Source organism: Streptomyces hygroscopicus (genome assembly GCF_026168105.1).
GTDB lineage: Bacteria > Actinomycetota > Actinomycetes > Streptomycetales > Streptomycetaceae > Streptomyces > Streptomyces hygroscopicus_D.
On the sequence record NZ_LBMW01000038.1, the window covers coordinates 1 to 55,491 of the forward strand.

Below are 55,491 nucleotides of genomic sequence, written 5' to 3' on the forward strand. Positions count from 1 at the left end.
ACGGGGGAGCACCACCACGGGGGGAGCGGTACCGGGGGAGGGGGCAACCGGGGGAAACAGGGGGACACGGGGGAGCGCAAGAGAGCGGGACTGGGGGGCCGGGGGGTCCGTCCGGTCCCGTTTCTCGTTGTCCCGCACTCTGGCCGTCCTCTTTGTCTTCTCCGTGCGGTGTTACGCGGCCGTGCTCACCGACGTCCGCCGCCCCGCCGCCGCTGCCGTCAGTCGGCTCAGTGCCTCGTCCCGGTCACAGGCGTATGCGCCGAGAGCCGTCTGACGGGCCACGATCGAGCGCTCCGCGCACATCAGCCGCCAGCCGCGGCGCAGCAGGAACGCGACCGACTTGCGGCCCTCCTTGAGATCGCGCACGAAGCGACGGCGGAACGTGGTGAGCGGCCCGCGGGTCAGGCACAGCGCGTCGGCCAGGACGCCCAGTTCGCGGCAGCGCTCCACGATCTCCGCGGCGAAGATGCCTTCCGCAATGAACACCGGCGTACGGTCGATGTGCAGCGTCTCCTCGCCCGTACGGGCGCTCCGCGCGATGTCGTACACGGGCACCGTCGTACGTCCCGTGGCGCACAGTTCGGTGATCGCCGCGACCGCGACGTCCGCGTCCCATGACCGCGGATGGTCCCAGTCGACGTCCGAACTCCCCTCCACCAGCGGCAGCGTGGGGTCGTCGCCCTCTTTGTAGAAGTCGTCCAGCCGCAGTACGGGCAGGCCCGACAGCGCGGCGACAAGGGACTTGCCCGATCCGGAGGGACCGCAGAGCAGTACGACACGGGCGGGGGCCGGGGGATGGAGACTCACGAGACACCAGTCTGACGCATCGCGGCCACCTCGCCGATACCGCGGGTCGACGTTGGAGCACACATCACACCTCAACTACTCTGCGTATCGACACGATTACCGTTCGCAGTGAGAAGGTGGCAGCAGCCATGGCACGACACGCCTACCCCAAGACCCCCACCGCCCGGCGCACTCTCGTCGCGCTCGCGACCGCGGGTGCCGCGTTGGGGGCGGGAGCGGCCACGGCGTCGGCGGACAGCGCCCCGGTCCTCGACGCGATGCGCACCCGGCCGGTGTCGCTCGGCGAAGTCGACCCGCACGCTGGGCTGCCGGCGCTGACGGGCGCGGTGGGACAGGTCACCGGTCCGGTCGGGGAGCTCAAGCCCAATCCGCTGGCGGGCACGGGTGTCGACCCGCTCGACAACGGCGTCGCCACTCAGATCGCCGACTTCAAGCCGCTGTCGTCGCAGTCCCTGACCCGGCCGGTGGCCGAGGCGCACTCGCTCGGCGGCGTCCCGGTGGTCGGGCGGGTGCTCCGGGCGACGCGCTGACCGTCCCCCGGAAGGGCGCCCCGGCGCCCCCATGACGGAGAGCCGCGCTTCCCCTGGACGGCGGGGAAGCGCGGCTCTCCTGTTCCGGTGCGGCCTCAGTACGACGAGCCGGAGGCGCCCAGCGAACCCGTCGGGTGCCAGACCGTCTTCGTCTCGAGGAAGGCCGTCAGACGCTCGATGCCGGGCGTCGCGGAGTAATCCACAGTCTGTGGACGCAGTACGCGCTTCAGGTTGTCCGCCGCGGCGATCTCCAGCTCCTTCGCCAGTACGTCGTCGGCGCCGGTCAGGTCGATCGCGTTGACGTCCTGGTGGGCGGCGAGCGGGGCCGCGATCTCCGCAGTGCGGCCGGAGAGGACGTTGACGACACCGCCCGGCAGGTCGGAGGTGGCCAGCACCTCGCCCAGGGACAGGGCGGGGAGCGGGGACTTCTCGCTCGCGATCACGACGGCCGTGTTGCCGGTCGCGATCACCGGGGCGATCACCGAGACGAGGCCCAGGAAGGACGACTCCTGCGGGGCCAGGACCGCGACCACGCCTGTCGGCTCGGGCGTCGACAGGTTGAAGTACGGGCCCGCGACCGGGTTGCCGCCGCCGACCACCTGGGCGATCTTGTCGGTCCAGCCCGCGTACCAGACCCAGCGGTCGATCGCCGCGTCGACCTGGGCGGAGGCCTTGGACTTGGACAGCCCCTCGGCCTCGGCGACCTCGCGCACGAACTGGTCGCGGCGGCCCTCCAGCATTTCCGCGATGCGGTAGAGGATCTGGCCCCGGTTGTACGCGGTCGCACCCGACCAGGCGCCGAACGCCTTGCGCGCAGCCACGACCGCGTCGCGGGCGTCCTTGCGCGAGGCCTGCGGGGCGTTCGCCAGCCACTTGCCCTTGGAGTCGGTCACCTGGTACACCCGGCCGCTCTCGGAACGCGGGAACTTCCCGCCGACGTACAGCTTGTAGGTCTTGAAGACGGAAAGTCGTTCGTCAGACATCGAGGTACGCCTCCAGGCCGTGGCGGCCGCCCTCGCGGCCGAAGCCCGACTCCTTGTAGCCGCCGAACGGCGAGGTCGGATCGAACTTGTTGAACGTGTTGGACCAGACGACACCGGCGCGGAGCTTGTTCGCCACCGCCAGGATGCGGGAGCCCTTCTCCGTCCAGATGCCGGCGGAGAGGCCGTACTGGGTGTTGTTGGCCTTGGCGACGGCCTCGTCCGGAGTGCGGAAGGTCAGGACCGACAGCACCGGGCCGAAGATCTCGTCACGGGCGATGGTGTGCGCCTGGGTGACGTTCGTGAAGAGCGTCGGGGCGAACCAGTAGCCGGAGGACGGGAGTTCGCAGGCCGGCGACCAGCGCTCGGCGCCCTCGGCCTCGCCCTGGTCGGCCAGCGCGGTGATCCGGGCCAGCTGCTCGGCGGAGTTGATCGCGCCGATGTCGGTGTTCTTGTCGAGCGGATCGCCCAGCCGGAGGGTCGAGAGCCTCCTCTTCAGGGACTCCAGCAGCTCGTCGTGGATCGACTCCTGCACGAGAAGGCGGGAGCCCGCGCAGCAGACCTGGCCCTGGTTGAAGAAGATGCCGCCGACGATGCCCTCGACGGCCTGGTCGATCGGGGCGTCGTCGAAGACGATGTTGGCGCCCTTGCCGCCCAGTTCGAGGGTGAGCTTCTTGCGGGTGCCCGCGACCGTGCGGGCGATCGCCTTGCCCACGGCCGTGGAGCCGGTGAAGGCGACCTTGTCGACGTCCGGGTGCGCGACCAGGGCGGCGCCCGTGTCGCCGTATCCCGGAAGGATGTTGACGACGCCCTTGGGCAGGCCCGCCTGGCGGCAGATGTCCGCGAAGAAGAGCGCCGAGAGCGGGGTGGTCTCCGCGGGCTTGAGGACGACCGTGTTGCCGGTCGCGAGCGCCGGGGCGATCTTCCACGCCAGCATCAGCAGGGGGAAGTTCCAGGGGATGACCTGGCCGGCGACGCCCAGCGGCTTCGGTGACGGCCCGAAACCTGCGTGGTCGAGCTTGTCGGCCCAGCCCGCGTAGTAGAAGAAGTGCGCGGCGACCAGAGGCAGGTCGGCGTCGCGGGTCTCCTTGATGGGCTTGCCGTTGTCGAGCGTCTCCAGGAGCGCCAGCTCACGGCTGCGCTCCTGGACGATGCGGGCAATGCGGAAGAGGTACTTGGCGCGCTCGGAGCCCGGCAGCGCCGACCACTTCTCGAACGCCTTGCGGGCGGCCTTCACCGCGCGGTCGACGTCGGCCTCGCCCGCCTGGGCGACCTCGGAGAGGACCTCCTCGGTGGCCGGGCTGATCGTCTTGAAGACCTTGCCGTCGGCCGCGTCGGTGAACTCGCCGTCGATGAACAGGCCGTACGAGGGGGCGATGTCGACGACGGAGCGGGACTCGGGCGCCGGCGCGTACTCGAATGCGGAAGGCGTATTTTCCATGTTCATGGGGTCTCAGTCCACCGTCACGTAGTCAGGGCCGGAGTAGCGGCCGGTGGCCAGCTTCTGACGCTGCATCAGCAGATCGTTCAGGAGCGAGGAGGCGCCGAAGCGGAACCAGTGGTTGTCCAGCCAGTCCTGGCCGGCGGTCTCGTTCACCAGGACCAGGAACTTGATCGCGTCCTTGGAGGTGCGGATGCCGCCGGCCGGCTTCACGCCGACCTGGATGCCGGTCTGCGCACGGAAGTCGCGTACGGCCTCCAGCATGACGAGGGTGTTGGCCGGGGTCGCGTTGACGGCGACCTTTCCGGTCGAGGTCTTGATGAAGTCCGCGCCCGCCAGCATGCCCAGCCAGCTGGCCCGGCGGATGTTGTCGTACGTCGAGAGCTCGCCGGTCTCGAAGATGACCTTCAGACGGGCGCTCGTCCCGCAGGCCTCCTTCACGGCGGTGATCTCGTCGTACACCTTCATGTACCTGCCCGCGAGGAACGCGCCGCGGTCGATCACCATGTCGATCTCGTCGGCGCCCGCGGCCACGGCGTCGCGCACGTCGGCCAGCTTGACGTCGAGCGCGGCGCGGCCCGCCGGGAAGGCGGTGGCGACCGACGCGACCTTCACGCCGGAGCCCGCGACGGCCTCCTTCGCGAAGGCCACCATGTCCGGGTAGACGCAGACGGCCGCGGTCGCCGGGGTCGTACGGTCCGTCGGGTCGGGGCGGACCGCCTTGGCGCCGAGCGCCCGGACCTTGCCCGGGGTGTCCGCGCCTTCCAGCGTCGTCAGGTCGACCATCGAGATGGCGAGGTCGATGGCGTACGCCTTCGCGGTGGTCTTGATGGAACGGGTGCCGAGCGAGGCGGCGCGCGCCTCCAGGCCGACCGGGTCGACGCCGGGCAGCCCGTGGAGGAAGCGGCGCAGCGTGCTGTCGGACGCGGTGACGTCTGAGAGCGGGTGTGCGAGAGCGTTCGTGGGCATGGTCACCAGGCGAGCATATCTACGCGCGTAGCGGCTGTACACCCCCGGGACCCTCCGGACGCGAACCGGACACGGGTGCGCACCACGCGGGCCACGGTTGTGTACCGGTCGGGGGGCTCCGCGTGCCGGTCGTGCAGAATCGGTCCATGACGACCCCGGATCACCAGCCGCCCGCGCCGGAACACTCGGCACCAGAGTCCCGGGACCGGATCTACCGGTCGCCCTCGGGCCTGGCGGCCGGCGTGCTGCTGCTCGCCATCGCACTCTGGCTCGGCATCGACGCGCTGGTCTCGGGCCACGGCCACGCGCCCTGGCTGGCGCTCGCCGGGCTGATCCTGGTCATCCCGCTCGTCATCGCCTTCACCCTGCGCCCTGCCGTGTACGCGAACGAGGAGCGGCTCCGCATCCGCAACCCGTTCCGCGTGATCGTGCTGCCCTGGGGCTCGGTCGCCTCACTGCGCTCCGGGTACTCGAACGAGGCCGTCGCCACGTCCGGCGCGAAGTACCAGCTGTGGGCCGTGCCCGTCTCGCTGCGCGCCCGCAAGCGCGCGGCCCGGCAGCAGAGCCGCACCGCCGCCCAGGGAGCCCCGACGGGCGGCCGGGGGCGCCTGGGCTCCCTCTCGCCGGTCCCCGCCGGGCCCGCCCGCGCCCAGGCCGACCAGATCATGGAGGACCTGCGCGAGCTGGCCGAGACCCACGAGAAGTCCGGGCGGGCCCAGGGCGAGCCGACGGTCCGCTGGGCCTACGAGGTGATGGCGCCGGCCGCGACCGGAGCGGTGCTGCTGGCGATTCTGCTGGCGACGGGCTGAGCGGCCGGGGTCGTACGGCCCGACGGGGCCGGAGGTATCGGCCCCGGCTTCTCGTGGTGGTCTTGGGTCACCCTCGCGGGACGCTCGCACGGAGGCTCAGTGGAATCCGGGCATGCCGGGGGAGTCGATACCGATGGCCACGGTGCCCGGCGGGTAACGGTCCTCGTCGTCGGTGAGCAGGATCGGCATACCGGCCGTATCGGTACGGCACAGGGCGGCGCACAGAGCGTGGCAGGTGTCCGGGCCGCCGTAGCCGTCACGGATCATCGAGCCGATCGTGGGAGCGTCGATCTGTCCGACAGGGTCGACGATCGTGCAGGGGTAACCGAGGACACGATGAGCAGCCCCCGCGGATCTGCGTCCGGCACCGGGCCGCAGGGCCATCGCCGAAGGCGACGCAAGCTCCCTTGAGGCGGGCCGCGGAAGCACGGCACCTGTACCTACTGTCACTTCACGGCGTACGTGAGGAAATCGGACCACACGGTGGGGGGCAGGGTGAGGTGGGGGCCCTCGGTGTTCTTGGAGTCGCGGATGTGGACGGTGCGGCGGGTTATTGCGATCTCTACGCAGGAGTTGCCGTCGTTTCCGCTGCTGTGGCTGCTCTTGAACCACGCCAGCTCAGAGGCGTCCCCGGCAGCGGTCTTGCGGATCATGTTTCTCCCAGTAGTTGTTCGATGAAGGCGAGTGACTCCCTTGGCGAGAGCGCTTGAGCCCGGATGGTGCCATACCGCAGCTCGAGAATGCGGAGCTGCTTGAGGTCGGAAGTCGGGCGGCCGCTGAACGCACCGTCAGAGCGGCCCACTGCCCTGCCGTCTGCGAACTTCAACAACTCGATCCTTCCGGCCAGGCCGGAGTGGGTCTCGCTGTTCAACGGCATCACCTGTAGGACAACGTTGTGCAGCCGACCCACCTCCAACAGGCGTTCGAGTTGCTGGCGCCATGCCATTGTGCCCCCGATGGGTCGCCGTAGCGCTGCCTCTTCCTGGACGAAGCTGAGTGCCGGAGCGGGCGAACGCTCGAAGACGGACTGCCGGGCCATGCGGGCGGCCACCATGCGCTCAACCTCGTCTGATGAGTACGGGGGTTGCATCGCCTCGAACAAGGCCCTCGCATGTACCGGCGTCTGCAAAAGGCCGTTGACGCTGTGGCTCTCGTACACCCCGATCTCAACCGCCTGAGCCTCCAGCTTCGCCAGCTCCCGCACCTTCCTCGGATACCGGACCTTGGCCACGTCCTCCTTCATCGCCGAGAGCAGCCCGCCCGCCCCCAACGCCTCGTCCGCCTTGTCCAGGTACTCGGGCCGCGGGATCCGCTTGCCGCTCTCGATCTTGTAGACCATGTCCTCGCCGTAACCGACGGCCGTCCCGAACTCGGCGGCCCGCATCCCCACCGCCTCCCGGCGCAGCTTCAGCTGACGCCCGACAGTCGCGACGACCGCCAGCCCCCACTCGTCGTCGGGATCGACCTCCCAACCCGGCTCGTCCGCCTCGGTCTTGAGTCGTACCGCTTCGCCGTCCACCGTCATTCCGCGCCCCCTGCGTCGTACCGTCGTGCCGCGACGCACGTACCCGTACGCTCCGCCCCGACAAGCCCGGACACCACCGGACAAGCGCCGGACAGTCACCGTACGTATCAGCGTCGTCACTGTTCACGGTAGGCGCCGACCGCCACGCTGGTGACGTGAACCAGAAATCCGTCGAAGACGGCACTTCCATCCGCAACTTCACACTTCAGCTGTCCCCCACGCCGCGCGGAGCCCGCCTCGCCCGTCTGCTCGCCACAGAGCAACTCCGCTCCTGGGGGCTGCCCTGGAACCGTGCGAGCCAGGTCGTTGCGGAGCTGGCCGCCAACGCCATCACCCACGGCCGCGTCCCCGGCCGCGATTTCCGGCTCACGCTCTACGTCGTCGCCGACACCCTCCGGATCGAGGTCGCCGACGCCCGGGGCGACCGCCTCCCCGAGCCCCGACATCCGGCCGCCGAAGGCGAGTCCGGCCGCGGCCTGCTCCTCGTCGCCGCCTTCGCCGACCGCTGGGGCGTCGCCCCGGGGCCGCACCCGCGCAAGACGGTCTGGGCCGAGCTGACCGTGGCGCGGCCTGCCACGAGCCGGTGAACGGTGACTCGGGTGGGCACGACAAAACCCCCAAACAACCAGGGGAAATTACCCATCCCAACCCCACCGACCGCTCCGGTCGACAGCCCTCACCCCGGATGGGTGAGGTTGGCGAACTCGGCTGGCTTCAGGGCGGGTTGGCGGGTCCCTCTGCGAACAGCCCGGCCCTCACCTCATCCAGCGTGACCAGACTTCATCGCGGCCTCAGCCGGATACGCCGACCCGACGGGCGGCGACGTCATCGTCCCGGGCGGAATGTTCACCTATCAGGTCGTGGTGCGCAGCGAGCGCGTCCACGTCAACCAGATCACGTATCTGGTTTCCGAGGAGATCTTCGGAACCGAGTAGCCGACCGCGGCGTGACCGCCGTACGGCGCGGCTGTGCCCGCGGCTGCAGAGGCCGCGGGCACAGCGGTGCGTCAGATACCGGCCGCCGCCGAGAGATCGCGCTTGATCGACGCCAGCAGCTCCGTCGCCTTGGCCCGTGCCGCCGGAAGGTCGGCGTGCGCGGCGACCGGGACCACGACCTCCAGGTAGCACTTCAGCTTCGGTTCCGTGCCGCTGGGGCGCACGATCACGCGGGCGCCGTCGAGCGTGTAGCGCAGGCCGTCGGTGGGCGGGAGCCTGTCCGTGCCCTTGGTGAGGTCCTCGGCCCCGGTGACCGGCAGGTCCGCGAGGCGGGTCGGCGGCTGCTCGCGCAGGCGCCGCATCGCGTCCGCGATGACCGACAGGTCCTCGACGCGCACCGAGAGCTGGTCCGTGGCATGCAGTCCGTGCTCGACGGCGAGGTCGTCGAGGAGGTCGAGGAGCGTACGGCCCTCCTCCTTGAGCTCGGAGGCCAGCTCGGTCACCAGGAGCGCGGCCGTGATGCCGTCCTTGTCGCGCACGCCCTCGGGGTCCACGCAGTAGCCGAGCGCCTCCTCGTAGCCGTAGCGCAGTCCTTCGACGCGGGCGATCCACTTGAAGCCGGTGAGGGTCTCCTCGTACGGCAGGCCCGCCTTCTCGGCGATGCGGCCGAGGAGGGAGGAGGAGACGATCGACTCGGCGAACGTGCCGGTGACCCCGCGGCGGACCAGGTGCGCGGCGAGCAGGGCGCCCACCTCGTCGCCCCGCAGCATGCGCCAGTCGCCGCCGTCCTTGACGGCCGCGGCGCAGCGGTCGGCGTCGGGGTCGTTGGCGATGACGAGGTCGGGATCCGTCTCTCGGGCCTGCGCGAAGGCGAGGTCCATGGCGCCCGGCTCTTCCGGGTTGGGGAAGGCGACGGTCGGGAAGTCCGGGTCGGGGTCGGCCTGCTCGGCGACGAGGACCGGCGCCGGGAAGCCGGCCCGCTCGAAGGCGGCGAGCAGCACGTCCTTGCCCACGCCGTGCATCGCCGTGTAGACGGTACGGGCGGTGCGCGGGGAGTCCGGTGCGAGGACGGCGTCCGTGCGGGCGAGGTAGGCGCCCAGGACGCTCTCGTCGAGGGTGTCCCAGCCGGAGGCCGGGCGGGGGACGGCCGCGAGGGTGGTGATCGCGTCGATCTCGGCCGCGATCTCGGCGTCGGCGGGCGGCACGATCTGGGAGCCGTCGCCGAGGTAGACCTTGTAGCCGTTGTCGCGGGGCGGGTTGTGGCTGGCGGTGACCTCGACGCCGGCGACCGCGCCGAGGTGCCTGATGGCGAAGGCGAGGACCGGGGTGGGCAAGGGGCGGGGGAGGACGGCCGCGCGGAGGCCCGCGCCCGTCATCACCGCCGCGGTGTCCCGGGCGAAGTCGGCGGACTTGTGACGGGCGTCGTAACCGATGACCACGAGGCCGTCGCCCTGACCCTTGGACCTGAGGTACGCGGCGAGGCCCGCGGCGGCGCGGATGACCACGGAGCGGTTCATGCGCATGGGTCCGGCGCCGAGTTCGCCGCGGAGGCCGGCGGTGCCGAACTGGAGGGTGCCGCTGAAGCGCGCGGCGAGCTCCGCGTGGTCCCCGGCGTCGATCAGCTTTGCGAGTTCCTCACGGGTTTCCGCGTCGGGGTCCTCGGCCAGCCACGCCTTGGCCCGTGCGATGAGTTCGTCGTGCACGTCGGGTCAACCTCTCGTCGTCTGCTTGTCGGGGCGGTCGCGGCCGGTGGTGGGTCCGGGCGCGGGGAGGGCCGGGTGTGTGGGCCGGTGCTCCGCCTGTGGCGGACGGGCGGGAGGGCCGGGCCCGGGCGGACGCGTCCCGGCCTGTCGGGACCGGGGTGGACGTCGTGTCCCGGTCCGTCAGGACCGGGGTGGACGTGTCCCGCTCCGCCCGGCACGAGCCGTCGGCACCGGTCGGCCGGGGTGGCGCCGCCTCCGGCGGGCACGGCCGAGCCCGCCCGCGTGTGGGGACGGGGCCGTTCGGGGGATCGGGGTCCGGGGGCGGAGCCCCCGGCGATACCCCGGTGACGTCTGTCTACCCCGGCCGGTGGTTCTTTACAGGCGGTTGAGCACCTCGGCCAGCAGCGCCCCCATCCGAGTCGCGCTGTCGCGGCCCGCCTGGAGGACCTCCTCGTGGTTCAGCGGCTCGCCCGTCATACCGGCGGCGAGGTTGGTGACCAGGGAGATGCCGAGGACCTCGGCCCCCGCCTCGCGCGCGGCGATCGCTTCAAGCACCGTGGACATGCCCACGAGGTCGGCGCCGATGACACGAGCCATCCGGATCTCGGCCGGGGTCTCGTAGTGCGGGCCGGTGAACTGTGCGTAGACGCCCTCCTCGAGGGAGGCGTCGATCTCCTTGCACAGCGCGCGCAGGCGCGGCGAGTACAGGTCGGTCAGGTCGACGAAGTTGGCACCGACGATCGGGGAGGTCGCCGTCAGGTTGATGTGGTCGCTGATCAGCACCGGCTGGCCGGGGCGCATGGTCTCGCGCAGGCCGCCGCAGCCGTTGGTGAGGACGATGGTCTTCGCGCCGGCGGCGACGGCGGTGCGGACGCCGTGCGCGACGGCGGCGACGCCGCGGCCCTCGTAGTAGTGCGTACGGCCCAGGAAGACCAGGGCCCGCTTGTCACCGATCCTGTACGAGCGGACCTTGCCGCCGTGGCCCTCGACGGCCGGCGGCGGAAAGCCGGGCAGCTCGGTGACCTGGAACTCGGCCTCGGCCTCGCCGAGGGCGTCGACGGCCGGAGCCCAGCCGGAGCCCATCACGAGGGCGACGTCGTGGGTCTCGGCACCGGTCAGCTCGCGCAGGCGCGCAGCGGCGGTGTCGGCGGCGGCGTAGGGGTCGCCCTGGATGTCGTCCGGAAGAAGAGATGCGTTCACGCGCAAGAGGGTAGCCGGTTTGGGCCTACGCGCGTAGATGACGGAGCTCACGGCAATGCGATCGTTGTCTTGTCGTTTCCGACGAAAACGCGTGACGCCAGTGGAGTGAGTGACGTCAGTGGAGTGAGTGACGCGAGCAGATGAGTGACGTCAGTGGAGTGAGTGGCTGGGTGAAGTGGGTGAACCTCGGGCGCGCTCAGCACGGCCGCTTGCGGAGCTCCATCACGTAGTCGTGCGGTGCCCCGGCCGACTCGGCCGCGTCCGCGATCTCGCCCAGGTAGCGGGCCGACGGGAGGCCGCCCTCGTAACCGTTGAGGACGTACGTCCAGGCGGGCTCCTCGCCGTCCAGCGTGTGGACGCGGACGCGCAGCCGGCGGTAGACCTCGAGGCCCACGCCCTCCCAGCGGTCCATGGACTCCTCGTCCATGGGCGCGATGTCGTACAGCGCGACGAAGACCTGTGAGACCGGGTCCTCGACGATCGTCGCGAGAGCGCCCTCCCAGCCCATGTGCTCTCCGCCGAAGGTCAGCCGCCAGCCGTTGAGCCAGCCGGTGGCGCGCAGCGGCGAGTGGGGTGCGCGGCGCGTCATCAGCCGCGCGTCGAGATTGCCGGCGTACGCGGCGTAGAGCGACATGAAGTCGAGGGTACGGCAGCGTCACCCCAGCCTCTCCTGTAACAGAAGTACATCGGCCCTCCCCCGGAGGAGAACCTCCTGAAGCGTCGGGGACAATGGAGTACGTGACTCGGATCGTGATCATCGGTGGCGGACCCGGCGGATATGAAGCGGCGCTGGTGGCCGCGCAGCTCGGCGCGGAGGTGACCGTCGTCGACTGCGACGGTCTGGGCGGGGCATCGGTGCTGACCGACTGCGTGCCGTCGAAGACGCTCATCGCGACGGCCGAGGTGATGACCACCTTCGATTCGTCGTACGAAGAGCTCGGCATCATCGTGGCCGACGACACGCCTCCCCTGGAGCAGGCCGCCCGGGTCGTCGGGGTCGACCTCGGGAAGGTCAACCGCCGGGTGAAGCGGCTCGCTCTCGCCCAGTCCCACGACATCACCGCGTCCGTGACGCGCGCAGGCGCCCGGGTCATGCGCGGACGCGGCCGACTGGAGGGCATGCAGGCCCTGGACGGGTCGCGCAAGGTCGTCGTACGGGCCGCGGACGGGAGCGAGGAGGCCCTCACCGCCGACGCGGTCCTCATCGCCACCGGCGGTCATCCGCGCGAGCTGCCGGACGCCCAGCCCGACGGCGAGCGGATCCTGAACTGGACCCAGGTCTACGACCTCGACGAGCTGCCCGAGGAGCTCATCGTCGTCGGGTCCGGTGTCACCGGTGCCGAGTTCGCCGGTGCCTACCAGGCCCTCGGGTCCAAGGTCACCCTCGTCTCCTCGCGCGACCGGGTGCTGCCCGGCGAGGACCCCGACGCCGCCGCCGTCCTCGAGGACGTCTTCCGCCGCCGCGGCATGAACGTGATGGCCCGTTCGCGCGCGCAGTCGGCCAAACGCGTGGGCGACCGGGTCGAGGTCACCCTCGCCGACGGGCGGGTGATCACCGGCTCGCACTGCCTCATGGCGGTCGGCGCCATCCCCAACACCAGCGGGATGGGTCTGGAGGAGGCCGGGGTCAAGCTGCGGGAGTCCGGGCACATCTGGACCGACAAGGTCTCCAGGACGACGGCTCCGGGTGTGTACGCCGCCGGTGACGTGACCGGTATCTTCGCCCTCGCCTCCGTCGCCGCCATGCAGGGGCGCATCGCCATGTACCACTTCCTCGGCGACGCGGTGACCCCGCTCAACCTGAAGACGGTCTCCTCGAACGTCTTCACGGACCCCGAGATCGCCACCGTCGGCTACACCCAGGCCGATGTGGACGCGGGCAAGATCGACGCACGGGTGGTCAAGCTTCCCCTGCTGCGGAACCCGCGCGCCAAGATGCAGGGCATACGGGACGGCTTCGTCAAGCTCTTCTGCCGTCCCGGCACCGGGATCGTCGTGGGCGGAGTGGTCGTTGCACCGCGCGCGTCCGAACTGATCCATCCCATCTCGATCGCGGTCGACAACAATCTGACGGTCGAGCAGATCGCGAACGCCTTCACCGTGTATCCCTCCCTGTCGGGCTCGATCGCGGAGGTGGCACGGCAGTTGCACACCCGGAAGGCCGGCGTCGAGGCCTGACGGCCCGTCGGGGGCGACCGCAGGTCAGGCGCTCCGTCACGGGGAGTCGCCGACGATGCGTACGGCATAGGCGCCTGGCCTGGGCACGTATACCACTTTCCGCCCTGCCGTGCGAACAACTTCTGTTATTCGGCGCAAACTGCTGAAACCAGACGGTCGTTGGGGTTACTGTCAGTTTCGTGTTCGCTGCAGAACGTCGTCAATTGATCCTCGAAATGGTGCGAGCGAACGGAGCCGTGTCGCTCCGTGAGCTCGCCCGCGTCGTCCAGACCTCCGAAGTGACCGTACGGCGGGACGTGCGCGCACTGGAGGCAGAAGGACTCCTCGACCGCCGGCACGGCGGTGCGGTATTGCCGGGCGGGTTCACGCGGGAGTCCGGCTTTCCGCAGAAGTCACATCTCGCGACCGCCGAGAAGACGGCCATCGCCGACCTCGCCGCCGGGCTCGTCGAAGAGGGCGAGGCCATCGTGGTCGGGGCGGGGACCACCACGCAGGAGCTGGCGCGCCGGCTCGCGCGGGTGCCCGGGCTGACCGTCGTCACCAACTCCCTGCTGGTGGCACAGGCGTTGGCCCATGCCAATCGCGTGGAGGTAGTGATGACCGGCGGCACCCTGCGCGGCTCCAACTATGCACTGGTCGGCAGCGGCGCCGAACAGTCGCTCCAGGGCCTCAGGGTCTCCAAGGCGTTCCTGTCCGGAAGCGGTCTCACCGCCGAGCGCGGGCTGTCCACGTCCAACATGCTGTCGGCGTCGGTCGACCGCGCACTGGTGCAGGCGGCCGCGGAGGTCGTCGTCCTCGCCGACCACACCAAGCTCGGCACGGACACGATGTTCCAGACGGTGCCCACGGACGTGATCACCCGGCTGGTGACGGACGAACCGCCCGCGCACGACGACCGGGCCGCCACCGAGCTGCAGGCCCTGGCCGACCAGGGCGTGCAGATCGCGGTCGCCGGCACGTCGGGGGGCGGTGCCACGGGAGGCGATGCGGTCCAGGCGGGACGGCAGCCGCGCCGGGACGTGCCCCTCCCCGGCCCACGCCGAGGCCAGGTCCCCGGCGGCCCGCAGTTGCGCAGCGCGACGGTCCTCGGGGAGTCCCCCACGGGAGAGCGCGCCCGGGTCGCGGACCTGCGCCGCCGCTAGCGAGGGAACACCGCACCGGCCCCGTCAGGGGAGCCTCGGCCATGCCCCCGCTCGCTGCCGCGCAGGCGTCCGGTCCGGAGGCGGAGCGGGGAGCCCGGGGTACGTCCTGAGGCGCGCCGACGGTCGCGCACGGGTAAGGCAGGCCGGTGCCCGGCCCCGCGGGCACCCGGCGGCAGGAGCCCGGCGCCCGGGGACGGTCGGGTGTGGTCCGCCGGAAGGCGCCCGGGGACGGTCGGGTGCGGCCCGCCGGAAGGCGCCCGGGGACGGTCGGGTGCGGTCCGTCCGGAATTGCTCGGGTACCGGTCCGCCCGGGGCGCGTGCTCGCGAGCACCGTCCACCCCGCACAGCTGCTCGAGGCTTGCGCCCGGCCGCAGGCGGCAGCCGGGTGCGCCCTTCGGCCACGCCGCGTCCTCGTCCCGCTCCCGCGAAGGTCTCCGCCCCGGCTCGGAAAACGGGACGCCCCGCGGACCGGTTGCTCCGGTCCGCGGGGCGCCCCGCCGAAGCCCTGCGTCAGTCCTTGATCTCGCAGATGGCGGCGCCGGAGGTGATGGACGCGCCGACCTCCGCGTTCAGGCCCTTGATGGTGCCGGCCCTGTGCGCGTTCAGCGGCTGCTCCATCTTCATCGCCTCGAGGACCACGACCAGGTCGCCTTCCTTGACTTCCTGGCCCTCCTCTACCGCGACCTTCACGATCGTGCCCTGCATCGGGGAGGCCAGCGTGTCACCGGAGGCCACCGGCCCGGACTTCTTGGCGGCGCGCCGCTTCGGCTTGGCGCCCGCCGCAAGCCCCGTACGGGCCAGCGACATGCCGAGGGACGCGGGCAGCGAGACCTCCAGCCGCTTGCCGCCGACCTCGACGACGACCGTCTCGCGACCCGGCTCCTCCTCGGCCTCCGCCTCCGCGGGCGCCGCGAACGCCTTGATCTCGTTGACGAACTCCGTCTCGATCCACCGTGTGTGGACCGTGAACGGGCCCTCGGAGCCGGTCAGTTCGGGTGCGAACGCCGAGTCCCGGACGACCGCGCGGTGGAACGGGATCGCCGTGGCCATGCCCTCCACCTGGAACTCGTCCAGGGCACGCGCGGCCCGCTCCAGGGCCTCCTTGCGGGTGCGGCCCGTGACGATCAGCTTGGCAAGCAGCGAGTCCCACGCCGGGCCGATGACCGAACCCGACTCGACGCCCGCGTCCAGGCGCACGCCCGGGCCGGACGGCGGGTCGAACCGGGTGACGGTACCGGGGGCCGGGAGGAAGTTGCGGCCCGGGTCCTCACCGTTGATGCGGAACTCGAAGGAGTGGCCGCGCAGTTGCGGGTCGCCGTACCCCAGCTCCTCGCCGTCGGCGATCCGGAACATCTCCCTCACCAGGTCGATGCCGGCGACCTCCTCGGTGACCGGGTGCTCCACCTGGAGGCGGGTGTTGACCTCCAGGAAGGAGATCGTTCCGTCGTTGCCGACCAGGAACTCCACCGTGCCCGCGCCCACGTACCCGGCCTCCTTCAGGATGGCCTTCGACGCCCGGTACAGCTCGGCGAGCTGCTCCTCGTTCAGGAACGGGGCCGGGGCCTCCTCGACCAGCTTCTGGTGGCGGCGCTGCAGCGAGCAGTCCCGGGTGGAGACCACGACCACGTTGCCGTACTGGTCGGCAAGGCACTGCGTCTCGACGTGACGCGGCTTGTCCAGGTAGCGCTCGACGAAGCACTCCCCGCGGCCGAAGGCGGCCACGGCCTCGCGCACCGCCGACTCGTACAGCTCGGGGACCTCCTCGAGGGTACGGGCGACCTTCAGACCGCGCCCGCCGCCACCGAAGGCGGCCTTGATGGCGATGGGCAGCCCGTGCTCCTCGGCGAAGGCGACGACCTCGTCCGCGCCGCTGACCGGGTCGGGTGTGCCGGCCACCAGCGGGGCGCCGGCGCGCTGGGCGATGTGCCGCGCGGCGACCTTGTCGCCCAGATCCCGGATGGCCTGCGGCGGCGGGCCGATCCAGATCAGCCCGGCGTCCAGGACGGCCTGGGCGAAGTGGGCGTTCTCGGAGAGGAAGCCGTAACCGGGGTGGATGGCGTCCGCACCGGAGTCCTTCGCCGCCTGCAGCACCTTCTCGATGTCCAGGTAACTGGTGGCGGGGGTGTCGCCGCCCAGTGCGAACGCCTCGTCCGCCACGCGGACGTGCAGGGCGTCCCGGTCCGGGTCGGCGTACACGGCGACACTCGCGATCCCGGCGTCACGGCAGGCCCGGGCGACGCGGACAGCGATTTCGCCACGGTTGGCGATCAACACCTTGCGCACGATGGCTCCCTCTCCTTGAAACAAGCCGAGTTTAGGGACTGCCGACACGACCTTTCGACCCGTCCCCAGTGGTGAGCTTGCCCACACGGAGCGTGAAACCAGGCTCACTCCACCTGTGAAACCCCTTGTCGCACCGCCGTACAGGGGAATCCACCGGAAAACCCTAGCCCTCCGATGTGGTCAAGGTCTCTATGAAGTAGTCCCGCCGCCGGTCGTGTTTCTTTGTGGAGTCCCTACTAATGGCCCAACGATTCTTTGCCCCTGTCAGACCTCTTGTCCCGAGGTTTACCCGTTAGTAGCGTTCGCGATGTCTCGAAGGTACTGGCAGTAACACGTGGCGTGCTCGAAGGTGGGTGGGGCCCGGTGGTCCGCAGACCGGTGGCAGGGATCCTGGCGATCGTCCTCTTCACGGAGGGGATCGGCATCGCGCTCCTGAACTGGTTCCTCGGTGTGGTCGTTCACCGCCAGAAGATGTCCCTGGCGGGCCTCGACCCCAGCATGATGTCCGTTTCGTCGAAGGCCGGCGGGGTCGTCTTCGGGCTCTACTTCGCCGTCTGCGGGCTCGCCGCCCTGCTGGTGGCCGTGCGCGACCGCTCCCCGTCCGGCATCTGGCGCATCCTCCTGATCAGCGCCGCCGTGGTGCACGGTCTGCTCGGCGCGTTCACGGTCGGCCTGGTCGGCTGGGGCGCGTTCGCGTACATGATGGTGGTGCTCGCGCTGGTCCTTCTCACCCTCATGACGTACGACCGTCAGGGTGGCCCGGCTGACGCGCCGCCCGCGGACGGCGGCGCCGGGGACGGCGACGGGCCGCTCACTTCTCCGGCGGCGTCCACAACTCCGTGATCCCGACGCCCAGTTCGGCCAGTAGCCGGCGGACCAGGGGCAGGGAGATCCCGATGACGTTGCCGTGGTCGCCGTCGATGCCGTCGATGAAGGGCGCCGAGCGTCCGTCGAGCGTGAAGGCCCCGGCCACGTAGAGGGGCTCGCCGGAGGCCACGTAGGCGGCGATCTCCTCGTCCGTCGGCTCGCCGAAGCGAACCACGGTGGACGCGGTGGCGGACGCGTACCGGCCGCTGAGCGTGTCGTAGATGCAGTGGCCGGTCTGCAGGGTGCCCGCCCGGCCGCGCATCGACTTCCAGCGGGCCGTCGCCTCCTCCGCGTCCGCGGGCTTGCCGAGGGCCTCGCCGTCCAGGTCGAGAACCGAGTCGCAACCGATCACCAGCGCGCCCTTGACCTCGGGCTTCGCCGCCACCACGGAGGCCTTCGCCTCGGCCAGGGCGAGCGCGAGCTCCGCGGGGGTGGGGGCAGTGACCGCGTCCTCGTCGACACCGCTCACGATGACCTCGGGGTCGAGTCCGGCCTGCCGGAGCAGTCCGAGCCGGGCGGGGGACTGGGATGCGAGCACAACACGGCGACGGAGCTGAACGGTCATGCGCACAGCGTATCGGCGCGCCTCACCGGATGCCGATGACGATCATCGCCAGCACCATGGCCACCGCCATGAGGACCCCCAGCCGCCGCAACATCTCCTGCGTGTCGCGGAGTTCCTCCGGCGGCTCGTTCTCGGGGTCGGACCACAGCATGCTCTCGATCGTGCGACGGTGACCTGCTCCGCGCCTGAGTACGCGTACTCAACTTGGCGCACCGGCTCCACGGGCGCGGCGAGCCGGTGCGCCGGTCAGGCCCGAACAGAGCCTGACCGGCGCCGCACCCCCAGGGCCTGTCCTTCGGATCAGGCGGGCGTCGCGGGGCCCGGAAGACGGGTCCTATGCGGGCCAGTACGTACGGGACCAGGCCACCGGGCCCGGCTGGGGCAGCCGGTGGGCGGCGATACGGGCCGGGTCGGCCCAGGAGTCCCGGGCACGCGCCGCACCGGGCGGTACGGAGGCCGCCGCCGCGGCGCGGGCCCGGACCACCGCCAGTGCGGCGGCCAGCTCCTCCGGGGTCGGATTGCCCCGTATGACCTTGATCGTCATGTCTGCTCCCAAGGGTCCGGGGTTCTACAGGGGGATGTTGCCGTGCTTCTTCGGGGGCAGGGACTCCCGCTTGGTACGCAGCTGGCGCAGACCGCGCACCACATGGCGGCGGGTGTCGGACGGCATGATCACCGCGTCGATGTAGCCGCGCTCGGCCGCGACGTAGGGGTTGAGAAGGGCGTCCTCGTACTCCTGGATGAGCCGGGCGCGGGTCGCCTCCGGTTCGTCGGCCTCGGCGATCGTGCGGCGGTGCAGGATGTTGACCGCGCCCTGCGCGCCCATGACGGCGATCTGGGCGGTCGGCCAGGCGAGGTTGAGGTCGGCGCCCAGGTGCTTGGAGCCCATGACGTCGTAGGCGCCGCCGAAGGCCTTGCGCGTGATGACCGTGATCAGCGGGACCGTCGCCTCCGCGTACGCGTAGATCAGCTTGGCGCCGCGGCGGATGATGCCGGTGTGCTCCTGGTCGACGCCGGGGAGGAACCCGGGCACGTCGACGAAGGTGATGACGGGCACGTTGAACGCGTCGCACGTCCGCACGAACCGCGCGGCCTTCTCGCTCGCGTCGATGTCGAGGCAGCCCGCGAACTGCATCGGCTGGTTGGCGACGATGCCCACCGGGTGGCCCTCGACCCGGCCGAAGCCGGTGAGGATGTTGGGCGCGAACAACGGCTGCGTCTCGAAGAACTCGGCGTCGTCCAGGATGTGCTCGATCACCGTGTGCATGTCGTACGGCTGATTCGCGCTGTCCGGGACCAGCGTGTCCAGCTCCCGGTCCTCGTCGGTGACGGAGAGGTCCGCCTCCTCCGGGAAGGCCGGGGCCTCGCTGAGGTTGTTGGACGGCAGGTACGACAGCAGCTGCTTGACGTACTCGATGGCGTCCTTCTCGTCCCCGGCCATGTGGTGGGCCACGCCGGAGGCGGTGTTGTGGGTGCGGGCGCCGCCCAGCTCCTCGAAGCCGACGTCCTCACCGGTGACCGTCTTGATGACGTCCGGGCCGGTGATGAACATGTGTGAGGTCTGGTCCACCATCACCGTGAAGTCGGTGATCGCGGGGGAGTACACCGCGCCGCCCGCGCACGGGCCGACGACCAGACTGATCTGCGGGATCACTCCGGAGGCGTGGGTGTTACGGCGGAAGATCTCCCCGTACGCGCCCAGGGAGGCGACACCCTCCTGGATGCGGGCGCCGCCGGAGTCGTTGATGCCGACGACCGGGCAGCCCGTCTTCAGGGCGAAGTCCATCACCTTGACGATCTTCTGGCCGTAGACCTCGCCGAGGGCGCCGCCGAAGACGGTGAAGTCCTGCGAGAACACGGCGACCGGGCGGCCGTCCACGGTTCCGTACCCGGTCACGACGCCGTCGCCGTACGGGCGGTTCTTCTCCAGACCGAAGTTGGTCGAGCGGTGCCGGGCGAACTCGTCGAGCTCCACGAACGAGCCCTCGTCCAGCAGCAGCTCGATCCGCTCACGCGCCGTCAGCTTGCCCTTGGCGTGCTGCTTTTCGACGGCACGCTCCGAGCCGGCGTGCGTCGCCTCCTGGACGCGGCGCTGGAGGTCCGCGAGCTTGCCCGCGGTGGTGTGAATGTCGATCTCTTCCGGCTCGGACATCGGGATGCGGCTCCCTGCCTGCTCAATGGGGACGTGAGGGTGAGGTGCTACGAAATGCTCAGAAGAACGAACGGTTACTCATCCGTAGCGTAGTGGCGTGCCTACCGATCGGCAGTGCGGCGTTTACCACACCTAGGGTGGCTTGCATGATGCCGCGAGATGCCTCAGACGCGAACGACCGGTCGAACGACGCCGCCGGCGGTGGCGGCCGCTGGTCCGACTTGGACCGCCCTCCCCTGAACGCCGCCACGCTGCGCAGCGGACTGCTGCGGGAGGGCGGGTTCTGGTCCGGGATCGAGGTGGTGCAGCGCACCGGGTCCACCAACAGCGACCTGGTCGCCCTCGCCGCGGCCGGCAGCGCCGCCGAGGGCACCGTCCTGGTGGCCGAGGAGCAGAACGCCGGGCGCGGGCGGCTCGACCGCACCTGGACGGCCCCCGCCCGCTCCGGTCTGTTCTTCTCCGTCCTGCTCGAGCCTGCCGGGGTGCCGGTCGCCCGCTGGGGCTGGCTGCCGCTGCTCGCCGGGGTGGCTGTCGCGACGGGGCTCGCGCGGGCCGCGGGGGTCGACACGGCACTCAAGTGGCCCAACGACCTGCTGGTCAGCGTGGGCGGGGAGGAACGCAAGGCCGGGGGGATCCTCGCGGAGCGCGCGGGCGAGGCCGCAGTGGTGGTCGGCATCGGGATCAACGTCACGCTGCGTGAGGACGAGCTGCCGGTACCCATGGCGGGCTCGCTGGCCCTGGCGGGTGCCCGGACCACGGACCGCGACCCGCTGCTGCGGGCGGTGTTGCGGTCCCTGGCGGACTGGTACAGCCGCTGGCGTGCCGCGGACGGCGACCCGGCGGCCTGCGGCCTTCAGGAGACATACGCGGCGGGCAGCGCGACGCTGGGCCGCCTCGTACGGGCCGACCTGCCGGGCGACCGGTCCATCACCGGTGAGGCGGTGGCGATCGACGGCGACGGCCGTCTCGTGCTGGCGACGGACGAGGGAGTGCAGGAGCCGGTGGGGGCAGGGGACGTGGTGCATCTGCGGCCGGCGTGACGCCGGGGGCGGACACGGCCGAGGAGTGAGCTACCGCACACCTGCCGTAGAGTTGACCGCGGTCGATACCTGACCGCGGCAGATCGGAAGGGCAGCACGCGTGACCGTCGACGACACGGGCTCGGGCACGGGCGTACACCCCGCCCCCGACGGTGAACCGGGGCGCGACGAAAACGCCGAGTCCGAGGAGAACCCCCTCGCGCTCCGCCTGGAGCAGCTCATCCTGGGCGCGGAGCGCCGCTACACCCCCTTTCAGGCGGCCCGTAGCGCGGGCGTCTCGATGGAACTGGCGTCCCGATTCTGGCGGGCGATGGGCTTCGCGGACATCGGCCAGGCCAAGGCCCTCACGGAGGCCGACGTCCTGGCCCTGCGCCGGCTCGCCGGTCTGGTCGAGGCGGGCCTGTTGAGCGAGGCGATGGCGGTGCAGGTGGCGCGCTCCACCGGGCAGACCACCGCCCGACTGGCCGAGTGGCAGATCGACTCCTTCCTCGAGGGCCTCACCGAGCCGCCCGAACCCGGTATGACCCGTACCGAGGTGACCTACCCCCTGGTCGAGCTGCTCCTGCCGGAACTGGAGGAGTTCCTCGTCTACGTCTGGCGGCGCCAGCTCGCCGCCGCGACCGGCCGGGTCGTCCAGGCCGGGGACGACGAGGAGATGGTCGACCGCCGCCTCGCGGTCGGCTTCGCGGACCTCGTCGGCTTCACGCGTCTGACGCGGCGCATGGAGGAGGAGGAACTCGGCGAACTCGTCGAGGCGTTCGAGACGACGGCGGCCGACCTGGTCGCCGCGCACGGCGGACGGCTCATCAAGACGCTGGGCGACGAGGTGCTGTACGCGGCGGACGACGCGGGAGTCGCCGCGGAGATCGCGCTGCGCCTGATCGAGACGATGGCGAACGACGAGACCATGCCCGAGCTGCGGGTGGGCATCGCCTTCGGCACGGTGACCACGCGGATGGGCGACGTCTTCGGTACTACCGTGAACCTGGCGAGCCGGCTGACCTCGATAGCTCCCCGGGACTCGGTCCTGGTGGACGGCGCCTTTGCGGAGGAGCTCATCCATACCGGGGAAGCGCCCGCGTCGGAGACGGAGGCCGCCGAGGCCGCGGCCGCGGCGGAGAAGGAGGGCAAGGAGCCTCCCCCTTACCGCTTCGCGCTCCAGCCGATGTGGCAGCGCCCGGTGCGCGGCCTCGGCGTGATCGAGCCCTGGCTCCTGGCCCGGCGGGAAGCGGAGTCCCGGTAGCCGTGACGCCACGGCGGGGGCGGACCGTCGGCCCGGCGGCCGACGGTACCTCGCTCCTGCCATGCGCCCACGCTCTGCCCGCGCCGACCGTCTGCCCGCCCCGTCCGGCTCGACTGAGGGGTGTCCTTGTGTGCGTAGGGGCGTGTCGATCCGTGCGGGCCGGTCCTTTGCCGCGCGGTCCCGCTCGACTGCCGGGTGTCCCGTGGGCGCGCCCTGATCCTGGGGCCCGGCCCGTACCGCTCCGGCTCAATCCCCTTGCTCGGACGAGCCGTTGACGCACAGGCCGACGAGGGGGACGCACAGGCCCGGGGGGTCGGGTTCCGGGGCCGGGGTGTGTGTGGCCGGGCGCGTCGGTGGGGGCGGGGTGGGCCGTGGCGCGGTGGGGGTCGGGGGTTCGGGGGTCGCGGAAGCCGTGGGGGACCACGGTGCCTCGGGGATGCCGGTCGCGGGGTCGGTGGCGAGGGATGGCGACGGGGACGGGTACGCGGACGGGCCCACGGTGCGCGGCGCGGACGGGCTCGTGCTCGCTTCCGTCCCGGCCGCCGTCGTGGAGCGGCTCACGGTACGGGCCTGCGGCACGCTCCCGACCGTCGCCGCCGTGTCGCTGGTGTCGATCCTGGGCTCGGCCTCCGCGGTGCCGCCCCCGCCCGTCACCGAGTCGGGCGCGAGGCGCACCAGACTCAGGGCTCCGGCGGCGAGCGCGAACCCGCCGACCGCCAGCACCACACGGCGGGGACGGGGCTTGCGGTGCCGGCCCGCAGGGCGGCACCAGACCGGGCCGGAGGCGCCGCGCTCCGCCGTGGTGCTCTCGCCGATGGCCGTGTCCGTCGCCATGCCGTCCCTCCCCGGTGTGCCCGCACTCCCCCGATGCGCCGTAGCGATGCGCAGGCTATGTGTCCATTGGGTGCGGTGATGGGGAGATGGCCCGGATGTCACCCGAAAAGGGGAGGGGTGGCGGTGGATGGCCCGTATCCGACAGGGGCTCGCGGCGGCTTCCGCAGGGCCGCTCGGGCTGCGATGATCGGAGCGTCGGTAGTTAACCCGCGTTAACCGGGAGGGTGTCATGGCGGAGCAGGGCGACGAGCGGCGGTTCGGCGAGTACGTCGTCGTACGGCGGCACGGATACGTCGCGGAGCTGGCGCTGGACCGGCCCAAGGCGATGAACGCGGTGTCCACCGAGATGGCGCGCTCGATCACCGAGGCGTGCGCGCACCTCGCCGCCGACCGGGACGCCCGGGTGACGGTGCTGACGTCGACGCACGAGCGCGCGTTCTGCGTGGGCGCCGACCTCAAGGAGCGCAACTCCTTCACGGACGCCGACCTGGTGCGCCAGCGGCCCGTCGCACGTGCCGCGTACACCGGTGTCCTGGAGCTGCCGATGCCGACGGTCGCCGCCGTCCACGGTTTCGCGCTGGGCGGCGGCTTCGAGCTGGCGCTGTCCTGCGACCTGATCGTGGCCGACCGCACGGCGGTGCTCGGGCTGCCCGAGGTGTCCGTCGGGGTCATCCCCGGAGGCGGCGGTACGCAGCTGCTGCCCCGCCGGGTGGGCGCGGCGCGCGCGGCGGAGCTGATCTTCACGGCGCGGCGTCTGGAGGCGGCCGAGGCGCGGGAGTTGGGCCTGGTCGACGAGCTCGTGGCGGAGGGCGGCGATCGTGCGGAGGCGCTCGCCCTCGCGTCCCGTATCGCCGCGAACTCCCCGGTCGGCCTGCGGGCCGCCAAGCGCGCCCTGCGGCTGGGCCACGGTCTCGATCTGCGGGCCGGTCTCGAGGTCGAGGACGCGGCGTGGCGTTCGGTGGCGTTCTCGGGCGACCGGGCCGAGGGGGTGGCCGCCTTCAACGAGAAGCGCACCCCGCAGTGGCCGGGCGAGTAGTCGCGGGCACGCCCTCGACCCCTGATCGCCGCACCAATGTCTCATATTGTCGCGATCGTCCCTAGCCTGGAGTGATGGGTGAGGACAGTCGGCTGACGGCCGTGGTCGCGCTGGCCCAGGGCATGGCGGCGGCACACACACCTCGGGAGTCCTGGCGGGCCGCCGCGCTCGGCGCGTGCCGTGCGCTTGCCGGGAGCTTCGCCGCGCTCTCCGTGTGGGAGCGCGAGCGCGGACGACTGAAGGTCCTCGTCAACGTGGGGGAGCTCGCCCCCGAGGAGGAGGAGTTCCCGGAGCACGAGGCGTATCCCGTGCATCAGTTCCCGGAGATCACCGAGTTCCTGCACGAGCGCTGGGCGGGCGGCGGCGGGCCGAGCGCCTGGGTGGAGACCGCCGAGGGTCCGGCGGCGGGGCACGCCGGGTACTGCCACCAGCGCGTGGCCGCCCTGCGAAGACGCGGCCGCGGATGCTGTGTGGTCGCGCCCTTGGTGCTGCACGGCCGCGCCTGGGGCGAGCTGTATGTCGCCCGCCGGGCCGATGCCCCCCTCTTCGAGGGTGCCGACGCCGACTTCGCCACCGTCCTCGCCTCCGTCGTCGCCGCCGGTCTCGCCCAGACCGAGCGCCTGGAGGAGGCCCGCCGCCTCGCCTTCACCGACGCGCTCACCGGTCTCGCCAACCGGCGTGCCGTCGACGTCCGCCTCGAGGAGGCGATCGAGCGGCATCGCGACGACGGGGCCGTCGTCTCGCTCGTCGTCTGCGATCTCAATGGCCTCAAACGGGTCAACGACACCCGCGGGCACGCCGTGGGCGACCGCCTGCTGGAACGCTTCGGCTCGGTCCTCTCGCTGTGCGGTGCGATGCTTCCCGGCGCCCTTGTGGCCCGGCTCGGCGGTGACGAGTTCTGCCTCGTCGCGGTCGGCCCGCCCGGAGACGAGGTCGTCCGGATCGCCGACGAAGTCTGCCGCCGGGCCGCCGAGTTGGAGCTCGGTGACGGGGTCGCCTGTGGGGTCGCCTCGACCCAGGACCCGATCGGCCCGGTCCGCTCGGCCCGCCGGCTGTTCCGGCTCGCGGACGCGGCACAGTACCGGGCCAAGGCCCTGCGCGCCGGAAAGCCCGTGGTCGCGGGCCGCGAGGGCCCCGACGATCCGGTGGTACGGCTGGCCGACGCACCGCCTCCCGCCGCCGGTGAACGCCGCCGTTTCCGGGGCCGCCGCTGAGGTCACCGGGCGGTGTTGCTGAGGTCACCGGGTGGTAAGGGGTCCACCGGGCTCCCACTAGTGACATCAACGAATTCACTGCGTACGCTCCTGAATATGGATATGCACACTGTGGTGGTGGGGACGTCCGGGGTGACCGCGTCCGACGTCCTCGCCGTGGCGCGCGTGGGCGCCCGGATCGAGATCTCCGCGGAGGCCCTGGCGGCCCTTGCGGCGGCCCGCGAGGTCGTCGACGCGCTGGCGGCGAAGCCGCAGCCCGTCTACGGGGTCAGTACCGGATTCGGCGCCCTGGCGACCCGGCACATCAGCCAGGAGCTGCGCACCCGGCTGCAGCGCAACATCGTCCGCTCACACGCGGCCGGAATGGGCCCCCGGGTCGAGCGCGAGGTCGTGCGTGCCCTGATGTTCCTGCGGCTGAAGACCGTCTGCTCGGGGCACACCGGCGTCCGCCCCGAGGTCGCGCGCACCATGGCCGACATCCTCAACGCGGGCATCACCCCGGTCGTGCACGAGTACGGCTCGCTCGGCTGCTCCGGCGACCTCGCACCGCTGTCCCACTGTGCGCTCACGCTCATGGGCGAGGGCGACGCCGAGGGCCCCGACGGTGCCGTACGGCCCGCCGCCGAACTCCTCGCCGAGCACGGCATCGCCCCCGTCGAACTGCACGAGAAGGAGGGCCTCGCGCTCCTCAACGGCACCGACGGCATGCTCGGCATGCTGGTCATGGCGCTGGCGGACCTGGAGCGGCTGTACAAGTCGGCCGACGTCACGGCGGCCCTGTCGCTGGAGGCGCTGCTGGGCACGGACAAGGTGCTTGCGCCCGAGCTGCACGCCATCCGCCCCCACCCCGGGCAGGGCGCGTCGGCCGCCAACATGCTGGCCGTGCTCAAGGGTTCGGGGCTGACGGGCCATCACCAGGACGACGCGCCGCGCGTCCAGGACGCCTACTCGGTGCGGTGTGCCCCGCAGGTCGCGGGCGCCGGCCGGGACACGCTCGCGCACGCCCGCCTGGTCGCCGAGCGCGAGCTGGCGTCGGCGGTCGACAACCCGGTGGTCCTGCCCGACGGCCGCGTCGAGTCGAACGGCAACTTCCACGGCGCCCCCGTGGCGTACGTCCTGGACTTCCTCGCCATCGCGGCGGCGGACCTGGCCTCCATCGCCGAGCGCCGCACGGACCGTCTGCTGGACAAGAACCGCTCGCACGGCCTGCCGCCGTTCCTGGCGGACGACGCGGGCGTGGACTCGGGCCTGATGATCGCCCAGTACACGCAGGCGGCGCTGGTGAGCGAGATGAAGCGGCTGGCCGTGCCGGCCTCCGCCGACTCGATCCCGTCCTCCGCGATGCAGGAGGACCACGTCTCGATGGGCTGGTCGGCGGCGCGCAAGCTGCGCACGGCGGTGGACAATCTGACCCGTGTCCTGGCGATCGAGCTGTACGCGGCGACCCGGGCCGTCGAACTCCGCGAGGGCCTGACGCCGGCGCCCGCGTCCCAGGCGGCGATCACGGCCCTGCGCAAGGCAGGCGTCGAGGGCCCCGGCCCGGACCGCTTCCTGGCCCCGGATCTCGCCGCGGCGGACGAGTTCGTGCGTACGGGGCAGCTGGTCACGGCGGTGGAAGGGGTCACCGGTCCGCTGGTGTGAGCGCCCGTGCCGACCGATTTGGGGGGCCGTCGTCCCGACGGCGGCCCTCAGGCCCCCATGCGCTCCCTGCGCACCGAGTAGGTCACGAAGCCCGCGCCCAGACACAGGAAGAGCGTGCCGCCGACCACGTACGGCGTGGTGTCCACGCTTCCCGTGTCGGCCAGTTGGGTGTCCGTCTGGGCGGTGTCCGCCGTAGCGTCCGCCCCCGCGGACGTCCGTGCGGTGAGCGAAGGCTGCTGTTCGGGCGTGTCCGGTGTCGCGTTCGCGGACGGTACGAACCACAGGGCGCCCAGCAGGGTCCCCGCGGCGGTGGCAGTCAGCAATGTCCGGCGTGTGGTGGACGACGATCGACGTGCGGCGGACACGAAATACCGATCCCCCTGTGGCGCTTGCGAATTGGCCGTGTGGGGCGATGCTAGTGAAAGTCGCGGGTCGCGGGAAAGTCGCACAGCCTCCGGGCCGTACGCTGCCCGCCATGAGCACTTCTGAGACATCACGGTATGTCCGCCTTCGTGCGGAACTGGTCGTCGAGGTCATCGAAGCCGACGCCGTCACCAAGGCCGCACTGGGCCGTATCGCGGACGACCCGGACATGCCCGACGGCGAGCGCGCGTACACCGAGGACGCGGTGACGGACGACCCGGCCGAGGCCATCGCGTATCTCATCGACCCGGCCGACCTGGTCGGCGAGGTACCGGGGGTCGAACTCGTCCAGGCCTCCTGGAGCAGCGAGCAGATCGACTACGACCCCGATTCGCCGGACTGGGCCCTCGGCGTGGACGACGAGGCCGATGGCGACGAGGACGAGGAGGAGGTCGGACTCGGCTGACGTGCTTGGGAAAATCTTGACCCCGGGCGGCAACCGGCGCCCGGGGTCCCGTCGTCTCAAGGGACGTTCCCTTGTGTCCCGCGCGGCGCGGAGGCCACCTGCGTACCTCTCGTACGACGTGGCGTGCCCCACACCTTCGCGGAATGTGGAACGCGACGAGCCGACCGTACCGTTGATGGTTCTCAAGGGGACTCGAACGGGGGTTTACGGGGACTCGAACGGGGTTTTGGGGATTCGGCAACGATGGAGAAGCGTGTGATAACGGACAGTAAGCGGCGTAGGTGTCTGATGACCGCGTCCGCACTGCTCGGCGGAGTGCTGGTACTCACCGCGTGCAGCGGGGGCAACTCGGCGGCCGGTGGCAGCGGTAACGACTCCACCTCACAGGCCAAGGCCGACGCGGCGGCCGCCCAGAAGACCTCCGAGGCGCAGATCAAGATCACGCCGGCGGACGGGTCCGACAACGCGTCCATCAACAACGCCGCCAAGGTGTCGGTCGCCAAGGGCACCCTCACCAACGTCACCATGACCACCGCGTCCGGCACCCCCGTCTCCGGCCAGATATCCGCGGACAAGACGAGTTGGGCGCCCATCGGCCAGCTGGACCGGGCCACGACCTACAAGGTCGCCGTGACCGCCAAGGACTCCAAGGGCCGCGAGGCCCATGAGAACGCCTCGTTCACCACCGTCGCGCCGGCCCACTCCTTCATCGGCGGCTTCACGCCGGAGAGCGGCTCGACCGTCGGCGTCGGCATGCCGGTCTCGATCAACTTCGACAAGGCGATCACCAACAAGGCCGCCGTGCAGAAGGGGATCACCGTCACTTCCAGCAGTGGTCAGGAGGTCGTCGGGCACTGGTTCGGTGCCAACCGGCTCGACTTCCGGCCCGAGCAGTACTGGAAGGAGGACTCCACCGTCACGATGAAGCTCAACCTGGACGGCGTCCAGGGCGCGAGCGGTCTCTACGGCGTGCAGCAGAAGACGGTCACCTTCAAGATCGGCCGCAACCAGGTCTCGTACGTCGACGCGAAGACCAAGCAGATGAAGGTCACGCAGGACGGCAGGACCGTCAAGACCATCCCGATCTCCGCCGGCGCTCCCCAGCACACCACGTACCAGGGCCAGATGGTGATCTCCGAGAAGTTCACCCAGACCCGGATGAACGGCGCGACGGTGGGCTTCAAGGACTCCGACGGCAAGGGCGAGTACGACATCAAGGACGTGCCGCACGCCATGCGTCTGACCACGTCCGGCACCTTCATCCACGGCAACTACTGGGGTGACCCGTCGGTCTTCGGCAGCGTCAACACCAGCCACGGCTGTGTCGGCCTGCAGGACAAGAAGGGCGCCAACGACCCGAGCACGCCGGCCGCGTGGTTCTACAACAACTCGATCGTCGGTGACGTCGTGGTGGTCTCCAACACCGGCGACAAGACCGTCTCGCCCGACAACGGCCTCAACGGCTGGAACATGAGCTGGGCCGAGTGGAAGGCGGGTTCGGCCGTCTGACCCACGGTCACCACAGCCGCGTCCCCGATGCCGCCGGCCGCCCTTCCGGGCACCGGCGGCATCGGCGTCTCCGGGCCGCCGCACGGCCCGGCTGCAGCCCGGTCCAGGCTTCTGCGCGCTCAGGGCCGGGGTGCGGTCGTGCCCGCGCGGGTCGCGTCCGTGCCCCAGCTCGCCAGCAGCCGCAGCGCCTCCGCGGACGCGGACTCCGGCTCGGCGTGGTAGGTCACCAGCGCCAGCCCACCGTCGTCCGGCACCTTGAACGACTCGAACTGCAGCGCAAGATCGCCGACCAGAGGATGCCGCAGCAGCTTCAGCCCGTGGCTCTTCTCCTTGACGTCGTGCGTCGCCCACAGCCGCCCGAACTCCTCGCTCTTCACCGAGAGCTCCCCGACCAGCGCGGACAGCCGCGGATCGTCCGGGTGGCACCCCGCCTCGTACCGGAGCTGGCACACGATGTCGATCGCCTTCTGCTCCCAGTCCACGAACAGGTCCTGGTACTCGGGCCGCAGGAACACCATGCGCGCCCAGTTCCGCTCCTGCTGCGGCACCTGTGACCAGTCCCCGAACACGGCCGCGGCCATCCGGTTCCACGCGAGGATCTCCGCGCGCCGCCCCACTATGTACGCGGGGACACCGTCGAAGGAGTCCAGCAGCCAGCGCAGCGACGACCGCACCTGCTGGGGTCGCGCGGACGGCTTCTTCTTGTGCGCCTTCGGCTTGGCCAGATGGGTCAGATGCGCGTGCTCCGCGTTGCTCAGCCGCAGCGCACGGGCGATCGAGTCGAGCACCTCCGCGGACACGTTCCGTCCGTTGCCCTGCTCCAGGCGCGTGTAGTACGCCACGGAAACCCCGGCCAGCTGAGCCAGCTCCTCGCGCCGCAGTCCCGGCACCCGCCGGTGCCGCCCGAAGTCCGGCAGCCCCACGTCCTCGGGCTTGAGCCGGGCCCGCCGGGTGCGCAGAAACTCGCTGAGCTCGGCGCGCCGGTCCAAGGCCTGACCGGCCCCCGGGACCTCGGGTTCCGGTACGGAGTCGGGTCTTGCGTCCATACGTCCAGTATTCCTGGTCGTACGGACGTGAACCTGACCCCGTCAGTAGTAGGACCGCTGGACGTAGGCAGAGCTGTGACCTGGGTGGGAAGCGCGGGAGCAGACAGGCTGGACGCCGTGCCCGGTGGAAGGCAGCCGGGCGCGCGACCCCTAGGAGAAACCCGGCATGACCACCGTTGCTGCGTACGCCGCGCCCGCTGCCAAGGCTCCGCTCGAGCGCACCACCATCGAGCGCCGCGAGGTCGGCGAGTTCGACGTACTGATCGACATCAAGTTCGCCGGCATCTGCCACTCGGACATCCATCAGGCCCGTGAAGGCTGGGGCGAGGCGATCTTCCCGATGGTTCCGGGTCACGAGATCGCGGGCGTCGTCGCCGAGGTCGGCTCGGGCGTCACCAAGTTCAAGGTCGGCGACCGCGTGGGCGTCGGCTGCCTGGTCGACTCCTGCCGTGAGTGCGAGAACTGCCAGGCAGGGCTGGAGCAGTACTGCCTCAAAGGCGTGACCGGCACGTACAACGCCCTCGACAAGAACGGCGAGCCCACCTACGGCGGCTACTCGCAGAAGATCGTCGTGGACGAGAACTACACCGTGCGCATCCCGGACGGCCTCTCCCTCGATGTGGCCGCCCCGCTGCTGTGCGCCGGCATCACGACCTACTCCCCGCTCCGGCACTGGAACGCGGGCCCCGGCAAGAAGGTCGCGATAGTCGGCCTGGGCGGCCTCGGCCACATGGGCGTCAAGATCGCGCACGCGATGGGCGCCGAGGTGACCGTGCTCTCGCAGTCCCTGCGCAAGCAGGAGGACGGGCTGAAGCTGGGCGCCGACCACTACCACGCCACCAGCGACCCGAAGACCTTCGAGGAACTGCGCGGCACCTTCGACCTGATCGTGTCGACCGTGTCTGCACCGCTGGACTTCGGCGCGTTCCTGTCGCTGCTGAAGACGGACGGCGCGCTGGTGAACGTGGGCGCCCCCGAGGAGCCCATCTCGCTCAACCTGTTCTCGGTGATCGGCGGCCGCAAGACCCTGGCGGGCTCCGGCATCGGCGGTATCGGCGAGACCCAGGAGATGCTCGACTTCTGTGCGCGGCACGGCATCGGCGCCGAGATCGAGCTGATCAGCGCGTCCGAGATCAACGAGGCGTACGAGCGGGTGCTGAGCAGCGATGTGCGGTACCGGTTCGTGATCGACACGGCGACCATCTGAGGTTCTCGCGACGACCACGTGAGGCGGCCCCCGCGGCCGCCTCACATCGTTTTAGCGTGGGAAGTGGTTCCGGCACCCATGGACAGGAGGCCCGAACGATGGCTGTCGAGCTCAACCACACGATCGTGGCCGCGCATGACAAGGAGGCGTCCGCGCGGTTCCTCGCGGATCTGCTGGGCCTGGAAGTGGCCCCCCAGTACGGCCCGTTCATCCCGGTGCAGATCCCGAACGGAGTGACGCTGGACTACATGGACGCGGCGGAGTCGATCACCCCGCAGCACTACGCGTTCCTGGTCTCCGAGGACGACTTCGACGCGATCTTCACCCGTATCCGGGCGGCGGACCTGCCGTACTGGGCGGATCCCTACCACGACCGACCCGGCGAGATCAACCACAACGACGGGGGCCGTGGAGCGTACTTCGACGATCCGAATGGCCACAGGCTGGAGATCCTGACCAGGCCCTACGGGAGCGGCCCGGACTGAGCCGCCGACCACGACGGCCCGCCCCGGTTCGGGGCGGGCCGCTGAGCAGATCGGTCGACCGGCGGGGAGAACTTTCTCGCATCCCGGCGTCAGTCGTCGGCGGGCTGCTCCTTGCTGTGCGGGGCGGCATGCCGAGGGCGGTATTTGCACGAGACCTGGCCGACGAGCTCCCGGAAACACACCAGGGCGGTGATCGGCGGAATGCCGACGACCACCATCGAGAGCAGAGAATGCGACGAGTGGCTGATGCTCAGGATCGCCGCCGTGGCGGAGGCCACCATGACCACACCCCAGGACCGCCGGGCGGTCCGGTGCTGAACCGCCGCCCGCAGGATGGACAGAGCGGCCACGAACCACGGCCCGTACACCGTCAGCGGCCACCACTGCGCCAAGGGCGCCGGCAGCACCGTCGAGGCGATGTCCCGCAGCTGGGTGTACGAATAGGCGACGGACCAGCCCAGCATGGCCACCGCGCAGGCGGCGATGGTCGCGACCAGGACCGTGACCGGAGTGACGCTCTGGCCACTGTCGAGGGTGTGGGCCCCGGGCCGGGGCCGCCGTCGTTCCCCCCGATGGCGGTGCTGCCCGTCGAGGACGGGCGGAGCGGGGTCCACGCTCGAGACCGTGGACAGCATCTGGGCCAGCTCCTCGTCCGGATCCCAGCCGCTCGGCGTGATGTCCGGACCGGGGGCGTTCCAGACGTGATGCGCCTCGAGGGGATCAACATCGTAAGAATGCTGTCCCAGTGCGTCATAATCGGTTCTCAGGGCGAACTGAATGTCGTAGAGGCTTGGCTCGCCTTGAAGCCTGTCCATTCCCAGCTCCTCCGCGCCCTGGCTCAGGAGGCTCCGTCCAGAGCCCGCTGGTATTCACTTTCCATGTCGCTGATCTCCTTGAGGAAGTCTTCAAGAAGGTCCGAACACCCCTTGAGGCGCACGTCGCCGCCGATCAACTCGCGCCACAGGGCGGCACTCCCGACGGGGATCTGATCTTCCGGTTCGTTCCAAGTCACGATCACCTAACGAGCGCCATGCGGCGTGAGGTATCCGGCATTCGGGGGAATGAATCGCTGAAGAAACGTTTTGGCTGTGTGATGACAGTACCTGGCGGATGTAATTCGGAATATCTGTGCAACCATATTTCCTTGAATAGCATTTCCTTTTGTGAGGCCCGGACGGGCCGTTCGATCCGAACGCACGCTCCACCAGGAGGTCCTCCGCGAGGACTCCGGTTGCCGCTCCCTCTCCCACCTCGTTAGCTGGAACACAGGGGCCGAGGTTCTTGGAGCGGCGAGGAGCGGCGATGATCACGCAAGAGCAGGTCGATCGAATCCTGCGGCTGAACGGCAACGGGCTCCCCCTGGTCTCCCTCTACGTTCCGGCGGACCCACCGCAGGGGACCGGACGCCGTACCTTCAGCACCCGCGTGGCCAGCCTGCTGGACCGTATCCGTCCGCTCGCCGAGGACGGCTCGGCCGACCGCGCCGCACGGCTCTCCCTGCGCGAGGACATCGCGAGGATCGGGAAGTCCATCGAGGAGGAGCCCCAGCGGCCCGCCGCCGTCGCGGTCTTCTCCTGCAGCGGCAACGACATCTACGAAGAGGTGTGGCTGCCCCGGCGCACCCGCGAACGCATCGTGGTGGACGTCGATCCCTACGTCCGGCCGTTGCTGGGCGTTCTCGACGAGTACTACCGCACCTGCGCCGTCGTCGTGGACAAGGGGATCGGCGAGGTCTGGGAGCACTACCTCGACCAGGTCCGGGAGCTGAAGGTCATCCGCGACCGAGTGCTCCGCAAGCACGACTACGCGGACGAATACGCCGAGTACCACGTGCGCAACAAGGCCGACGAGCTGAGCAAGAAACACTACCGGCGGCTGGTCGGCGAGCTCAAACAGCTGTTTGGCCACGGGGGTTACGACCTGCTCGCCGTCGGCGGCGTCACGCACGAGGTCCCGGTCTTCGTCGACTTCCTGCCGCGTGAACTGAAGGACCGCCTCGTCAGCACCTTCGCCATCGACCGCGAGGGCGCGACGCCCGCGGACATCAGGGAGAAGGTGCAGGAACTGGTCTCCGAACACGCGCACGAGGAGCAGCGGCAGCTCGTCGGCGAGATCCTGGAAGCCAAGGCGACCCGCAGACCCGCCGCCGTCGGACTCGACGAGACGCTGTGGGCGGCCTCTCTGGCCGCGGTCCGGACGCTGGCGGTGGACGACGATGCCGTCGTGCCCGGGGTCGTCTGCGACCGGGACGGGCTGCTCGCGCGCTCGGGGAAGACCTGTCCGCTCTGCGGGGAGCCGCTGCGGGAGGTGCCCGACGTGGTCGGCGAGCTGACCGAGACCGTGATCGACGAAGGGGGCGAGGTCCGGCATATCGAGGTGCCGACGGAGCTGCGGTCGGAGCAGGCCGGAGCCCTGCTGCGGTTCGCGCTCCCGCCGCAGCCGACCGCCGGGTCCTAGGGTTCGGGCGCCTCCGTCGGTACTTCGGGGCGCTTCCGCCGGTACGGGGCCGGCCGGGCGCCTCCACCGCGCGGGTCCTGCCGCACGCCCGCCGGACGCGCCGTGCTCTCAGCCCTCGGCCACCCGCACCGCGCCGCAGGAAACCGCGGGCGGGGTACGGCCGTCCCGACCCCAGACGCACCCGAGGACACGGCTCTCACACACGCCGGACACGACCTCGACCGTGCCCGCAGGCAGGCAGGCCCGGACGGACGGCCGCCGGAGCCGGTCCGTCGTCTCCCGCACCCCTGCCTCCGGAAACCTCAGATCTTCCGCAAACTTTCTTCCACGGCGTTGCTGGCCCCACAGCTGTTTGCCAGGGTTTCGGGCACCCCCCAGCTCCCCGTCGGCGATCCCCCCTCTTCGCAGGGGCGAACCGGAGGTTCGATGACCATCCGCCGTGCCCTGGTGGCCGCCGCGTCCGCGGCGTTGCTCACTCTTCCCCTGCTCCCCGCCGCCGCCGCTTCACCCCCCAGAGCGACCCACGGGGCATCGTCCGGGCTGCGGCCGCCCGCGAAGGAGGCCGTCGCCGTGGGCAGCGGTGGGGCCGTCTCCAGCGTGAACCCGTACGCCTCCCACGTCGGTCTCGACGTGCTGCGGCACGGCGGCAACGCGGTGGACGCCGCCGTCGCCACGGCCGCCGCGCTCGGTGTCGTCGAACCGTACTCGGCCGGCATCGGGGGCGGCGGCTACTTCGTGTACTACGACGCCCGTACGAAGAGGGTGCACACCATCGACGGCCGCGAGACGGGGCCCGCCCGTATGCGCCAGGACTCCTTCACCGACCCGGCCACGGGCAAGGCGATCCCGTTCGACGAGGCCGTCAACTCCGGCCTGTCCGTGGGCGTTCCGGGTACTCCGGCGACATGGCAGAAGGCTCTGGGGAAGTGGGGCACCGTCACCCTGGGCCAGGCCCTGCGTCCCGCGACCCGTATCGCTGACGACGGCTTCGTGGTCAACGACGAGTTCCGTGCCCAGACCAAGATGAACGAGGCACGATTCCGCGACTTCACCTCGACCGCCCAACTGTTCCTGCCGAACGGCCGGTTGCCCGTCGTCGGCACGCGCTTCCGCAACCCGGACCTGGCACGCACGTACCGGGAACTCGCCCGTGAAGGTGTGAACGCCCTGTACCGCGGCCCCATCGGACGCGACGTGGCGCGGACCGTCCAGAACCCGCCGGTGGCCAAGGGCGCCACGCGCACCGTGCGCCCCGGGCTCATGCAACGCTCGGACCTCGCCGGCTACCGCGCGATCCTGCGGGCCCCCACGCACACGACGTATCACGGCCTGGACGTCTACTCAATGGCGCCGTCGTCCTCCGGCGGCACCACGGTCGGCGAGGCGTTGAACATCCTGGAGAACTTCCGCCTCTCGCCCTCCGACAAGGTCCAGGCGCTGCACGACTATCTGGAGGCCAGCCGGATCGCGTTCGCGGACCGCAACCGCTGGGTCGGCGACCCGGCGTTCTCCGACCTACCGGCCAAGGAACTGCTGTCCAAGGACTTCGCCAAGGACCGAGCCTGTCTGATCCGGCCCGACACGTCTTTGACCAGCCCGCTCGCCCCCGGCGACCCGCGAAACCCCGGCCAGGGCTGCTCCCGCGGCACGGGCAGCCAGGAGCCGTACGAGGGGCCGTCGACCACCCACCTGGTGACCTCCGACCGCTGGGGCAACGTCGTCTCCTACACGCTGACCATCGAGCAGACCGGCGGCTCGGCGATCACCGTCCCGGGCCGCGGGTTCCTGCTCAACAACGAGCTGACGGACTTCGACTTCACCCCGCTGCAGGAGGGCGTGCCCGACCCGAACCTGCCGGGCCCGGGCAAGCGGCCGCGCAGCAGCATGTCGCCGACGCTCGTGATGCGCGACGGCAGCCCGCTGATCGCGGTGGGCTCCCCGGGCGGCGCCACCATCATCACCACCGTGCTGCAGACCCTCGTGAACCGGCTCGACCTCGGAATGTCCCTGCCGGAGGCGGTCGCCGCGCCGCGCATCTCGCAACGCAACCGCACGACGACCGAGGCCGAACCGGCCTTCCTCGACTCGCCGGAGCGCCCGGCGCTCGAAGCCCTCGGCGAGCACTTCGTCCTCGCACCGGCGACCTTCACGCCGTCACCGGAGATCGGCGCGGTCGCGGCGCTGGAGTTCGGGCCCGACGGCAAGGTCACGGCGGTGGCCGAGCCCAAGCGCCGCGGCGGCGGCTCGGCGATGGTGGTCCACAAGACCTCCTGACGCCGGACCCGGACGCCGGTATCGGGGCACGGCCGCCCAAGTGGCGTGACCCCCCTCCCGCGAGAGATCAGGCGCGCCGGTCCGCCAGGGGACCGGCGCGCTTGCTGGTCGGGCGAGGCGGAGGCGAAGCCGTGGAGACGGGCGTTTCGCGAGGGTCAGGGGCCGCCGGCCGAGCCGTCAGGAGCGGTCCAGGGCGTAGGGGCCTGGCGCTATTGGCGGTTGGCGTCTGGCTTTGGGGGTGGGCGTCTGGCTTTGGCGGTGGGCGCCTGGTGTCGGTGGTGGGGATCGGGCTTCGGTGGTGGGCGCGCGGCGTCGGCGGTCGGTGCTCGGTCGTCGTCGGATGGGTGTCGGAATCGGACTCGGAGCCGGACTCAGGGCCGGAGTCGGCATCAGGGCCGGAGTCGGCGTCAGAGCCGGAGCCGAAGCCGGAGTCGGAGTCGGCTTCGGCTTCGGAGTCGGAGTCGGTGTCGGAGCCGGACTCAGAGCGGGGCTCAGAGCCGGACTGAGAGTCGGCGTCAGAGCCGGAGTCGGCTTCGGAGTCAGAGCCGGACTCGGAACGGTCTCACAATCGGCTGTACTTCTCGATGTCCTCGGTGAACTCCTCGATCGCCTGAGCGGTGAGCGTCGGCCGGGTGTCGGCGATGGCGTTCATGTAGTCCTCGGTGGTGGCCGGTCCGCCCTGGCGATGCGTGACTTCGCGTTCGAACGCCGCCTGCGCCGCCTTGCGTGCGGCGAACTCGATGTCGGCCGGGGTGAACAGCTCACTGGCCGCGACCAGTTGGGTGAGATCCACCGAGTCGGCGACGTTCCTGAGGTAGCGGGTCCAGATCGCTGTGCGGGCGGTTGGGTCCGGAGGGCCGATCGGGATGACGTAGTCGAACCGGCCGGGCCGCAGGAAGGCCGCGTCGAGAGAGCGTACGGAGTTGGTCGCGCAGGCCAGAAGCCGAGCGTCGTGCTCGCGGAAGCCCGGGATGAGTTTGAGCAACTCGTTGGTCACCCCGTGCCCGGGATCGATCGCCTGCCCGGATCGCACACCGGCGATCTCCTCGACCTCGTCGATGAAAAGCAGCACCGACTCCAGTTCGGCGAGGTCCGCGAAGGCCTGCCGCAGCGCGACGGCCAGCCCCTCGCTCGTGGCGGCCGCGAGCCGGGAGGGGAAGAGTTCCACGAACGGCCAGCGGAGCCGTGAGGCCACCGCCTTGGCGAAGCTGGTCTTTCCCGTGCCCGGCGGACCGAACAGGATGACCGCCTTCGGCGGGGCGACGCCGTAGCGGTCGGCCAGCACCGGTTCTGTCAGCGGGAGCACGATACGGCGTTCGATCACCTGCTTCTCCTGCTCCATGCCGGCCATGGCGTCCCAGAGCCCCTCGTGCAGCAGCCGGCCGCCCAGCGCCGTGAGGGTGTCGGCGTTGGCGGTTGCCCGCGGCTCGACCTTCTCGTAGTAGGTCAGGCCGTCGCGGAACCGGTAGCCGGAGTGCTCCAGAGCCCTCGTCCCGGCGGCATGGGCGGGCAGCAGGGCACTGATGCGCCGCACGCCCAGCGCCCGCAGGCGCCGTTCCAACTCGGCGAGCAGGGCACTGCCGATCCCGCGCTCGCGCCAGCGGGAAGCGAGCGCCACCTGGAGCACCCACGCTCGCCTGCCGTGCGCCTGCGCCACGGCCATTCCCACCACCTCGTCGCCGACCACCGCGACCACTGCCGTCTGACCGGCCTCGGCCGTGGCCATCACCTCGGAGACCGGAAAGACCGGGGTCTCGTCGGCCTGGCGGCTCTGGTCCCAGATCTGGATCGCCTGGTCGAGATCGTCATCGTGATAGTCGCGCAGATGCCATGCGGGCATGGCCACCACCTCGCCCGACCCGGGAGTTCCATTGTCTCCCGCCGGCGTGCCGGACGCCGAGCCGAGCACTCGGCGGCGATGTCGCCGAAGTCGTGGCGCACTTCTGCATCCGTGTCGCCCTTCGCCCCCCTGCGACCGCCCGTTAGGCTCTCGCTGCCACACAGGTTCCGATCTTCACGGAGGGCAGGACGGCGGGAATCAATCGCGAGCGCCTCGTCAGAACGCTGACGTTCTGGCTGCGTCCTGCCTTCGCACTGCGGGTCATCAACCGATTTCAGAAGATCGTGGGTTTCGACCGCTCGATGGCCCTGGCGTCCAGCGCGCTCACGGCATTGGTCCCGCTCTCCATCCTCATCGGCGCCGTCCTGGGCAAATTCGTGCACTACGACGCCGCAGAGCGGGTCATCAAGCGCTACAACCTCACCGGATCGGGCGCCACGGCAGTCAGCTCCCTTTTCTCCCCTGCACAAGGCGCAGGTACGAGCGTGGGCATCTTCGGGGTCGTCTTTCTGACGATCTCGGTGCTGAGTTTCACGCGAGCCGCGCAGCGGCTCTTCGAACAGACATGGGAACTCAAGCCCCTCAGCGTGCGCAACACGCGCAACGGCTTGTGGTGGATCCTCACTCTCGGCGGCTACGCAGTGCTCACCGCTCTGCTCTCCGCGGTCGTTGGCAGGGGCCGGCTGGGTCTGGCGGCCGTAGCGTGCCAGGTACTGGTGACCGCCGCATTCCTCGTGTGGAGCGGCTGGATCCTGTCGGCGAAGCGGATCGGCCAGTCGGACCTGCTCCCTTTCGGCATCACCGCGGCCCTCCTGACGGCGGCCTATTCGGTGGGCGCAACCGTCTACCTGCCGCGTCTCTTCAACTCCTACGCCTCCCGCTACGGGGTGGTCGGTGCCGTCTTCGCGATGATCTCGGCCATCTTCGCAGCCATGTTCGTCATCGTTGCGTCGGCGGCACTGGGACGAGAGGTGGGAGACGAGCTCGGCAGGATCCGTCGGGGTCACCGCCCTTCCGACCATGAGGTCCGCCGGCAGTGGGACAGCGTGGTCGAGCAGACCCGGTCGCGTTGGCGTACAGCAAGAGAACAGGTCTCTCATCGTCGGATCAAGAGCCCGGACCGCTGACGGGCAGTGTCGGCCGCTGCCGGCATCCACGTTCCCACGGCTTCGGTCAGGAAAAGGTTGTGTACGCGGCTTGATGACCCACGTCGCGCTCGACCGCACTCCCGGCCGCGGGGAACGCCAGCCCTCCCCACCGGGCCGAACGTCACTGGTCGCCGGGGCGGACCGGTGCTGTCATGGGTAGGGGAGACGGCGTGGACAACCGGCCGCGGAGGCCGGGGCGCCGCTCGTCGTGACGCGGAGGAGGCCGATGTCATGCTGCACCGCCGCACGGTCGGTGACGTGATGACCGAGGAGGTCATCACCCTCCGCCCCGACACACCCTTCCACGAGATCGCAGTCCTGCTGGACGCGAACGACATCGCCGCGGCCCCGGTCATCGACGACGAGGGCGCCCCCATCGGCGTCGTGTCCTCGTCCGACGTACTGCGGCACGAGACGGGCATGCCTGATCCGCAGGGGCTGGACGGGAACGACGAGAGCGCCTGGGGAAAGGCCCGGGCCCGGACCGCGGGCGCGCTCATGAGCAGCCCCGCCTTCACGGCCCGTGCCGACTGGACGATCCCCCGGACCGCGCGGGAACTCCGCAGGCGGCACGTCAAGCAACTGCCGGTGATCGACGACGACGGACTCCTCACCGGAATCGTCAGCCGCAGCGACCTGCTGGACGCCTTCATCCGCTCGGACGCCGAGATCCGCGGCGAGGTCGAGAGGGACGTCCTGGGGCGCATCCTCGGCCTGGAAGAGGGCACCGTCGCGATCGAGGTCCGGGACGGGGCCGTCACCCTGCGGGGTCATGTCCCGGAACCGCGCCTCGTCCCGGTGGTCGTGGGGCTGTGCCAGGGCGTCGACGGTGTCGTCGAGGTGGACGCCCACCTGGCCGCTGCCCGGGCGGGCTAGCCGTTGGTGACTTCGTACGCCGGAGCCAATGCAAGTAGGGCTCTACGCCCCTTCTTGGTCGCCCGACGTCCGGAGCTCACGGAACCGCCCCCAGCCTGACCAGCCCGGTCACCACGGCTGCGTCTTCGTCTACGCTCAGTGACCGGAAGCGCGATGCGTCGACCTCCGGCAGCACGAGCCGGAGGACGAGTGCTTCCCAGATGAGATTGCCGCCGTGGCCCAGCTCCTCGGCCGGCCACTCGCGGAAGCCCGCGAGTGCCGTGCGGCGGCTGCCCTCGTGGTAGCCGTTCAGAAATGTCTCGCAGTTCCAGAAGGAGCCGTCCAGGCCGTGGGCGCCCGGGCGTCGGTGGATGTCCGCGAGAAGGTCCGGGAGATCAAGTCCCTTGGCCTGATCCCCCGGGAGCGCGGCGCTCACTCTTCGGTGAACTTCGCGACGCCGATCGGGCAGGAGACACCTGTCCCGCCGAGCCTGTGCTGCCACGTGACCCATGGGCCGGAGCCGGCGAGGTGGACCAGCCCGTCATCCGCACAGGTGGGCAAGGAGATCGTCTTCGATGGGATAGGGGCGTTCCTGGGGCATCAGCCTGGCGGCGGAGTCCAGGTCCCCACCACTGACGAGGACCTGGATCTCGTGGGCGAGTGGGGTCACGTCGCGGATGGCGACCGTCCACTCGTCCGCGTAGCGTCCTGCGGCCTCACCGGAGAGGCCGAGTTGCAGCGACCGATACGGCAGGGGTTGCAGGTGCAGGTCCCGCTCTGGGTCCCACTGCACGCGGGTGGGCGCGCGCTTCAGCTGACGCTGCCAGGTGGCGCGGTCGGGGTGGACCTCGCGGGCGTAGCTCGACAGGCAGGCGTGGCGCAGCGCCCACTCGAAGCCGTCGCGGGTGATCTCGACAGCGAGAACGGTCTCCTGCCCTGCTTTCGCACCCCAGCCGCAGCGGTACATCATCCACAGGAACGACGGCTTGATCCACGTCATCCTGTCCCGCTTCCACACGGCGGGGAATCGGCCGTCGCGAACAGCAGGCAGGCCGATGTCCGGGGAGTACGCCTGGTAGACGGTGATCGTGGATTCCGAGTGGGCCGCACGGATCCTGCGTTGCGGTTCTTCCATGGCGTACAGCGTGGGGTCGACCGGTTCAGGCGGCCACTGATTTTTGACTGCCGTTCGCCGCGAGAGGTCCGGCCGCAGCACCGTACGGATGGCCGGTGCCACGGCTCTTCGGAGCCTACGGCCAGCTCGTCCGTGGCTTCCGGAGCGATACCTGCCGGGGGAATAGGTCCCCGAGTCCGCCTGGTACGGGTGCGCTCCTCGCGGCGGCCGGTGGTCGTCGACCGCAGGGCGGGTCGGGCGGTCTCGGAATCGCCTGGAGGCCTCGCGCGTTGAGGACAGCGGGCAGGGATGCCGCGGAGCTGACAGAAATTGGAGGGTCGTAATGACTGCGCAGACGCAGAGGGCCGTGCTGGCAGGCGGATGCTTCTGGGGGATGGAGGAGCTGATCCGCCGACTCCCGGGCGTGACGGCGACCCGGGTCGGTTACACGGGGGGTGATGTGCCCAATGCGACGTACCGCAACCACGGCACGCACGCGGAGGCCATTGAGATCCTTTTCGACCCGGCGAAGACCGACTTCCGTGCGCTCCTGGAGTTCTTCTTCCAGATCCACGACCCGAGCACCAAGAACCGCCAGGGCAATGACATCGGCCTCAGTTACCGCTCGGCGATCTACTACGTGGACGACGAGCAGAAGCGGATCGCCGAGGACACGATCGCTGATGTGGACGCCTCCGGACTGTGGCCCGGCAAGGTCGTCACCGAAGTGGAGCCGGTCGGCCCCTTCTGGGAGGCCGAGCCCGAGCACCAGGACTACCTGCAGCGTTACCCGGACGGCTACACCTGCCACTTCCCGCGCCGGGGATGGCGGCTGCCCGCCCGTGCGGAGGGCTGACCACGAGGTGGCCGGGTGAAGGTGGCCGGGTGAAGGTGGAGGGCCGCTCGGCCGCGGGTCGCGTCGTTGCCCCCATCGCCGAGCTGGGACCTTCGATGCGGAAGCCGTGCGGCTCAGCCGTCGGTCGTGGTGGCACCGGTGGGGCAAGGCGCGCCCGAGTTCGTCTCGAACGGGGTACTTAGCTTGACCCCCGTCCCGCCGAGCCCGCAGTACCCGCCCGGGTTCTTGGTGTCCGAAAGGTACTGCTGGTGATAGCCCTCCGCCGGGTAGAACTCGCGGCCCTCCGCCGGGAGCAGTTCCGTGGTGGTGCGCGCTCCTCCGGGAATTCCGGGCGGCGGCCCGGTTCGGTGCCGCGGCGCCTCTGCGCGCCCCGAGCCGTGCCTTTGCCGTACCGAGCAGCCCCCTGTCGCACCGGGCTGTCGCACCGGGCGGACAGCTCTTCGTGGCCGTGGCCGTGGTCAGTGGGGCAGCGTGGCCGGGCTTCCTCCGTTCGCCTCGTAGCCCGCCACCGCCAGAGCGCGGTAGATCGCGTAGTCCGCGGCCGGGTCGGCGGTGAGGGTCCAGGGGAGAGCGCCCACATGGCCGTCGACGTGGACCAGTTGCGCCATCGCCTCCGTCCAGCGCTCGCCGCGGACCAGGAAGAACATCAGCAGATGGCGGACGTGCGCCAGCATCGGGTCGTCCGCGCGAGCCGACTGCACCGCGTAGAGGGCGCCGTGGATCGCCTTCGTGACGACCTCGCTCCGGTAGAAGCTGCTGACCAGGTTCACCTCGGGCAGGTGCTCGAAGACCGCGAAGAGGGGCATGGCGGCCAGCAGGGAACCCCGGGGCGCCCGGGCCGCGGCCGCCTCGGCGAAGGAGTACGCCAGCTCCCGGGAGCCGTGCCACTTCTCGCACCAGTAGTGCAGCGCCGCCAGGTGGGCTCCCATGTGGGTCGGCGCGCGGTCCAGGATCCTCAGCCACAGCTGCTCGAACTCCGGCTGCGGGTAGCCGAGTCCGCGGGCCACCGAGAGCTCGACGATGTACGGGACGGGGTCACCGGGGGCCAGCAGCGCCGCCTCCGCGCATGCCGCCTTCGCCTCCTCCATGATGATGCGGAACTCGTCCGTCCCCGGCGTCGACGTGCGCCACGCCTGCTGCGCCAGGAACTCCGCGTGCACGGCCGCACTGCCCGCGTCCTTGGGGGCCTCGGCCCGCCACACCCGCAGCCACTGACCGCCCGGCGTCTCGCTCACCCCGCCGGGCCGCTGCTGCAGCTCCAGGGACGCGGCACCCGCGAAGGCCTGCACGCGCTGCCAGCGCGTCTCGCCCTCGGGCTCCGTGCCGGCGAGGAGCTGTGCGGCCGCGCGGTGGTCCTGGGAGCGCTGGACGACGTCCAGGACGTCCAGCAGGTCCTGGTCGGGGCCGGGCATCCGGACGTCCAGCTCCTCCTGGCGCACAAAGCCGTAGTTCGCCGGGTCCGCGGCGTCCGGGTCGCCCGGAGCGACCTGCTGGATGCCCGAGCGCCTGCGCATGAGGACGGGCAGCAGGACAATGCTGAACAGCGCCAGCGCCATCAGGACCCAGAGAATCGCCATGTCCCAAGCGAACCAGACCGCTCCGACACTTGGCCAACCCGGTCTCCGCGCCTGTGGAAAACCACGTCGCAAACGATGTCGCAGTCGCCCTCGCAGCCGAGGTCGCCACCGCCGTCACTCCCCCTTTCGACGCCCGTGGTCCCGCGCGGCGTCATCCCCGTCGCGGGCGCACTACCCTCGGTTCCCATGAGCGACAGGCACATCAGTCAGCATTTCGAGACCCTCGCGATTCACGCGGGGAACACCGCAGACCCTCTCACCGGGGCGGTCGTCCCGCCGATCTACCAGGTCTCCACCTACAAGCAGGACGGCGTCGGCGGGCTGCGCGGCGGATACGAGTACAGCCGCAGCGCCAACCCGACCAGGACGGCGCTGGAGGAGAACCTCGCCGCCCTCGAGGGCGGCCTTCGCGGTCTCGCGTTCGCGTCCGGACTGGCGGCCGAGGACTGCCTGTTGCGTACGCTGCTCAGCCCCGGCGACCACGTGGTCATCCCGAACGACGCGTACGGCGGTACGTTCCGCCTCTTCGCCAAGGTCGTGTCGCGGTGGGGGGTGGACTGGTCGGTCGCCGACACCAGCGATCCGGCGGCGGTACGAGCCGCGCTCACCCCCAAGACCAAGGCCGTCTGGGTGGAGACGCCCTCGAACCCGCTGCTCGGCATCACCGACATCGCCGCCCTCGCCCAGATCGCCCGTGACGCGGGCGCCCGGCTCGTCGTCGACAACACGTTCGCGACCCCCTATCTGCAGCAGCCGCTCTCGCTGGGCGCGGATGTCGTCGTGCACTCCCTGACCAAGTACATGGGCGGCCACTCCGATGTCGTCGGCGGTGCGCTGATCGTGAACGACCGGGAGCTGGGCGAGCAGTTGGCGTACCACCAGAACGCGATGGGCGCGGTCGCGGGCCCCTTCGACTCCTGGCTGGTGCTGCGCGGCACCAAGACGCTCGCCGTCCGTATGGACCGGCACAGCGAGAACGCCGCCAAGGTCGCCGACATGCTCACCCGGCACGCGCGCGTGACGCGTGTGCTGTACCCCGGTCTGCCTGAGCACCCCGGTCACGAGATCGCGGCGAAGCAGATGAAGTCGTTCGGCGGCATGGTCTCCTTCCAGGTCGAGGGCGGCGAGGAAGCGGCCGTGGAGGTCTGCAACCGCGCCAAGGTGTTCACGCTCGGTGAGTCCCTGGGCGGTGTGGAGTCCCTGATCGAGCACCCGGGGCGCATGACTCACGCGTCGGCGGCCGGCTCGGCCCTGGAGGTTCCCGCGGATCTCGTCCGGCTCTCCGTGGGCATCGAGAACGTCGACGACCTGCTGGCGGACCTGCAGCAGGCCCTCGGCTGAGCGCGGTCCCAGCGGTCTCACCGGTTTCCGGGCCCCACCGGTTGCCAGGTGTCACCGGGTGCCGGTTCTCACCAGTCGCTGACGGGGGGAGTCGTCGTCGACGGCGGCTCCACCCAGGGCCGGGCGACCGACGCCCAGATCGTGAAGGCGAGGGCGGCGGCGAGCAGCACCAGCCACAGCAGGCGGCGCGCCGTCGTCCGGCGGCGCAGCATGCGGCTGCCGCGCCGTACCACCTCCGCGTGCAGATCGGGCGGCACGGGGGGCGGTGTCCGCTCCAGCATCCGCCGCACGGCCGCTTCCCGCTCGGGCAGGTTCACCGGTCACCTCCGTTGCCGCACGGCTCCCGAGGAGCGACGCTCGGGGCGCGGCAGGGCACTCTCACGACGGCGCCACCTTCGCGCCCGGTACCGAGGGTGCCGGCTCCCGCGGGGGATGCAGCAGGGTCGCCATGGCCCGTGCACAGATCGTGCGCACGCGCTCGGTGGGCAGCCCCAGCAGGGCGGCCGTCTGTTCCTCGGCGACGCCCTCGTACAACCGGAGAACGAGGACGAGCCGCTCCTGGGGCGACAGGTCCGCGAGGACGCTGGCGGAGTGCGGCCGGTGCCGGCCGAGCGCCCCGTACTGGTGCCACGCCCCGCGCGCGAAGCGGGTGGCCAGGTGCTGGCGTGCCCGGTCGTAGGGGTCCTCGCCGCGCAGCCGGTCCCAGGAGGCGTACGTCTGGGCGAGGGCGAGGGTGAGCAGCCGGCGCGCGCGGGGGTTGTCGTCCGGGGCCTCCGCGGTGAGCAGCGTGGCGGCGTGCAGCAGCCGTCCGGCCGCGCCCGCGACGAACTCCTCGAACTCCCGGGCTCGGCGGGCGCCTCGGGACGCATGCCGTTCTCGCACCGCTCCTCCCGCCTGAGGGCGATCCTGAGGGGATCGGGACCCGCCGTGCGCGGAAGCGGACGCTACGCCCGAAAGAAGGGCGCGTACGGCGCTTCGGACCGCGTACGGAAGGGTCCCGCTCTCATATGAGACCGGGTGCGCCCCGGGGGTCAAGAGCCGGGAGCCCCCACTCGCGGGCATGTCGCCGTGATGACGTACGACATGCCCCTGGGCTCAGGACGTCGGCTCGGACTCCGCCACCGGAACGCCCTGTGCGGCCTGGCGGGCGGAGAGGGCGACGTTGAAGCGGGTGAGCAGCGTGCAGAACGCCTCGCGCTCCTCCGGCGTCCAGTCGTGCGTCAGTTCGGCCATCAGCTGTCGCCTGGAGGAGCGCACTTCCTCCAGGCGGGACAGCCCGCGGGGGGAGAGCTGGAGCACCACGGCGCGGCCGTCCTCGGGGTGCGAGGTGCGCTTGACGAGACCGGTGTCGACGAGCGGGGCCACCTGCCGGGTGACCGTCGAGGAGTCGATGCCCATGCTCGCGGCGAGCGCCTTGACACCCATCGGGCCCTCTTTGTCGAGGCGGTTGAGCAGCAGGTACGCGGCGCGGTCCATGGAGTTGCGCACCTGCCCGACCCCGCCGAGCCGCGTCTGTTCGGCACGGCGTGCGAACACCGCGACCTCGTGCTGCAGCGTGTCCAGAAGACCGGTGTCACCGACGGTCGTCATGTCCATCGACATTTCAGGTGTGGGCATGGCCGGGGGCTCACTTCATGCGTGGGGAGCTGGGTTGGGGGACAGGGTACGCGGCCGGGGCGCGGGGTGTACCTTCGCTGCGCAAACCCGGTCCCGGCCCTTGGTCACACCCGCTGCGGACGGGCGTGAACTGCGAGACTGGTGTTCATGAGCTACAGCACGGCCGACTCCTTGCCGACGGTGACGCTGGACGACGTACGCGGCGCCCAGAAGATGCTCTCGGGCGTCGCACGCGTCACCGCGATGGAGGGAAGCAGGCATCTGTCCCAGCTGGTCGGCGCGCCGGTGCACCTCAAGTGCGAGAACCTGCAGCGGACCGGGTCGTTCAAGCTGCGTGGCGCGTACGTGCGGATCGCGGGGCTGCTGCCCGAGGAGCGGGCCGCGGGTGTCGTCGCCGCGAGCGCGGGCAACCACGCGCAGGGCGTCGCCCTGGCGTCCGCGCTGCTCGGTGTGCATTCCACGGTCTTCATGCCGAAGGGCGCCCCGCTGCCGAAGATCAGCGCGACCCGCGAGTACGGCGCCGAGGTGCGGCTGCACGGCCAGGTCGTGGACGAGACGCTGGCCGCCGCCCAGGAGTACGCGGCCGAGACGGGCGCGGTGTTCATCCACCCGTTCGACCACCCGGACATCGTCGCGGGACAGGGCACGGTCGGCCTCGAGATCCTGGAGCAGTGCCCGGAGGTGCGCACGGTCGTCGTCGGTATCGGGGGCGGCGGGCTGGCCGCCGGTATTGCCACCGCGGTGAAGGCGCTGCGCCCGGACGTGCGGGTGGTGGGAGTGCAGGCGGAGGGCGCGGCCGCCTATCCGCCGTCGCTGGCGGCCGGGCGCCCGGTGTCGGTCGAGACGTCGGCCACGATGGCCGACGGGATCAAGGTGGGGCGGCCCGGTGACGTGCCGTTCCGGATCGTCCACGATCTGGTGGACGAGGTCCGTACGGTCTCCGAGGACGCGCTGTCGGCCGCCGTGCTGCTCTGCCTCGAGCGGGCCAAGCTGGTTGTCGAGCCGGCCGGGGCGAGCCCCGTGGCCGCGCTGCTCAGTGACCCCGGCGCCTGCGAGGGACCGGTGGTCGCGGTGCTGTCCGGCGGCAACGTCGATCCGCTGCTGCTGCAGCGCATCCTGCGGCACGGCATGGCCGCGCAGGGCCGCTTCCTCGCCGTGCGGCTGCGGCTGACCGACCGTCCGGGCGCCCTCGCGACGCTTCTCGCCGTGCTGTCGGCGGCCGACGCCAACGTCCTGGACGTGAGCCATGTGCGGACCGACCCGCGGCTCGGGCTCACGGAGGCGGAGGTCGAACTGCATCTGGAGACGAAGGGTCCGGAGCACTGCGCCGAGCTAGGCCACGCGCTGCGGGAGGCGGGTTACACGGTCATCGGCTGAGGCCGGGGCACGTTGTCGTAGCCGGGTGGGAAAATCCATTGAGAGACGCGATACATCGCGTTTATGGTGGGCACCTCGCCAATCCCCGACGACGTGGAGAACTCATATGCCGGGCGCCATCTATGCCGAAGGCCTGGTGAAGACCTTCGGCGACGTAAAGGCTCTGGACGGCGTCGACCTCGATGTCCCCGAGGGCACCGTGCTGGGCCTCCTCGGACCGAACGGAGCGGGCAAGACCACCACGGTCCGCTGTCTGACGACCCTGCTGCGCCCCGACAGCGGCACGGCGGTCGTCGCGGGGATCGACGTGCTCAAGCATCCCGACGCGGTGCGCCGCTCGGTCGGTCTGTCCGGGCAGTTCGCCGCGGTCGACGAGTACCTGACCGGCCGCGAGAACCTCCAGATGGTGGGGCAGCTGTACCAGATGAGGGCGAAGGCGGCCAAGCAGCGGGCCGTCGAGCTGCTGGAGCAGTTCAACCTCACCGACGCCGCCGACCGCCCCACGAAGACGTACTCCGGCGGTATGCGCCGCCGCCTCGACCTCGCGGCGGCGCTGGTGGTCAGGCCCCCCGTTATGTTCATGGACGAGCCCACGACCGGCCTCGACCCGCGCAACCGCCAGCAGCTGTGGGACGTGATCAAACAGCTTGTCTCGGGCGGGACGACGCTGCTGCTGACCACCCAGTATCTCGAAGAGGCCGACCACCTGGCCCATGACATCTGTGTGGTCGACCACGGCCGTGTCATCGCCCGCGGCACCTCCGACCAGCTCAAGGCGCGGACGGGTGGAGAGCGCGTCGAGGTCGTCGTGCACGAGCGCGAGCACATCACGGCCGCCGCCGAGGTGCTGCGCGGCTTCGGCAAGGGCGACACCACGGTCGAGGAGCACACCCGCAAGCTCACCGTTCCCGTCACCGGCGGCCCCAAGCTCCTCGCCGAGGTCATCCGGGAGCTGGACTCCCGGGGCATCGAGATGGACGACATAGGACTGCGCCGCCCCACTCTGGACGACGTCTTCCTGTCCCTGACCGGCCACGCCGCCGAGGAGAAGCCCGAGGAGAACGGCACGGTCGCCAACCCCAAGGCCCGCAAGCGCACAAAGGAGACCGCCCAATGAGTTCCGGCCCCGAAGCGGTGCCCGCCGCGGCGTCCTCGAACGTCTTCAGCCAGTCCGTCCGGGACTCGCTGGTCGTCGCCAAGCGCAATCTGATCCGCATGACCCGGATCCCGGAGATGGTGATCTTCGGGCTGATCCAGCCGATCATGTTCGTCGTGCTGTTCAGCTATGTCTTCGGCGGCTCGATGGAGATAGGCGGCAGCAACAGCCCCGCGGCCTACCGCAACTTCCTGATGGCGGGCATCTTCGCCCAGACCGTCACGTTCGCCACGGCGGGAGCCGGCGCGGGCATCGCCGACGACATGCACAAGGGGCTCATCGACCGCTTCCGCTCCCTGCCCATGGCCCGGGGCGCGGTGCTCACCGGGCGGACGCTCGCCGACCTCGTACAGACCGCACTGACCCTGCTGGTCCTCGCGGTCGTCGCCCTGCTGGTCGGCTGGCGGGTGGGCTCCGACGCCGGCACCAACGCCGGTAAGGTGCTCGCCGCCTTCGGCCTGCTGCTCCTGACCGGGTACGCCTTCACCTGGATCGGCGCGCTGATCGGCCTCTCGGTGCGTACGCCGGAGGCGGCCACCTCCGGCGGGCTGATCTGGCTGTTCCCTGTCACGTTCATCTCGAACGCGTTCGTCGACTCCAGTCATATGACGCCCTGGCTGCGGCACATCGCCGAGTGGAACCCGTTCAGCGCAACCGTGCAGGCCTGCCGCACGCTCTTCGGCAACCCGGGGGCCTCGCCGTCGGACGCCTGGCCCATGGCCCACCCCGTCTGGGCCTCGCTGATCTACTCGGTCCTGATCATCGCGATATTCCGGACCCTGGCGGTCCGCAAGTACCGCTCGGCGACGGCCTGAGCGGCGCCCTCCGGCCCGGGCCGGTAAGCCACCCCCGACTCGGGCGGGTGGAGCCCCGACCGGGCCGAAGCCGATCCGGGCATGCAAAGGCCCCCGGTGTCCCGAGGACGCCGGGGGCCTGCCGAAGGGGTTCGGGGGCTCAGCCCTGGTAGGGCTCGGCCTTGAGGATCTTCACCGCAGCCTTCTTGCCGTTCGGCAGCTCGTACTCGGCGTCCTCACCGACCTTCTTGCCGTTGACGCCCGTGCCCAGCGGGGACTGCGGTGAGTAGGTCTCGATGTCGGAGCTCGCGTACTCGCGGGACGCGAGCAGGAAGGTCAGGGTGTCGTCCTCGTCACCGTCGAAGGCGATGGTGACGACCATGCCGGGCGCCACCGCGCCATCGGCCGCCGGAGCCTCGCCGACCTTGGCGTTCTCCAGGAGCTGGGTCAGCTGGCGCACACGGAGCTCCTGCTTGCCCTGCTCCTCCTTGGCCGCGTGGTACCCGCCGTTCTCACGCAGGTCGCCCTCCTCGCGCGCGGCCGCGATCTTGGCGGCGATCTCCGTGCGCGCGGGACCAGAAAGGTACTCCAGCTCGGCCTTGAGCTGGTTGTACGCCTCCTGGGTCAGCCAGGTGACGTTCTCGCTGGTCTGGGTCACAGGTGCTCCTCGTCGGTACTGGGAATACAAAGCATCGCCCTACCCAGAAGAATGTTCGTCCATGGGTGGGCGAAACCACGAGCCTAACAATTCAGAGGCCGAAGGGGGAGGACATAAGCCATCAGAATTACGTCAGTGCAGGTCAGGCCTTGGGTGACAAGGGTGACGTCAGCTCGTGTGACAGCCGAGCAGCTCCGCGGTGGTGCCCGGAGCCGTGGTACGCAGCGTGACGACCTGGTCGATACGCGTGGTGTGCCCGCCGAAGCGGAAGTCCGCGCGGCCCACCTCGGTACCGTCCGCCGCCTGGGAGCGCAGGGTGCAGTAGCCGGAGGCGTCCGCGTCCTTGCGCACCTCGAGATGGACCCTGACCGCGTCGTGCGAGGCCTCGAAGGCGATGACCTGGCCGCTGATCTTGTTCTGGGCCACGTAGTGGTATCCGAACCAGCCGACGAGGAGCAGCAGGACCACCCCCAGCGCACTGCCGACGATCTTGAGGGTGCGGTCGGCGCGCTCGTCCGCCGCGCGGCCGTAGCGGCCCTCGGGCAGCCGCGTGCTCGCCGTGCTCATGATCGTCCTCTCGGCAGGGGCGGACGGATGTCCCGGAAGGGACGTCCGGGGACCGGACCCGGAATTTTTCGCCCCCCGATTCGGTCACTATAGAAGCCGCCCGAGACGCCGAATCGCACGGGCGCCGACTTGCCGACTTACTGAGGATCGAGTCTTGACTGACCAACTGCGACTGATGGCTGTGCACGCCCACCCCGACGACGAGTCGAGCAAGGGCGCGGCCACCATGGCGAAGTACGTGTCCGAGGGGGTGGACGTGCTGGTGGTGACCTGCACGGGCGGGGAACGCGGCTCCATCCTCAACCCGAAGCTCCAGGGCGACAAGTACATCGAGGAGCACATCCACGAGGTGCGCAAGAAGGAGATGGACGAGGCCCGGGAGATCCTCGGCGTCAAGCAGGACTGGCTGGGCTTCGTCGACTCCGGTCTGCCGGAGGGCGACCCGCTGCCCCCGCTCCCCGAGGGCTGCTTCGCACTGGAGGACGTCGACAAGGCGGCGGGCGAACTGGTCCGCAGGATCCGCGCGTTCCGTCCGCAGGTGATCACCACCTATGACGAGAACGGCGGCTATCCCCACCCCGACCACATCATGACCCACAAGATCTCGATGGTGGCGTTCGACGGCGCGGCGGACACGGAGAAGTACCCGGAGGCGGAGTTCGGTGCGGCCTGGCAGCCGCAGAAGCTGTACTACAACCAGGGCTTCAACCGCCCCCGCACCGAGGCGCTGCACAACGCGCTGCTCGAGCGGGGTCTGGAGTCGCCGTACGGGGAGTGGCTCAAGCGGTGGGACGAGTTCGCGCGTGCCCCGCGCACGCTGACGACCCACATCCCGTGCGCGGACTTCTTCGAGATCCGCGACAAGGCGCTGATCGCGCACGCCACGCAGATCGACCCCGACGGCGGCTGGTTCCGTGTCCCGCTGGACCTGCAGAAGGAGGTCTGGCCGACGGAGGAGTACGAGCTGGCGAAGTCGCTCGTGGACACTTCCCTCCCGGAGGACGACCTCTTTGCAGGCATCCGCTAGCCCTGAGGGACAATGCCTGACATGAGCGCAAGCGTGAGCCTGGCGATGACGCACCTGGTCCCCCTCGCCGAGGTCGACCAGAACAAGGTCACCCCCGGCGTCCTCGGTTTCATCGTCTTCGCGGTGATGGCACTGGCGGTGTGGGGACTGATGAAGTCCATGAACAAGCACATGCGGAAGGTGGACTTCAAGGAGGCGGATGCCTCCGGCGAGGACGCCACGGAGGCCTCGGGCACGGCCAAGGGCGCACCCAAGGCCCAGCGGGGCTGACCCGTCCCGGACCGACGTCCCCGTCTATGAGGCCGACCCGTCCCTGTGAGGACGTGTCCGTACCAGCAGGGACGGCCCGTCCCTGCGGGCTCCGGCCCGTGACGTGTGCGGCTCCGCCGGGGGAGTGCCCTCGGCCCGGGGCGGCGTCGTTCAGCGGGTCCGCCCCCTCGGCGGCCTCCGGACCGCCGGGCTGCACCGCCGCGGTTCCCCGGCATCGCGGTGGACATCGAATTGCGCGACGTTGCCGGGCCGGCCCCGGGCGTGTGTCACCATTCCGGCCGGGCGCGCGACGCCAGTCCAGGTAGGCACCTCGCCGCGTTGTCGGATCACCCGGGTACGCCCGGTACGCGCGTCCGCCCGGAACGCGCGGCCCGCGTCCGCCCGGAACGCCGGGGCGACTACGCCCGGAACGCGCGGCCCGCGTCCGCCTGGAACGCCGGGGCGACTAGGCCCGGAACGCGCGGCCCGCGTCCGCCTGGAACGCCGGGGCGACTACGCCCGGAACGCGCGGCCCGCGTCCGCCTGGAACGCCGGGGCGACTAGGCCCGGAACGCGCGGCCCGCGTCCGCCTGGAACGCCGGGGCGACTACGCCCGGAACGCGCGGCCCGCGTCCGCCTGGAACGCCGGGGCGACTACGCCCGGAACGCGCGGCCCGCGTCCGCCCGGAACGCCGGGCCGACTACCCCCGGAACGCGCGGCCCGCGTCCGCCTGGAACGCCGGGGCGACTACGCCCGGAACGCGCGGCCCGCGTCCGCCTGGAACGCCGGGGCGACTACGCCCGGAACGCGCGGCCCGCGTCCGCCCGGAACGCCGGGCCGACTACCCCCGGAACGCGGAGATCCTCCCACGATGCACCTCCCAGCTACCCGGCTACCGCCGGGAGGTGCCGCCTGCACCGGACGCCGCGCGCCGACCCGCGCGCGTGGCCGGACACCGCCTGGTCGTCAGCTCTCCGCGGCCACCGCCACCCCCATCACCTCCCGGGCGTGCCGTCCCGGCACCATGCCCAGGCGCCACGCCTGCCAGCCGTCCTCCAGCTGCACGCCGCGTTCCAGCAGCAGCTGATAGGCGCCCACGTACTCGTCCAGCTTCTCGTCCCGCACCGGGTGGCCCGTTCGGGACAGCTGGACGAGCTCCTCCTGGGCCACGGCCGTGCCCACCTCGGTACCGCCCGGGGAGGCGTAGGGAAGCAGGCTGCAGCGAAGGAAGCGCGCCCAGTCCTCGCCCCTGCGGTCGCCGTACGAGGTGAACAGGCCCACCGCCTCGTCGCACAGGGCCAGCGCCTGCTGGGTGCGGGCGTTGCCGGCGTCCACCACCGCCAGTTCCAGGCACGTCCACGCCTCGCCATGAGCCACGCCGATGCGCTGGAAGTCCGCCCTCGCGTCCACCAGCAGCTGCCGGGCGAAGCCCGAGTTCCGCAACGAGCCCGTCTGCGCCGCCCGCTGGTCACGGGTCACCCGCGCCGAGTGATGGCGGGCGCAGGCCAGACCGTAGACGTCCCGCATCCGCGAGAACATCGTGCGCGAGCGTTCCAGCTCGCGGACCGCCTGGTCCAGGTCGCCCGTCTCCTCCAGGGCCTGGCCGAGGTAGTAGACCGACCAGGCCTCGCCCCGTGCGTCCTCGTTCTCCCGGTGGCGGCCGGCGGCCCGGCGCAGGGCGTCGGCCGCCGTGGAGGCGTCCGAGGCGACCAGACGGGCACGGGCCAGCTGCGTCAGCGCCCAGGCCTCGCCGCGCGCGTCATGGGTGCGGGTGTACAGATCCAGCGCCGTACGCAGCTCGCTCTCCGCCCGCGGTACGTCCCCCATGCGCAGGGCCAGCTGCCCCAGATGGAAGTGGGCCCAGGCCTCGCCGTGCACCGACTCGTTCTCCCCGTGCAGCACCAGGGCACGGGTGAGCAGGTCCAGCGACGGGGCGAGCCGTGCCCGGTCGCGCTCCACCGCCGCCAGCGCGTGCATCGTCCACGCGCGGTCCGCGGCCAGCTCCGGGGAGGCCTGGAGATCCAGCGCCTCCTGGAGCTTGGCCGCCGCCTCCGTGAGGTTGCCCTGGTGGTGGAGGGTGATGCCGAGGGAGCACAACGCCCTGGCCGCGCCCGCGTCGTGGCGCGCCTCGAAATAGAGGTCGACCACCGAGGCCAGCGTCGTCCGGGCCTTGTCCAGCTCGCCCAGCTGACGGGCCGCGATGCCCGTACGCCACTGCACCGAGCGCACCAGCAGGCCCTGGCCTACGGCCTGCGTCAGCTCGCTGATCTCACCCAGCCGGTAGAGGTCACCGCGCAGCAGGCAGTAGTCGCACAGGGCGCCCAGGAGGTTCAGCACCGCCGACTGGTCGACACCCTCCGCATGCCGCAGGGCCGCGGTGATGAAGCTCGACTCGTCGTCCAGCCAGCGCAGC

The 55,491-nt window shown here is 70.9% G+C and carries 56 protein-coding genes and 1 pseudogene (1 of these 57 only partly in view); 26 read left to right on the plus strand and 31 right to left on the minus strand.

From position 1 onward, the window contains the following. Positions 1–171 precede the first annotated feature (171 nt). Positions 172–807, minus strand: coding sequence for a uridine kinase family protein (locus tag AAW14_RS28940; RefSeq protein ID WP_265567007.1), 636 nt, complete (start codon positions 805–807; stop codon positions 172–174). Positions 808–935: 128 nt separating this feature from the next. Between AAW14_RS28940 and AAW14_RS28945 the strand changes: the two genes are divergently transcribed. Then, positions 936–1,337, plus strand: a complete 402-nt coding sequence (locus AAW14_RS28945; protein WP_265567009.1) for a hypothetical protein — start codon at positions 936–938, stop codon at positions 1,335–1,337. A 95-nt stretch (positions 1,338–1,432) separates the two neighbouring features. Here the strand turns inward: AAW14_RS28945 and AAW14_RS28950 are convergent, their stop codons facing one another. Genes AAW14_RS28950 through deoC form a run of 3 tightly spaced genes read right to left on the minus strand, consistent with a single transcriptional unit; the run spans position 1,433 to position 4,727 of the window. Then, the gene (locus tag AAW14_RS28950) at positions 1,433–2,320 is read right to left on the minus strand and encodes an aldehyde dehydrogenase family protein (protein WP_265567011.1); all 888 of its coding nucleotides are present in this window, start codon (positions 2,318–2,320) and stop codon (positions 1,433–1,435) included. Next, positions 2,313–3,758, minus strand: coding sequence for an aldehyde dehydrogenase family protein (locus tag AAW14_RS28955; RefSeq protein WP_265567131.1), 1,446 nt, complete (start codon positions 3,756–3,758; stop codon positions 2,313–2,315). Before AAW14_RS28955 ends, AAW14_RS28950 begins: the two co-directional genes overlap by 8 nt. Positions 3,759–3,770: 12 nt before the next feature. Continuing rightward, positions 3,771–4,727 carry a deoxyribose-phosphate aldolase gene (gene deoC, locus AAW14_RS28960; protein WP_265567133.1) on the minus strand — a complete coding sequence of 319 codons (957 nt, stop codon included), beginning with the start codon at positions 4,725–4,727 and terminating at the stop codon, positions 3,771–3,773. A 146-nt stretch (positions 4,728–4,873) separates the two neighbouring features. On the opposite strand from deoC, the gene AAW14_RS28965 reads away from it, so the two are divergent. Further along, positions 4,874–5,536 carry a PH domain-containing protein gene (locus AAW14_RS28965; RefSeq protein ID WP_265567013.1) on the plus strand — a complete coding sequence of 221 codons (663 nt, stop codon included), beginning with the start codon at positions 4,874–4,876 and terminating at the stop codon, positions 5,534–5,536. A 96-nt stretch (positions 5,537–5,632) separates the two neighbouring features. Here the strand turns inward: AAW14_RS28965 and AAW14_RS28970 are convergent, their stop codons facing one another. The 3 genes from AAW14_RS28970 to AAW14_RS28980 all read right to left on the minus strand — a co-directional run bounded on the left by AAW14_RS28970 (position 5,633) and on the right by AAW14_RS28980 (position 7,061). Then, a complete protein-coding gene (locus tag AAW14_RS28970; RefSeq protein WP_265567015.1) occupies positions 5,633–5,920 on the minus strand; it encodes a hypothetical protein in 288 nt (95 codons plus the stop codon). Between the two features lie 62 nt (positions 5,921–5,982). Then, on the minus strand, positions 5,983–6,189 hold the full coding sequence (locus AAW14_RS28975) for a DUF397 domain-containing protein (RefSeq protein WP_265567017.1): 207 nt from the start codon (positions 6,187–6,189) through the stop codon (positions 5,983–5,985). Next, the gene (locus tag AAW14_RS28980; RefSeq protein ID WP_265567019.1) at positions 6,186–7,061 is read right to left on the minus strand and encodes a helix-turn-helix domain-containing protein; all 876 of its coding nucleotides are present in this window, start codon (positions 7,059–7,061) and stop codon (positions 6,186–6,188) included. Before AAW14_RS28980 ends, AAW14_RS28975 begins: the two co-directional genes overlap by 4 nt. Positions 7,062–7,216: 155 nt before the next feature. Here AAW14_RS28980 and AAW14_RS28985 point away from each other — a divergent pair, with 155 nt between their 5' ends. After that, on the plus strand, positions 7,217–7,648 hold the full coding sequence (locus tag AAW14_RS28985) for an ATP-binding protein (protein ID WP_265567021.1): 432 nt from the start codon (positions 7,217–7,219) through the stop codon (positions 7,646–7,648). Positions 7,649–8,067: 419 nt separating this feature from the next. On the opposite strand, the gene AAW14_RS28990 is transcribed toward AAW14_RS28985, so the two are convergent. The 3 genes from AAW14_RS28990 to AAW14_RS29000 form a co-directional block, all read right to left on the minus strand. After that, positions 8,068–9,699 (minus strand): phospho-sugar mutase, encoded by a 1,632-nt coding sequence (locus AAW14_RS28990; RefSeq protein WP_265567023.1) that lies wholly within the window; start codon positions 9,697–9,699, stop codon positions 8,068–8,070. A gap of 375 nt (positions 9,700–10,074) precedes the next feature. Further along, positions 10,075–10,899, minus strand: coding sequence for a purine-nucleoside phosphorylase (locus AAW14_RS28995; RefSeq protein WP_265567025.1), 825 nt, complete (start codon positions 10,897–10,899; stop codon positions 10,075–10,077). Between the two features lie 196 nt (positions 10,900–11,095). Next, on the minus strand, positions 11,096–11,533 hold the full coding sequence (locus AAW14_RS29000) for a gamma-glutamylcyclotransferase (protein WP_265567027.1): 438 nt from the start codon (positions 11,531–11,533) through the stop codon (positions 11,096–11,098). 95 nt (positions 11,534–11,628) lie between these two features. Between AAW14_RS29000 and AAW14_RS29005 the strand changes: the two genes are divergently transcribed. Together AAW14_RS29005 and AAW14_RS29010 are read left to right on the plus strand one after the other, a co-directional pair. Then, complete coding sequence (locus AAW14_RS29005; RefSeq protein WP_265567029.1) at positions 11,629–13,077, plus strand: NAD(P)H-quinone dehydrogenase; 1,449 nt, start codon at positions 11,629–11,631, stop codon at positions 13,075–13,077. A 179-nt stretch (positions 13,078–13,256) separates the two neighbouring features. After that, positions 13,257–14,219, plus strand: coding sequence for a DeoR/GlpR family DNA-binding transcription regulator (locus AAW14_RS29010; protein WP_265567032.1), 963 nt, complete (start codon positions 13,257–13,259; stop codon positions 14,217–14,219). Positions 14,220–14,729: 510 nt separating this feature from the next. Here AAW14_RS29010 and AAW14_RS29015 read toward each other — a convergent pair. Then, positions 14,730–16,502, minus strand: coding sequence for an acetyl/propionyl/methylcrotonyl-CoA carboxylase subunit alpha (locus AAW14_RS29015; RefSeq protein WP_265567034.1), 1,773 nt, complete (start codon positions 16,500–16,502; stop codon positions 14,730–14,732). A 363-nt stretch (positions 16,503–16,865) separates the two neighbouring features. Between AAW14_RS29015 and AAW14_RS29020 the strand changes: the two genes are divergently transcribed. After that, positions 16,866–17,345, plus strand: coding sequence for a hypothetical protein (locus tag AAW14_RS29020; protein WP_265567036.1), 480 nt, complete (start codon positions 16,866–16,868; stop codon positions 17,343–17,345). Here AAW14_RS29020 and AAW14_RS29025 read toward each other — a convergent pair. From AAW14_RS29025 to AAW14_RS29040, 4 genes are all read right to left on the minus strand, one after another. Continuing rightward, positions 17,314–17,934, minus strand: coding sequence for a Maf family protein (locus AAW14_RS29025; RefSeq protein ID WP_265567039.1), 621 nt, complete (start codon positions 17,932–17,934; stop codon positions 17,314–17,316). The genes AAW14_RS29020 and AAW14_RS29025 overlap by 32 nt on opposite strands. A 22-nt stretch (positions 17,935–17,956) precedes the next feature. Next, entirely contained in the window at positions 17,957–18,085 is a 129-nt protein-coding gene (mmpB, locus tag AAW14_RS29030) for a morphogenic membrane protein MmpB (RefSeq protein ID WP_265567040.1), read from the minus strand. Positions 18,086–18,268: 183 nt separating this feature from the next. Continuing rightward, positions 18,269–18,478, minus strand: a complete 210-nt coding sequence (locus tag AAW14_RS29035) for an acyl-CoA carboxylase epsilon subunit (protein ID WP_265567042.1) — start codon at positions 18,476–18,478, stop codon at positions 18,269–18,271. A 24-nt stretch (positions 18,479–18,502) separates the two neighbouring features. Further along, positions 18,503–20,086, minus strand: a complete 1,584-nt coding sequence (locus AAW14_RS29040) for an acyl-CoA carboxylase subunit beta (protein WP_265567044.1) — start codon at positions 20,084–20,086, stop codon at positions 18,503–18,505. A gap of 146 nt (positions 20,087–20,232) precedes the next feature. On the opposite strand from AAW14_RS29040, the gene AAW14_RS29045 reads away from it, so the two are divergent. Beyond that, positions 20,233–21,126 (plus strand): biotin--[acetyl-CoA-carboxylase] ligase, encoded by an 894-nt coding sequence (locus tag AAW14_RS29045; protein WP_416223393.1) that lies wholly within the window; start codon positions 20,233–20,235, stop codon positions 21,124–21,126. Between the two features lie 100 nt (positions 21,127–21,226). After that, a complete protein-coding gene (locus tag AAW14_RS29050; protein WP_265567045.1) occupies positions 21,227–22,369 on the plus strand; it encodes an adenylate/guanylate cyclase domain-containing protein in 1,143 nt (380 codons plus the stop codon). A gap of 246 nt (positions 22,370–22,615) precedes the next feature. Here the strand turns inward: AAW14_RS29050 and AAW14_RS29055 are convergent, their stop codons facing one another. Continuing rightward, the gene (locus AAW14_RS29055) at positions 22,616–23,203 is read right to left on the minus strand and encodes a hypothetical protein (RefSeq protein ID WP_265567047.1); all 588 of its coding nucleotides are present in this window, start codon (positions 23,201–23,203) and stop codon (positions 22,616–22,618) included. Positions 23,204–23,432: 229 nt separating this feature from the next. On the opposite strand from AAW14_RS29055, the gene AAW14_RS29060 reads away from it, so the two are divergent. The 3 genes from AAW14_RS29060 to hutH all read left to right on the plus strand — a co-directional run bounded on the left by AAW14_RS29060 (position 23,433) and on the right by hutH (position 27,094). Then, positions 23,433–24,239, plus strand: a complete 807-nt coding sequence (locus AAW14_RS29060) for an enoyl-CoA hydratase/isomerase family protein (RefSeq protein WP_265567049.1) — start codon at positions 23,433–23,435, stop codon at positions 24,237–24,239. A gap of 74 nt (positions 24,240–24,313) precedes the next feature. Next, positions 24,314–25,453 (plus strand): diguanylate cyclase domain-containing protein, encoded by a 1,140-nt coding sequence (locus AAW14_RS29065; protein ID WP_265567051.1) that lies wholly within the window; start codon positions 24,314–24,316, stop codon positions 25,451–25,453. A 102-nt stretch (positions 25,454–25,555) separates the two neighbouring features. Then, positions 25,556–27,094, plus strand: coding sequence for a histidine ammonia-lyase (gene hutH, locus AAW14_RS29070; protein WP_265567138.1), 1,539 nt, complete (start codon positions 25,556–25,558; stop codon positions 27,092–27,094). Between the two features lie 47 nt (positions 27,095–27,141). Here hutH and AAW14_RS29075 read toward each other — a convergent pair whose 3' ends face one another. Next, positions 27,142–27,417 carry a hypothetical protein gene (locus AAW14_RS29075; protein WP_265567053.1) on the minus strand — a complete coding sequence of 92 codons (276 nt, stop codon included), beginning with the start codon at positions 27,415–27,417 and terminating at the stop codon, positions 27,142–27,144. Between the two features lie 152 nt (positions 27,418–27,569). Here AAW14_RS29075 and AAW14_RS29080 point away from each other — a divergent pair, with 152 nt between their 5' ends. Both AAW14_RS29080 and AAW14_RS29085 read left to right on the plus strand, forming a co-directional pair. Beyond that, positions 27,570–27,923, plus strand: a complete 354-nt coding sequence (locus AAW14_RS29080) for a hypothetical protein (RefSeq protein ID WP_265567055.1) — start codon at positions 27,570–27,572, stop codon at positions 27,921–27,923. 243 nt (positions 27,924–28,166) lie between these two features. Beyond that, the gene (locus AAW14_RS29085) at positions 28,167–29,432 is read left to right on the plus strand and encodes a L,D-transpeptidase (RefSeq protein ID WP_265567057.1); all 1,266 of its coding nucleotides are present in this window, start codon (positions 28,167–28,169) and stop codon (positions 29,430–29,432) included. Positions 29,433–29,551: 119 nt separating this feature from the next. Here the strand turns inward: AAW14_RS29085 and AAW14_RS29090 are convergent, their stop codons facing one another. After that, positions 29,552–30,478 carry a helix-turn-helix domain-containing protein gene (locus AAW14_RS29090; RefSeq protein WP_265567059.1) on the minus strand — a complete coding sequence of 309 codons (927 nt, stop codon included), beginning with the start codon at positions 30,476–30,478 and terminating at the stop codon, positions 29,552–29,554. Positions 30,479–30,644: 166 nt separating this feature from the next. On the opposite strand from AAW14_RS29090, the gene AAW14_RS29095 reads away from it, so the two are divergent. After that, positions 30,645–31,685, plus strand: coding sequence for an NAD(P)-dependent alcohol dehydrogenase (locus AAW14_RS29095; protein WP_265567062.1), 1,041 nt, complete (start codon positions 30,645–30,647; stop codon positions 31,683–31,685). A gap of 98 nt (positions 31,686–31,783) precedes the next feature. Beyond that, positions 31,784–32,170 carry a VOC family protein gene (locus AAW14_RS29100; protein ID WP_265567063.1) on the plus strand — a complete coding sequence of 129 codons (387 nt, stop codon included), beginning with the start codon at positions 31,784–31,786 and terminating at the stop codon, positions 32,168–32,170. An 89-nt stretch (positions 32,171–32,259) separates the two neighbouring features. Here the strand turns inward: AAW14_RS29100 and AAW14_RS29105 are convergent, their stop codons facing one another. After that, complete coding sequence (locus AAW14_RS29105; RefSeq protein WP_265567065.1) at positions 32,260–32,985, minus strand: DUF2637 domain-containing protein; 726 nt, start codon at positions 32,983–32,985, stop codon at positions 32,260–32,262. A gap of 23 nt (positions 32,986–33,008) precedes the next feature. Continuing rightward, positions 33,009–33,182, minus strand: coding sequence for a hypothetical protein (locus tag AAW14_RS29110; protein ID WP_265567067.1), 174 nt, complete (start codon positions 33,180–33,182; stop codon positions 33,009–33,011). Positions 33,183–33,472: 290 nt separating this feature from the next. Here AAW14_RS29110 and AAW14_RS29115 point away from each other — a divergent pair, with 290 nt between their 5' ends. Both AAW14_RS29115 and ggt read left to right on the plus strand, forming a co-directional pair. Next, the gene (locus AAW14_RS29115) at positions 33,473–34,627 is read left to right on the plus strand and encodes a hypothetical protein (RefSeq protein WP_265567070.1); all 1,155 of its coding nucleotides are present in this window, start codon (positions 33,473–33,475) and stop codon (positions 34,625–34,627) included. Positions 34,628–35,053: 426 nt separating this feature from the next. Continuing rightward, positions 35,054–36,901: a gamma-glutamyltransferase gene (gene ggt / locus AAW14_RS29120; protein ID WP_265567072.1), complete on the plus strand. Its 1,848-nt coding sequence runs from the start codon at positions 35,054–35,056 to the stop codon at positions 36,899–36,901. A 562-nt stretch (positions 36,902–37,463) separates the two neighbouring features. On the opposite strand, the gene AAW14_RS29125 is transcribed toward ggt, so the two are convergent. Then, positions 37,464–38,741, minus strand: a complete 1,278-nt coding sequence (locus AAW14_RS29125) for an ATP-binding protein (protein ID WP_265567074.1) — start codon at positions 38,739–38,741, stop codon at positions 37,464–37,466. A 284-nt stretch (positions 38,742–39,025) separates the two neighbouring features. On the opposite strand from AAW14_RS29125, the gene AAW14_RS29130 reads away from it, so the two are divergent. Next, positions 39,026–39,868: a YhjD/YihY/BrkB family envelope integrity protein gene (locus AAW14_RS29130; protein ID WP_265567076.1), complete on the plus strand. Its 843-nt coding sequence runs from the start codon at positions 39,026–39,028 to the stop codon at positions 39,866–39,868. Between the two features lie 252 nt (positions 39,869–40,120). Further along, a complete protein-coding gene (locus AAW14_RS29135) occupies positions 40,121–40,765 on the plus strand; it encodes a CBS domain-containing protein (protein ID WP_265567079.1) in 645 nt (214 codons plus the stop codon). A gap of 76 nt (positions 40,766–40,841) precedes the next feature. On the opposite strand, the gene AAW14_RS29140 is transcribed toward AAW14_RS29135, so the two are convergent. Beyond that, positions 40,842–41,180: a hypothetical protein gene (locus AAW14_RS29140; RefSeq protein WP_265567081.1), complete on the minus strand. Its 339-nt coding sequence runs from the start codon at positions 41,178–41,180 to the stop codon at positions 40,842–40,844. A gap of 105 nt (positions 41,181–41,285) precedes the next feature. Beyond that, complete coding sequence (locus tag AAW14_RS29145; protein WP_265567083.1) at positions 41,286–41,879, minus strand: DUF4291 domain-containing protein; 594 nt, start codon at positions 41,877–41,879, stop codon at positions 41,286–41,288. A gap of 322 nt (positions 41,880–42,201) precedes the next feature. Between AAW14_RS29145 and msrA the strand changes: the two genes are divergently transcribed. Then, entirely contained in the window at positions 42,202–42,714 is a 513-nt protein-coding gene (gene msrA, locus AAW14_RS29150; RefSeq protein WP_265567084.1) for a peptide-methionine (S)-S-oxide reductase MsrA, read from the plus strand. A gap of 113 nt (positions 42,715–42,827) precedes the next feature. Here the strand turns inward: msrA and AAW14_RS29155 are convergent. Continuing rightward, positions 42,828–43,031: pseudogene (locus AAW14_RS29155) on the minus strand (peptide-methionine (S)-S-oxide reductase); the annotation flags it as partial. A 141-nt stretch (positions 43,032–43,172) separates the two neighbouring features. Then, positions 43,173–44,291, minus strand: coding sequence for a hypothetical protein (locus tag AAW14_RS29160; protein WP_265567086.1), 1,119 nt, complete (start codon positions 44,289–44,291; stop codon positions 43,173–43,175). 186 nt (positions 44,292–44,477) lie between these two features. Here AAW14_RS29160 and AAW14_RS29165 point away from each other — a divergent pair, with 186 nt between their 5' ends. Continuing rightward, positions 44,478–45,632, plus strand: a complete 1,155-nt coding sequence (locus AAW14_RS29165) for a cystathionine gamma-synthase (RefSeq protein WP_265567089.1) — start codon at positions 44,478–44,480, stop codon at positions 45,630–45,632. Between the two features lie 68 nt (positions 45,633–45,700). Here AAW14_RS29165 and AAW14_RS29170 read toward each other — a convergent pair whose 3' ends face one another. The 3 genes from AAW14_RS29170 to AAW14_RS29180 form a co-directional block, all read right to left on the minus strand. Continuing rightward, positions 45,701–45,949 carry a hypothetical protein gene (locus AAW14_RS29170; RefSeq protein ID WP_265567091.1) on the minus strand — a complete coding sequence of 83 codons (249 nt, stop codon included), beginning with the start codon at positions 45,947–45,949 and terminating at the stop codon, positions 45,701–45,703. A gap of 61 nt (positions 45,950–46,010) precedes the next feature. Further along, complete coding sequence (locus tag AAW14_RS29175) at positions 46,011–46,514, minus strand: sigma factor-like helix-turn-helix DNA-binding protein (protein ID WP_265567094.1); 504 nt, start codon at positions 46,512–46,514, stop codon at positions 46,011–46,013. A gap of 213 nt (positions 46,515–46,727) precedes the next feature. Beyond that, positions 46,728–47,249 carry a MarR family winged helix-turn-helix transcriptional regulator gene (locus AAW14_RS29180; protein WP_265567096.1) on the minus strand — a complete coding sequence of 174 codons (522 nt, stop codon included), beginning with the start codon at positions 47,247–47,249 and terminating at the stop codon, positions 46,728–46,730. A 147-nt stretch (positions 47,250–47,396) separates the two neighbouring features. Here AAW14_RS29180 and ilvA point away from each other — a divergent pair, with 147 nt between their 5' ends. The 3 genes from ilvA to AAW14_RS29195 all read left to right on the plus strand — a co-directional run bounded on the left by ilvA (position 47,397) and on the right by AAW14_RS29195 (position 50,597). Then, a complete protein-coding gene (ilvA, locus tag AAW14_RS29185; protein WP_265567098.1) occupies positions 47,397–48,626 on the plus strand; it encodes a threonine ammonia-lyase in 1,230 nt (409 codons plus the stop codon). A gap of 106 nt (positions 48,627–48,732) precedes the next feature. Next, a complete protein-coding gene (locus AAW14_RS29190) occupies positions 48,733–49,743 on the plus strand; it encodes an ATP-binding cassette domain-containing protein (protein WP_265567100.1) in 1,011 nt (336 codons plus the stop codon). Beyond that, a complete protein-coding gene (locus AAW14_RS29195) occupies positions 49,740–50,597 on the plus strand; it encodes an ABC transporter permease (RefSeq protein ID WP_265567101.1) in 858 nt (285 codons plus the stop codon). Before AAW14_RS29190 ends, AAW14_RS29195 begins: the two co-directional genes overlap by 4 nt. Positions 50,598–50,736: 139 nt before the next feature. Here the strand turns inward: AAW14_RS29195 and greA are convergent, their stop codons facing one another. Both greA and AAW14_RS29205 read right to left on the minus strand, forming a co-directional pair. Continuing rightward, positions 50,737–51,234 (minus strand): transcription elongation factor GreA, encoded by a 498-nt coding sequence (greA, locus tag AAW14_RS29200; protein WP_265567102.1) that lies wholly within the window; start codon positions 51,232–51,234, stop codon positions 50,737–50,739. A 168-nt stretch (positions 51,235–51,402) separates the two neighbouring features. Then, a complete protein-coding gene (locus AAW14_RS29205) occupies positions 51,403–51,801 on the minus strand; it encodes a DUF4307 domain-containing protein (RefSeq protein ID WP_265567105.1) in 399 nt (132 codons plus the stop codon). Positions 51,802–51,955: 154 nt separating this feature from the next. Here AAW14_RS29205 and mca point away from each other — a divergent pair, with 154 nt between their 5' ends. Beyond that, on the plus strand, positions 51,956–52,828 hold the full coding sequence (gene mca / locus AAW14_RS29210) for a mycothiol conjugate amidase Mca (protein ID WP_265567106.1): 873 nt from the start codon (positions 51,956–51,958) through the stop codon (positions 52,826–52,828). Between the two features lie 12 nt (positions 52,829–52,840). After that, on the plus strand, positions 52,841–53,098 hold the full coding sequence (locus AAW14_RS29215) for a hypothetical protein (RefSeq protein ID WP_265567107.1): 258 nt from the start codon (positions 52,841–52,843) through the stop codon (positions 53,096–53,098). A gap of 946 nt (positions 53,099–54,044) precedes the next feature. Here the strand turns inward: AAW14_RS29215 and AAW14_RS29220 are convergent. Further along, positions 54,045–55,491: the final stretch of a tetratricopeptide repeat protein gene (locus AAW14_RS29220; RefSeq protein ID WP_265567108.1), read on the minus strand. 1,754 nt of this gene lie beyond the right edge of the window; the window shows 1,447 of its 3,201 coding nt (coding positions 1,755–3,201); its start codon lies beyond the right edge, outside the window; the stop codon is at positions 54,045–54,047.

Coding starts and splice junctions, on each gene's coding strand:
- AAW14_RS28945 (WP_265567009.1), top strand. CDS start 936: ATGGCACGACACGCCTACCCCAAGACCCCCACCGCCCGGCGCACTCTC.
- AAW14_RS28950 (WP_265567011.1), bottom strand. CDS start 2,320: ATGTCTGACGAACGACTTTCCGTCTTCAAGACCTACAAGCTGTACGTC.
- AAW14_RS28955 (WP_265567131.1), bottom strand. CDS start 3,758: ATGGAAAATACGCCTTCCGCATTCGAGTACGCGCCGGCGCCCGAGTCC.
- deoC (WP_265567133.1), bottom strand. CDS start 4,727: ATGCCCACGAACGCTCTCGCACACCCGCTCTCAGACGTCACCGCGTCC.
- AAW14_RS28965 (WP_265567013.1), top strand. CDS start 4,874: ATGACGACCCCGGATCACCAGCCGCCCGCGCCGGAACACTCGGCACCA.
- AAW14_RS28970 (WP_265567015.1), bottom strand. CDS start 5,920: ATGGCCCTGCGGCCCGGTGCCGGACGCAGATCCGCGGGGGCTGCTCAT.
- AAW14_RS28975 (WP_265567017.1), bottom strand. CDS start 6,189: ATGATCCGCAAGACCGCTGCCGGGGACGCCTCTGAGCTGGCGTGGTTC.
- AAW14_RS28980 (WP_265567019.1), bottom strand. CDS start 7,061: ATGACGGTGGACGGCGAAGCGGTACGACTCAAGACCGAGGCGGACGAG.
- AAW14_RS29000 (WP_265567027.1), bottom strand. CDS start 11,533: ATGTCGCTCTACGCCGCGTACGCCGGCAATCTCGACGCGCGGCTGATG.
- AAW14_RS29005 (WP_265567029.1), top strand. CDS start 11,629: ATGGAGTACGTGACTCGGATCGTGATCATCGGTGGCGGACCCGGCGGA.
- AAW14_RS29025 (WP_265567039.1), bottom strand. CDS start 17,934: ATGACCGTTCAGCTCCGTCGCCGTGTTGTGCTCGCATCCCAGTCCCCC.
- mmpB (WP_265567040.1), bottom strand. CDS start 18,085: ATGCTGTGGTCCGACCCCGAGAACGAGCCGCCGGAGGAACTCCGCGAC.
- AAW14_RS29035 (WP_265567042.1), bottom strand. CDS start 18,478: ATGACGATCAAGGTCATACGGGGCAATCCGACCCCGGAGGAGCTGGCC.
- AAW14_RS29040 (WP_265567044.1), bottom strand. CDS start 20,086: ATGTCCGAGCCGGAAGAGATCGACATTCACACCACCGCGGGCAAGCTC.
- AAW14_RS29045 (WP_416223393.1), top strand. CDS start 20,233: ATGATGCCGCGAGATGCCTCAGACGCGAACGACCGGTCGAACGACGCC.
- AAW14_RS29055 (WP_265567047.1), bottom strand. CDS start 23,203: ATGGCGACGGACACGGCCATCGGCGAGAGCACCACGGCGGAGCGCGGC.
- AAW14_RS29060 (WP_265567049.1), top strand. CDS start 23,433: ATGGCGGAGCAGGGCGACGAGCGGCGGTTCGGCGAGTACGTCGTCGTA.
- AAW14_RS29065 (WP_265567051.1), top strand. CDS start 24,314: ATGGGTGAGGACAGTCGGCTGACGGCCGTGGTCGCGCTGGCCCAGGGC.
- hutH (WP_265567138.1), top strand. CDS start 25,556: ATGCACACTGTGGTGGTGGGGACGTCCGGGGTGACCGCGTCCGACGTC.
- AAW14_RS29080 (WP_265567055.1), top strand. CDS start 27,570: ATGAGCACTTCTGAGACATCACGGTATGTCCGCCTTCGTGCGGAACTG.
- AAW14_RS29085 (WP_265567057.1), top strand. CDS start 28,167: ATGGAGAAGCGTGTGATAACGGACAGTAAGCGGCGTAGGTGTCTGATG.
- AAW14_RS29090 (WP_265567059.1), bottom strand. CDS start 30,478: ATGGACGCAAGACCCGACTCCGTACCGGAACCCGAGGTCCCGGGGGCC.
- AAW14_RS29095 (WP_265567062.1), top strand. CDS start 30,645: ATGACCACCGTTGCTGCGTACGCCGCGCCCGCTGCCAAGGCTCCGCTC.
- AAW14_RS29100 (WP_265567063.1), top strand. CDS start 31,784: ATGGCTGTCGAGCTCAACCACACGATCGTGGCCGCGCATGACAAGGAG.
- AAW14_RS29105 (WP_265567065.1), bottom strand. CDS start 32,985: ATGGACAGGCTTCAAGGCGAGCCAAGCCTCTACGACATTCAGTTCGCC.
- AAW14_RS29115 (WP_265567070.1), top strand. CDS start 33,473: ATGATCACGCAAGAGCAGGTCGATCGAATCCTGCGGCTGAACGGCAAC.
- ggt (WP_265567072.1), top strand. CDS start 35,054: ATGACCATCCGCCGTGCCCTGGTGGCCGCCGCGTCCGCGGCGTTGCTC.
- AAW14_RS29125 (WP_265567074.1), bottom strand. CDS start 38,741: ATGCCCGCATGGCATCTGCGCGACTATCACGATGACGATCTCGACCAG.
- AAW14_RS29135 (WP_265567079.1), top strand. CDS start 40,121: ATGCTGCACCGCCGCACGGTCGGTGACGTGATGACCGAGGAGGTCATC.
- AAW14_RS29145 (WP_265567083.1), bottom strand. CDS start 41,879: ATGGAAGAACCGCAACGCAGGATCCGTGCGGCCCACTCGGAATCCACG.
- msrA (WP_265567084.1), top strand. CDS start 42,202: ATGACTGCGCAGACGCAGAGGGCCGTGCTGGCAGGCGGATGCTTCTGG.
- AAW14_RS29160 (WP_265567086.1), bottom strand. CDS start 44,291: ATGGCGATTCTCTGGGTCCTGATGGCGCTGGCGCTGTTCAGCATTGTC.
- AAW14_RS29165 (WP_265567089.1), top strand. CDS start 44,478: ATGAGCGACAGGCACATCAGTCAGCATTTCGAGACCCTCGCGATTCAC.
- AAW14_RS29180 (WP_265567096.1), bottom strand. CDS start 47,249: ATGCCCACACCTGAAATGTCGATGGACATGACGACCGTCGGTGACACC.
- ilvA (WP_265567098.1), top strand. CDS start 47,397: ATGAGCTACAGCACGGCCGACTCCTTGCCGACGGTGACGCTGGACGAC.
- AAW14_RS29190 (WP_265567100.1), top strand. CDS start 48,733: ATGCCGGGCGCCATCTATGCCGAAGGCCTGGTGAAGACCTTCGGCGAC.
- AAW14_RS29195 (WP_265567101.1), top strand. CDS start 49,740: ATGAGTTCCGGCCCCGAAGCGGTGCCCGCCGCGGCGTCCTCGAACGTC.
- AAW14_RS29205 (WP_265567105.1), bottom strand. CDS start 51,801: ATGAGCACGGCGAGCACGCGGCTGCCCGAGGGCCGCTACGGCCGCGCG.
- AAW14_RS29215 (WP_265567107.1), top strand. CDS start 52,841: ATGCCTGACATGAGCGCAAGCGTGAGCCTGGCGATGACGCACCTGGTC.